Source organism: Actinoplanes oryzae, from assembly GCF_030757795.1.
Lineage (GTDB): Bacteria > Actinomycetota > Actinomycetes > Mycobacteriales > Micromonosporaceae > Actinoplanes.
Genome location: NZ_JAUQWH010000030.1, coordinates 1 through 57,449, shown reverse-complemented (window position 1 = coordinate 57,449; position 57,449 = coordinate 1). Strand labels below are relative to the sequence as shown.

47 protein-coding genes (1 of these 47 running past the window's edge) are annotated in these 57,449 nt (G+C 70.9%); 15 read left to right on the top strand and 32 right to left on the bottom strand.

Going from position 1 to position 57,449, the window contains the following annotated elements; all coding sequences use genetic code 11:
• Positions 1–992 carry the 5' portion of a helix-turn-helix domain-containing protein gene (locus RBH18_RS13115; RefSeq protein WP_306207335.1) on the bottom strand. Its footprint begins 4 nt before the window's first position, so 992 of the gene's 996 nt are visible here — the first part of the coding sequence; its start codon is at positions 990–992; its stop codon lies off the left edge, out of view.
• Between the two features lie 194 nt (positions 993–1,186).
• Here RBH18_RS13115 and RBH18_RS13110 point away from each other — a divergent pair, with 194 nt between their 5' ends.
• Both RBH18_RS13110 and RBH18_RS13105 read left to right on the top strand, forming a co-directional pair.
• Entirely contained in the window at positions 1,187–4,045 is a 2,859-nt protein-coding gene (locus tag RBH18_RS13110; protein ID WP_306207333.1) for a M4 family metallopeptidase, read from the top strand.
• Between the two features lie 95 nt (positions 4,046–4,140).
• Positions 4,141–4,833, top strand: a complete 693-nt coding sequence (locus RBH18_RS13105; RefSeq protein ID WP_306207331.1) for an NUDIX hydrolase — start codon at positions 4,141–4,143, stop codon at positions 4,831–4,833.
• 41 nt (positions 4,834–4,874) lie between these two features.
• On the opposite strand, the gene RBH18_RS13100 is transcribed toward RBH18_RS13105, so the two are convergent.
• On the bottom strand, positions 4,875–5,027 hold the full coding sequence (locus RBH18_RS13100) for a hypothetical protein (protein ID WP_306207329.1): 153 nt from the start codon (positions 5,025–5,027) through the stop codon (positions 4,875–4,877).
• Between the two features lie 286 nt (positions 5,028–5,313).
• Between RBH18_RS13100 and RBH18_RS13095 the strand changes: the two genes are divergently transcribed.
• Positions 5,314–6,279 (top strand): hypothetical protein, encoded by a 966-nt coding sequence (locus RBH18_RS13095; RefSeq protein WP_306207327.1) that lies wholly within the window; start codon positions 5,314–5,316, stop codon positions 6,277–6,279.
• Positions 6,280–6,819: 540 nt separating this feature from the next.
• Positions 6,820–9,828 (top strand): BTAD domain-containing putative transcriptional regulator, encoded by a 3,009-nt coding sequence (locus tag RBH18_RS13090; protein ID WP_306207326.1) that lies wholly within the window; start codon positions 6,820–6,822, stop codon positions 9,826–9,828.
• Positions 9,829–9,841: 13 nt separating this feature from the next.
• On the opposite strand, the gene RBH18_RS13085 is transcribed toward RBH18_RS13090, so the two are convergent.
• From RBH18_RS13085 to RBH18_RS13075, 3 genes are all read right to left on the bottom strand, one after another.
• Positions 9,842–10,807: a hypothetical protein gene (locus RBH18_RS13085; protein ID WP_306207324.1), complete on the bottom strand. Its 966-nt coding sequence runs from the start codon at positions 10,805–10,807 to the stop codon at positions 9,842–9,844.
• Between the two features lie 159 nt (positions 10,808–10,966).
• Positions 10,967–11,791: a hypothetical protein gene (locus tag RBH18_RS13080; protein ID WP_306207322.1), complete on the bottom strand. Its 825-nt coding sequence runs from the start codon at positions 11,789–11,791 to the stop codon at positions 10,967–10,969.
• A complete protein-coding gene (locus RBH18_RS13075) occupies positions 11,788–12,513 on the bottom strand; it encodes a 5'-methylthioadenosine/S-adenosylhomocysteine nucleosidase family protein (protein WP_306207320.1) in 726 nt (241 codons plus the stop codon). The genes RBH18_RS13080 and RBH18_RS13075 overlap by 4 nt, the downstream gene beginning before the upstream one ends.
• Before the next feature lie 193 nt (positions 12,514–12,706).
• Between RBH18_RS13075 and RBH18_RS13070 the strand changes: the two genes are divergently transcribed.
• Positions 12,707–13,933, top strand: a complete 1,227-nt coding sequence (locus RBH18_RS13070; protein ID WP_306207317.1) for a 5'-methylthioadenosine/S-adenosylhomocysteine nucleosidase family protein — start codon at positions 12,707–12,709, stop codon at positions 13,931–13,933.
• A 6-nt stretch (positions 13,934–13,939) separates the two neighbouring features.
• Here the strand turns inward: RBH18_RS13070 and RBH18_RS13065 are convergent, their stop codons facing one another.
• The 5 genes from RBH18_RS13065 to RBH18_RS13045 all read right to left on the bottom strand — a co-directional run bounded on the left by RBH18_RS13065 (position 13,940) and on the right by RBH18_RS13045 (position 21,829).
• Positions 13,940–17,101, bottom strand: a complete 3,162-nt coding sequence (locus RBH18_RS13065) for an ATP-binding protein (protein WP_306207315.1) — start codon at positions 17,099–17,101, stop codon at positions 13,940–13,942.
• A complete protein-coding gene (locus RBH18_RS13060) occupies positions 17,098–17,748 on the bottom strand; it encodes a hypothetical protein (RefSeq protein ID WP_306207313.1) in 651 nt (216 codons plus the stop codon). The genes RBH18_RS13065 and RBH18_RS13060 overlap by 4 nt, the downstream gene beginning before the upstream one ends.
• Before the next feature lie 25 nt (positions 17,749–17,773).
• Positions 17,774–19,621, bottom strand: a complete 1,848-nt coding sequence (locus tag RBH18_RS13055) for a hypothetical protein (protein WP_306207311.1) — start codon at positions 19,619–19,621, stop codon at positions 17,774–17,776.
• A 493-nt stretch (positions 19,622–20,114) separates the two neighbouring features.
• Complete coding sequence (locus RBH18_RS13050; protein ID WP_306207309.1) at positions 20,115–21,290, bottom strand: zinc-dependent alcohol dehydrogenase; 1,176 nt, start codon at positions 21,288–21,290, stop codon at positions 20,115–20,117.
• On the bottom strand, positions 21,287–21,829 hold the full coding sequence (locus tag RBH18_RS13045) for an SRPBCC family protein (RefSeq protein ID WP_306207307.1): 543 nt from the start codon (positions 21,827–21,829) through the stop codon (positions 21,287–21,289). Before RBH18_RS13045 ends, RBH18_RS13050 begins: the two co-directional genes overlap by 4 nt.
• Positions 21,830–22,039: 210 nt before the next feature.
• On the opposite strand from RBH18_RS13045, the gene RBH18_RS13040 reads away from it, so the two are divergent.
• Positions 22,040–23,002, top strand: a complete 963-nt coding sequence (locus tag RBH18_RS13040) for an AraC family transcriptional regulator (protein WP_306207305.1) — start codon at positions 22,040–22,042, stop codon at positions 23,000–23,002.
• A 10-nt stretch (positions 23,003–23,012) separates the two neighbouring features.
• On the opposite strand, the gene RBH18_RS13035 is transcribed toward RBH18_RS13040, so the two are convergent.
• Complete coding sequence (locus RBH18_RS13035) at positions 23,013–24,089, bottom strand: hypothetical protein (RefSeq protein ID WP_306207303.1); 1,077 nt, start codon at positions 24,087–24,089, stop codon at positions 23,013–23,015.
• A gap of 104 nt (positions 24,090–24,193) precedes the next feature.
• Here RBH18_RS13035 and RBH18_RS13030 point away from each other — a divergent pair, with 104 nt between their 5' ends.
• On the top strand, positions 24,194–25,294 hold the full coding sequence (locus RBH18_RS13030) for a response regulator transcription factor (RefSeq protein ID WP_306207301.1): 1,101 nt from the start codon (positions 24,194–24,196) through the stop codon (positions 25,292–25,294).
• Here the strand turns inward: RBH18_RS13030 and RBH18_RS13025 are convergent.
• From RBH18_RS13025 to RBH18_RS13000, 6 genes are read right to left on the bottom strand one after another with little or no spacing between them, the layout of a single operon-like run.
• Entirely contained in the window at positions 25,260–25,898 is a 639-nt protein-coding gene (locus tag RBH18_RS13025) for a DUF1345 domain-containing protein (protein WP_306207299.1), read from the bottom strand. The genes RBH18_RS13030 and RBH18_RS13025 overlap by 35 nt on opposite strands.
• A complete protein-coding gene (locus RBH18_RS13020) occupies positions 25,895–27,070 on the bottom strand; it encodes a zinc-dependent alcohol dehydrogenase (RefSeq protein ID WP_306207297.1) in 1,176 nt (391 codons plus the stop codon). Before RBH18_RS13020 ends, RBH18_RS13025 begins: the two co-directional genes overlap by 4 nt.
• On the bottom strand, positions 27,067–27,555 hold the full coding sequence (locus tag RBH18_RS13015) for a hypothetical protein (RefSeq protein ID WP_306207295.1): 489 nt from the start codon (positions 27,553–27,555) through the stop codon (positions 27,067–27,069). Before RBH18_RS13015 ends, RBH18_RS13020 begins: the two co-directional genes overlap by 4 nt.
• Positions 27,552–28,115, bottom strand: coding sequence for a type 1 glutamine amidotransferase domain-containing protein (locus RBH18_RS13010; RefSeq protein ID WP_306207293.1), 564 nt, complete (start codon positions 28,113–28,115; stop codon positions 27,552–27,554). Before RBH18_RS13010 ends, RBH18_RS13015 begins: the two co-directional genes overlap by 4 nt.
• A gap of 1 nt (position 28,116) precedes the next feature.
• Complete coding sequence (locus RBH18_RS13005; RefSeq protein ID WP_372338906.1) at positions 28,117–28,662, bottom strand: MDR/zinc-dependent alcohol dehydrogenase-like family protein; 546 nt, start codon at positions 28,660–28,662, stop codon at positions 28,117–28,119.
• Positions 28,662–29,276 carry an alcohol dehydrogenase catalytic domain-containing protein gene (locus RBH18_RS13000; protein WP_306207289.1) on the bottom strand — a complete coding sequence of 205 codons (615 nt, stop codon included), beginning with the start codon at positions 29,274–29,276 and terminating at the stop codon, positions 28,662–28,664. Before RBH18_RS13000 ends, RBH18_RS13005 begins: the two co-directional genes overlap by 1 nt.
• 201 nt (positions 29,277–29,477) lie before the next feature.
• Between RBH18_RS13000 and RBH18_RS12995 the strand changes: the two genes are divergently transcribed.
• The 3 genes from RBH18_RS12995 (at position 29,478) to RBH18_RS12985 (ending at position 32,413) form a co-directional block, all read left to right on the top strand.
• Positions 29,478–30,788, top strand: a complete 1,311-nt coding sequence (locus tag RBH18_RS12995; RefSeq protein WP_306207287.1) for a DUF2254 family protein — start codon at positions 29,478–29,480, stop codon at positions 30,786–30,788.
• Positions 30,789–30,986: 198 nt separating this feature from the next.
• Entirely contained in the window at positions 30,987–31,940 is a 954-nt protein-coding gene (locus tag RBH18_RS12990; RefSeq protein WP_306207286.1) for a helix-turn-helix domain-containing protein, read from the top strand.
• A gap of 14 nt (positions 31,941–31,954) precedes the next feature.
• Positions 31,955–32,413, top strand: coding sequence for a cupin domain-containing protein (locus RBH18_RS12985; protein WP_306207284.1), 459 nt, complete (start codon positions 31,955–31,957; stop codon positions 32,411–32,413).
• Here RBH18_RS12985 and RBH18_RS12980 read toward each other — a convergent pair.
• The 9 genes from RBH18_RS12980 to RBH18_RS12940 all read right to left on the bottom strand — a co-directional run bounded on the left by RBH18_RS12980 (position 32,346) and on the right by RBH18_RS12940 (position 44,850).
• Positions 32,346–34,733 (bottom strand): glycoside hydrolase family 3 protein, encoded by a 2,388-nt coding sequence (locus RBH18_RS12980; RefSeq protein ID WP_306207282.1) that lies wholly within the window; start codon positions 34,731–34,733, stop codon positions 32,346–32,348. The genes RBH18_RS12985 and RBH18_RS12980 overlap by 68 nt on opposite strands.
• The gene (locus tag RBH18_RS12975) at positions 34,730–35,920 is read right to left on the bottom strand and encodes an MFS transporter (RefSeq protein WP_306207280.1); all 1,191 of its coding nucleotides are present in this window, start codon (positions 35,918–35,920) and stop codon (positions 34,730–34,732) included. The genes RBH18_RS12980 and RBH18_RS12975 overlap by 4 nt, the downstream gene beginning before the upstream one ends.
• Positions 35,914–37,920 (bottom strand): amidohydrolase family protein, encoded by a 2,007-nt coding sequence (locus RBH18_RS12970; RefSeq protein WP_306207278.1) that lies wholly within the window; start codon positions 37,918–37,920, stop codon positions 35,914–35,916. Before RBH18_RS12970 ends, RBH18_RS12975 begins: the two co-directional genes overlap by 7 nt.
• 30 nt (positions 37,921–37,950) lie before the next feature.
• Entirely contained in the window at positions 37,951–39,093 is a 1,143-nt protein-coding gene (locus RBH18_RS12965; protein ID WP_306207277.1) for an MFS transporter, read from the bottom strand.
• Between the two features lies 1 nt (position 39,094).
• The gene (locus RBH18_RS12960) at positions 39,095–40,351 is read right to left on the bottom strand and encodes an aminotransferase class III-fold pyridoxal phosphate-dependent enzyme (protein WP_306207275.1); all 1,257 of its coding nucleotides are present in this window, start codon (positions 40,349–40,351) and stop codon (positions 39,095–39,097) included.
• 4 nt (positions 40,352–40,355) lie between these two features.
• A complete protein-coding gene (locus RBH18_RS12955) occupies positions 40,356–41,114 on the bottom strand; it encodes a hypothetical protein (RefSeq protein ID WP_306207273.1) in 759 nt (252 codons plus the stop codon).
• Complete coding sequence (locus RBH18_RS12950) at positions 41,104–41,727, bottom strand: TetR/AcrR family transcriptional regulator (RefSeq protein ID WP_306207270.1); 624 nt, start codon at positions 41,725–41,727, stop codon at positions 41,104–41,106. The genes RBH18_RS12955 and RBH18_RS12950 overlap by 11 nt, the downstream gene beginning before the upstream one ends.
• Positions 41,724–42,491 (bottom strand): SDR family NAD(P)-dependent oxidoreductase, encoded by a 768-nt coding sequence (locus tag RBH18_RS12945; RefSeq protein WP_306207269.1) that lies wholly within the window; start codon positions 42,489–42,491, stop codon positions 41,724–41,726. Before RBH18_RS12945 ends, RBH18_RS12950 begins: the two co-directional genes overlap by 4 nt.
• Before the next feature lie 130 nt (positions 42,492–42,621).
• Positions 42,622–44,850 carry a hypothetical protein gene (locus tag RBH18_RS12940; protein WP_306207265.1) on the bottom strand — a complete coding sequence of 743 codons (2,229 nt, stop codon included), beginning with the start codon at positions 44,848–44,850 and terminating at the stop codon, positions 42,622–42,624.
• 70 nt (positions 44,851–44,920) lie between these two features.
• Here RBH18_RS12940 and RBH18_RS12935 point away from each other — a divergent pair, with 70 nt between their 5' ends.
• A complete protein-coding gene (locus RBH18_RS12935; RefSeq protein ID WP_306207263.1) occupies positions 44,921–45,205 on the top strand; it encodes a hypothetical protein in 285 nt (94 codons plus the stop codon).
• Here the strand turns inward: RBH18_RS12935 and RBH18_RS12930 are convergent.
• On the bottom strand, positions 45,202–46,071 hold the full coding sequence (locus RBH18_RS12930; RefSeq protein WP_306207261.1) for a hypothetical protein: 870 nt from the start codon (positions 46,069–46,071) through the stop codon (positions 45,202–45,204). The two genes, RBH18_RS12935 and RBH18_RS12930, sit on opposite strands and share 4 nt — an antisense overlap.
• Positions 46,072–46,456: 385 nt before the next feature.
• Positions 46,457–47,686: an amidohydrolase family protein gene (locus RBH18_RS12925; protein ID WP_306207259.1), complete on the bottom strand. Its 1,230-nt coding sequence runs from the start codon at positions 47,684–47,686 to the stop codon at positions 46,457–46,459.
• 76 nt (positions 47,687–47,762) lie between these two features.
• Between RBH18_RS12925 and RBH18_RS12920 the strand changes: the two genes are divergently transcribed.
• From RBH18_RS12920 to RBH18_RS12910, 3 genes are read left to right on the top strand one after another with little or no spacing between them, the layout of a single operon-like run.
• A complete protein-coding gene (locus tag RBH18_RS12920) occupies positions 47,763–48,500 on the top strand; it encodes an ABC transporter ATP-binding protein (RefSeq protein WP_306207257.1) in 738 nt (245 codons plus the stop codon).
• Positions 48,497–49,285 (top strand): ABC transporter permease, encoded by a 789-nt coding sequence (locus tag RBH18_RS12915; protein ID WP_306207255.1) that lies wholly within the window; start codon positions 48,497–48,499, stop codon positions 49,283–49,285. The genes RBH18_RS12920 and RBH18_RS12915 overlap by 4 nt, the downstream gene beginning before the upstream one ends.
• A 54-nt stretch (positions 49,286–49,339) precedes the next feature.
• A complete protein-coding gene (locus RBH18_RS12910) occupies positions 49,340–50,497 on the top strand; it encodes a hypothetical protein (RefSeq protein WP_306207253.1) in 1,158 nt (385 codons plus the stop codon).
• On the opposite strand, the gene RBH18_RS12905 is transcribed toward RBH18_RS12910, so the two are convergent.
• The 3 genes from RBH18_RS12905 to RBH18_RS12895 form a co-directional block, all read right to left on the bottom strand.
• Entirely contained in the window at positions 50,490–51,941 is a 1,452-nt protein-coding gene (locus tag RBH18_RS12905) for a HAMP domain-containing sensor histidine kinase (protein ID WP_306207251.1), read from the bottom strand. The genes RBH18_RS12910 and RBH18_RS12905 overlap by 8 nt on opposite strands.
• On the bottom strand, positions 51,938–52,621 hold the full coding sequence (locus tag RBH18_RS12900; RefSeq protein ID WP_306207249.1) for a response regulator transcription factor: 684 nt from the start codon (positions 52,619–52,621) through the stop codon (positions 51,938–51,940). The genes RBH18_RS12905 and RBH18_RS12900 overlap by 4 nt, the downstream gene beginning before the upstream one ends.
• Positions 52,622–52,694: 73 nt before the next feature.
• Positions 52,695–53,849 carry an amidohydrolase family protein gene (locus RBH18_RS12895; protein ID WP_306207247.1) on the bottom strand — a complete coding sequence of 385 codons (1,155 nt, stop codon included), beginning with the start codon at positions 53,847–53,849 and terminating at the stop codon, positions 52,695–52,697.
• 140 nt (positions 53,850–53,989) lie between these two features.
• Here RBH18_RS12895 and RBH18_RS12890 point away from each other — a divergent pair, with 140 nt between their 5' ends.
• A complete protein-coding gene (locus tag RBH18_RS12890) occupies positions 53,990–56,185 on the top strand; it encodes an MMPL family transporter (RefSeq protein ID WP_306207245.1) in 2,196 nt (731 codons plus the stop codon).
• A gap of 90 nt (positions 56,186–56,275) precedes the next feature.
• Here RBH18_RS12890 and RBH18_RS12885 read toward each other — a convergent pair.
• A partial coding sequence (locus tag RBH18_RS12885; protein WP_306207243.1) for an SGNH/GDSL hydrolase family protein occupies positions 56,276–57,449 on the bottom strand: 1,174 nt, incomplete at its 5' end.

Here is a 57,449-nt window from a genome sequence, read left to right as displayed (position 1 = left end):
CGGGACGGCAGCGACTCGCTCAGCCAGCCTCGCTTCGCCGCCAGGACGGCGATCTGGAAGCGGGTCCGGGCGCCGAGCAGCGAGCCGGCGTCGGTGATGTGCTGCTGCACCGTACGGCGGCTCAGGTTGAGGATGCGGGCGATGGTCTCGTCCTTCATGCCGGTCGCCATCATGCGCAGGATTTCCCTGGTACGCACGTCTCGTCCCGACGTCGGCAGGTCGTGCCGCCTCGTCAGCGACACCGGCTCGGCGCGCTCCCACACGCTCTCGAACAACGCGACGAGCGCCGTCACCAGCGCGGGCGAGTGCACCACCAGGGAACCCGAGGACGGCTGGTCGCCCCAGATCGGCAGCAGGGCGGCCGACCGGTCGAAGATGGCCAGCTTCACCGGGATCTGTGAGGTCAGGCGCATCTCGCCGCCCTGGCCCGTGCCGCGCCGAGCCGTCATGAGGGACACCGCGTCGGTCAGGCCGTCCGTCTCGTACACCGAGCGCATGCGCACACCCGGCGCCACGTCCACCGCCTTGTCGGCCGCCGAGGCGCTTGTCACGTACGGCGGCTTCGCCAGGTGGAGCACTTCGGACGAGCTTCCCATCAGCAGCTGGTGATAGCGGGCCGGCACCGCATCGTCGCTGCTGAGCACCTCCACCACGTCGGCGGCGCGCGGCTCGGACACCGCCTCGTGCGCCTCGGAGAGCCGTTCCACGAGATCCTCGACCCGGGCCAGTTCCGCGCGCCGGCGGGCCAGCAGGGCACCGAGCGACGGCCGTGGCGGCGCGGCCACCCAGCGCGGTGCCGCACCGCCGATCCGCGACGCCAGGGCCGAGTCGGCGAGGTGCCGCAGCGCGCGCTCCGCCTCCGACGGGGACACCCCGGCCGCGTACGCCACCTCGTCGCGATCCGCCGACCGCACGGCCACCAGGTGCTCCAGCACGCGGCCGGCCAGCGGATCGAGCCCGGTTGCCGACCAGGGTATTTCCGTTTCGCTCATGCGTTCCTACGTCCCTCCGACCCGAGCATGCCGGGGGCGCCGGTCGCTGCGATGAATCGGCGATTACGGATCTGTAAGAAGCTTTCCGCGGCCGGATGCTCACTTGCGCAAGTGCACAAGGTCGTCCTTGTGGCGGCGATCGGCACCGGGGTGAGGTGGGCGTACCGGTGTCCACAACCTCGCAGGAGCGACAAGTGCGCAGACCCAAGGCACTACCCACGATCGCCGTCCTGGCGGCGGCCGCCCTCCTCGGCACCACCGCCCCGCCCGCGAACGCGGCGACCCCGGCGGAGGGCTCCGTCCCGGCCACGGTGGCGCCGCCCACGGACACTCCGGCCCTCGTCGAGGATGTCGCCGATCCGGTCGACGCCACGGTCGCGCCGGACAAGGCCGCCAAGGCTCACCTCGCGGGCCACCAGGACCGCTACAAGATCGGCGATCCGGCCGGCACGCTCACCACGGCGAGCGTCGAGACGCAGGGCGAGCGGGAGACCGTACGCCTGAACCAGAAGTACAAGGGGCTGCCCGTCTTCGGCGCCCAGTACGTGGTGCGTACGGAGAAGGCGGCCGGCAAGCGCACGGTGACCGGAACGTCGGGCACCTACTTCACCAACCTGGACGTCGACACCACCGTCACCACGATCCCCTCGGCGGTCGCCGTCTCCCGCGCGGTCGAGGAGGTACGCAAGAGCCTGCACCCGAGCGCGGCGGTCGTCGCCGCCAAGCCCGAACTCGCCGGCACCGACCAGGGTCTGCTGGTCATGCCGACCGGCACCGGCGTGCTCGCGCGCCGCGTCCTCGTCAAGGGCAAGGACTCCGTCTCGGGCCGGCCGGTGCTGCGCGACGTCTACGTGGGCGCGACCACCGGGGTGCCGCTGCTGAGCGTCAGCCGGATCAAGTCCTTCGTCTCCGCCCAGCAGGCCGTCGCCGGCACGCCGCAGACCGGGTCGGCGCCGCGCTCGCGGGGCACCGGCACGACGACGGTCACCGGCCGGGGCACCACCCTGCACGGGGCCACCGTGTCGCTGCCGCTCGTCCAGTCCGACTCCGGCTCCTACCTGCTGCAGGACCAGACCCGGAAGACGCCGATCACCACTTGGGACGCCCGGGGCCGGGACTACTACGACCTGATGGACGGCGCGTGGCCGGAGGGCCTGGCGCCGTTCGCGTCGCCGTCGGCCACGCTCGGCGCCGACCTGACCGACGCCGGTGCGGTCGACGCCGCCTGGGACGCCGCGCAGGTGTACGACTGGTACAAGACGAAGCTCGGGCGCGACAGCCTGGACGACGCCGGCATGCCGATCGACTCGGTCGTGGGCATCACGTACGGCGGGAACCCGTGGGTGAACGCGTACTGGGACGGCACCCGCATGGTGTACGGCAGCGGCGACGAGGAGTACCTGCCGCTGTCCGCCGACCCGGACGTCGTGGGCCACGAGATGACGCACGGCGTGGTCGAGCACACCGCCAGCCTCGTCTACGCCGGACAGCCGGGCGCGCTCAACGAGGCGATCGCCGACTACTTCGGCAACGCCATCGACGTCGACGCGTCGGGCACCCCGATGACGGACCCGCAGGCGAGCCTGCTCGGCGGCGACCTCTGCCGTACGCTGGCCGCCTCCGACTGCGCGCTGCGCGACCTCGACGACGGCGCGACCACGGCGGACTTCCAGCACCTCATCGACACGCCGTCGATGGACGACGGCGGCGTGCACCTCAACTCGACGATCGTGTCCGGCGCCCTGTGGGACCTGCGCCAGAAGCTCGGCAAGACGGTCGCCGACAAGGTCGTCTACCGCGCCCTCACCGACTACCTGACGCCCATGTCCGACTTCGTCGACGCGCGCGAGGCGGTCCTCGCGGCCGCCAAGTCGTACGGGCTGAGCAAGGTGGCCCTCGGCGTGGTGCGCGCGGCGTTCGACTCGCGCGGCATCACCGCGCAGTGGAAGGCGACCCTGTACGGCAAGAACACCAAGGTCCTGATCGACAGGCTCAACACCGGCATGTACGCCGACATGAAGGCCAGCGTGGCGGGCGGCTGGTTCGCCGTGCCCCGCTCGGACGCGAACCGCACCGAGCCGACGTCGATCTGGGTGGGCCGCACCAACGGCAAGGGCGAGCCGCTCCGGATCTCCCCGGACGACGGGAGCGTCAACAGCTTCCCGCACACCGACGGCAAGCGGGTCGTGTGGCTGTCGATCGCGGTGGACCCCGAGTCACCGACGTACGAGACCAACCGCATCCTGTCGGCGCCGATCGGCGGCGGCACGATCAAGGAGCTCTACACCTCCCCGTACCGCATCGACGGCCTCGGCTTCGACGGCACCGTCGTCGCGTGGAGCCAGTACGACCCGGAGCAGGGCTACCTCGACGTCGTCCGCTACCTGCGCGGCAACGCCAAGACCGTGCACACCCTCGCCCACCCGGACTGGTTCGGCAGCGCCACGGCACCGAGCGTCAGCAACGGCAGAATCTCCTACGTACGCTACGAAATCTTCGACCAGCCCGACGCCAACGGCTACTACTGGTCGCTGGGCGCCGAGGTCCACGACGTCAGCACCGGCCGCACCACGTACGCCGGCGGCGACGTCGGATCCGAACGCGTGAGCTACCCGGACCTGTCCGGCACCGCCGTCGCCTGGATGACCGACCGCGACTACGGCACGATCGTCGACGGCCAGTGGAGCCAGGGCGCCTACCACGACTCCATCCGCCTCTTCGACTTCGCCACCCGCACCCCCCGCCTCCTCTTCGAGGAGAACTCTCCGCAGGCGATCCGAGCCGACACGGTCGCCCTCTCCGACACGGTCCTCACCGTCACGGAGGAGGCGCCGGTGGAGGCCTGGCTCGAGACCGGCGGCTACCCGGACAACTCCCTCAACCCGAAGCTGAAGCAGTACACCTTCCAGGGCACGTTCATCGGCCCGGCCTCCTGCAGCCCGGGCGCCCAGATGTACGCGACAGCCGCCGGAGGCCGCGAAGTGGTCTTCATGGACTCCTCGGCGTCCGGCTTCGGCCTGGCGTACGCAGCGGGTGCCAAGTCCTGCAAGTGAGATGAGCGGCGGCGCGCCGGGACCCGTCCCCCACGGTCCCGGCGCGCCGGCCGCCGCCAGTTAATGTCAGTGTCACACTAAGCTAAGCTCGCCGCATGACCACCAGAGAGCACGCGCACCTGCGCATCGCAGTCGACCTTGTTGTCCTGACGGTGCGCGAGGGCACCTTGCAGGCTCTCGTCATCACCCGGGGCAACGAGCCCTTCGCCGGGCAGCCCGCCCTGCCGGGTGGCTTCGTCCGCACCGATGAGGACATCACCGATGCCGCGGTCCGAGAGCTCGGTGAGGAGACAGGGCTCGACGGTGGCAGCCTCTTCCTCGAACAGTTCGCAGTGTTCGGGGAGCCGCACCGCGACCCTCGGGGCCGGGTGGTGAGCGTGGCCTACCTCGCGATCATGCCCGACCTGCCCCTGCCGACCGCCGGGTCGGACGCCAGCAACGCCGCCTGGAGTCCGGTCGACGCCGTCCGCGGCAGCCTGGCCTTCGACCACGACCGCATCCTCGACGAAGCCGTCGAGCGAGCGCGCCGGCGACTCGAACTGACCACGCTTGCCACGAGATTCTGCGCCGCCGAGTTCACCATCGGCGACCTGCGCACGGTCTACGAGATCGTGTGGGGCGAGGCCCTGGACCCGCGCAACTTCAGCCGCAAGGTCGTCAACACCGAGGGCTTTGTCGAGCCCACCGGCACGAAGCGGATGCCGCCGACCGGCCGGCCGGCGGCCCTCTACCGGGCCGGAGCGGCCACCACGCTCAATCCTCCGATCATGCGCACCGGAACCCCGTGACGGTGCGGGCGCCCGGGCGCCCGCACCGCCGTCGGATCGGGTCAGCGGCAGATCTTGAGGATGCCGTCCCAGTTGCTCCCGGCCGGGCACTCCGGCACGGCGACGGCAGGGGCGGACGCGACAGCGGCCACGCCCGGGATGAGAGCCGCAGCAGTGACCACGAGGATCACGGCTCGGCGCAGGTTCGTACGCATAGAGGTTCCTTCCCGGAATCGTCAGAGTTCGCGGCGGCGAGGGGACCCGGCGCTCACGTCTCCCGGCGCCCGGACGGACGCGGGGGCGAAGGCTGGCCGGCCTCCACGCAGCGCCCCGCGCGGCCGGTCCCCGGCATGCCGGCGGCTTCGCCGGACTGCCCAGTGGCGCGCTGACCATGGCCGGTCGTCCGCCTCGGCCTCGGCTCACGCCCCTTACTGTCAAACTCACATTAACTGCGGGCCGACGTTTATGTCAAGGAGACACAAACGGTGTTACGGTGAGGGCATGACCCTCCGCAGGCTCGACCTCGTTCTGACCATCGCCATGGCCCTCGTCGTCGGCGTGCTCGGCGCGTTCGACGTGGTGGACACGACTGTCACCGGAGGCGCCACACTGGCAACGCTGGGCTTGCTCGCCGTCAGCTCCCTGCACGGCCGTTCGACGCTGGCCACTCTGGACCGGTCGGTCGCCGAGCTCGGCCGCACCCTGAGCGCCAGGAGCGGGGCGGACCAGCTGCTCGGGCCGTCGACGTCCGGCATCGACCTCGACCTCGGCGCGGCCGACGACATCCGCATCCTGGGCGTCACTCTGGCCCGGACCGTACGGAACCACTACGCGATCCTGTGCCGGCGACTCGAGGAAGGAGCCACCGTACGGATCGCGTTGATCGCCTCTGCTCCGTCGACCATCGCCGAAGCGGCGCGGCGCAGCACCATGGCGGACAGCCCCGAGGTCTTCGAGCACCGGCTGCGACCGACCATGGATCTCCTGGACGATCTGGCCGTACGGGCAGCGTCAGGACCCGGCCGGCTGGAGGTGCGCCTGCTCGACTTCGTGCCGGCATTCGGCCTCGTCGCGCTCGACCCTGAGCAGCCACGCGGCCAGGTGCACATCGACGTCTACTCGCATCGAAGTGGCATCCCGGAACCGACTCTGCCCCTGCATGCCGACCGCGATGCCCGCTGGTTCCGGCACTTCATCACCGAGTTCGACCAGGTCTGGGCATGCGGACACCCGCACGCGCCGGGCTCAGCCGGTGACGTCGCCGCTCGCCGCGGCGAGCACCCGCACGGCTCGCGACGGCACCCCGCGGCGGCGACCGGCCCGCAACCGGCTCCGGACGGCGGCGACGGCAGTCCCCGCCTCGCACCAGGAGAGCTCGGCGCCGGAGGCCGCGGGCAACGCCAATCGGCCGGGGACACTGCCGTGCACCACCACAACGGCGCTCACGCGATGCCCCCGCAGCTGTAGGCGGCGCAACCGGCGAACCGCCCCCACCAACGGCGCCACAGTCTGCCCGATATAGACGCCCCCGCAATGGACTGCACCCGCCGGGGAGGTCGTGTACGAGCCGGGGGGCCAGGCCACTGCTTCGACGAGCACGACATGGGGCCCGGCACTGAACGCGTATGGCAGTGGCGGATGTCCGGTCAGCCGAACGCCTCGATACAGCCGGACGCCGGGCAGCCGGAGCAGGCCGCCGAGAAGGTCACCGGTGCGCCGGGCCACATCGGATGCCGTCATCCCGATCGGACGCAACGGGCGCAGTTCCGTATCCACGATCGCGGCCGGCCCGTCTCGGCGATCATCGATCATGATCAGCAGTCCCTCCGGCTTTCCGTAGCACCATCATCACGTGGCGCCAGTCAGTCATCGACGTCTACCGCTTCGCTTCCCTTCGGCTACCGGACACAGACCGGGTCGGCCGTTCGGCGCTGGCGGAAACGGTTCCCGGCTTCTACGGTCAGACGGCGGGTGGTCGACGCGGAGTGAGGGGCGGAGGTCCGCTACGTGATCTACGGTGTCCTTGGCGAGCTGGAGATACGCGATCCGCGCACCGGACTGCCGCTCGACCTGCCGCCCGGACGGCAGCTCAACATCCTGGCCGCCCTGCTGCTCCATCCCAACAAGCGCCTGCCGCAAGCCGAGCTCCTGCGGATGGGCTGGGGCACCACAGACGTCGCCGAGGCGCAGCTGCACAAGGCCGTATCGGGATTGCGAAAGCTGCTGCGCCCCCTGGGCCGGGACGGCGACCTCGTCACCCATGCCCGCTTCGGGTACGAGATGCGGGCCCGCGCCGACGACCTCGACCTGGTGGCCTTCGAGGAGCTGACTGCCGCCGTCGAGAAGTCGCGCAGCGGCGACGAGATCGAGCTGCTGAGCCGAGCGCTGCGGTTGTGGCGCGGGCCCCGGCCGGTGTCCAACGTGTCGGCGCCGATGCTCGAGCCACGGATCACCGCCCTCCAGCAACGCCGGAAGAGGACGGCGGTGCGGCTGTTCACGTTGCGGTTCGAGCGGGGCGAACTCGGCGAAGTCCTCGGCGATCTGCAAGCCGTCGCCGCCCAGTTCAGCCCCGACCATCAGTTGCAGAAACTGTTGATGATCGCGCTGCACCACGGCGGACATCGGGCGGAAGCCGTCGAGGCCTACGAACACTATGCGGCGGTCCTGGAGGCCAAGATCGGCGATGTCGATGCCGGCCTGCGCGCGCTGGCGTACGCGATCAGTGCCGGCCGCGACGACCTCGTCGCCAAGGCGTCCCCCTCGCACGAGCGAGGCGTCCGCACGATGCCCGCGGTGCCCAAGCAACTCCCCGCCGACCCGCCCGAGTTCGTGGGTCGCGAGCCGCTGGTGGCGGAGCTTTCCTGGTTGCTCGGCTCGGACACTCCGTACCAGGTCATGGTCGTGCCCGGTCCCGGCGGGATCGGGAAGACGGCGCTCGCCCTGCATGCGGCGCATCGCCGCCGGGCGGACTATCCCGATGGACAGCTGTGGGCCGAGCTGCGGGGCACGTCCGGGGATCCGGCCCCTCCGGCTGAGATCTTGGCACAGTTCCTCCGGTCGCTGGACGTCTCGGTGGTGCCCGACTCGTTGGCCGAGAGAGCCGCGCTGTATCGCAGTTTGCTTGCCGACCGGAAGATGCTGGTCGTGCTCGATGATGCGGCCGACGGCGCACAGCTCGTCCCGCTGATTCCGGCCGGGCCGGATTGCAAGGTGCTGGTGACCGCGCGTCGTCACCTGCCCGACGTGCCCGGCGCCCACCACGTCGGCACGCTGGAGCCCCTCCCCGATCCGGACGCCACCGCCCTGTTCGAGTCCGTGGTGGCCGCGTCGCGCATCGACCTGAGCGAGGAGCGTGCGGCCGTGGGCGAAGTGGTCCGGCTCTGCGGAGGCCTCCCCCTGGCCCTGCGGATCGCTGCCGCACTGCGTGTCCACGACGACCCCCACCCGACGTCCGAGCTGGCTCGGCGGCTGCGCGCTCAGGGGCCCTCGGCCTACACGTTCGGCGCCGACAGCCTCGCCCGCACCCTGGAGACCGGCCTGGCTCCACTCACGGCTTCGCACCGGCGGCTGTTCGTGGATCTGGGCCTGCTGCCGCTGCCGACCTTCGGTGCCTGGACGGCTGCCGCGCTCACGGACGACCCTCGACAGGGGCGAGCAGCACTGGCCGAGCTGGCCGCGGCGTCGCTGGTGGAGAGCGCACCGACGCCGGCGCCGCCCCGATTCCGGTTTCACGACCTGACCCGCGAGTACGCCCATCGCCGCGCTGTCGCCGAACACCCCGGGCAGGCGTACCAGGACGCCTTGCTGGGCCAGGTGTGCGCGGGTCTGCTCGGACTGCTCCGGCACGCGCACGCTCGGCAGTGCGGCGGCGACTTCGACGTCGTGCACAGCGACGTGCCGGTACTTCCGCTGCCGGCGGACGCGTACACCGAAGTCGACGCCGACCCGCGCGCGTGGTTCCGGGCGGAACGGCTCACCATCCGGGCGGCAGTGGACCTCGCCGCGCGGCTGGGACTCACCGCCCTGTGCTGGGATCTGGCCGTCTCGGCGCACGAGTTCTACACCATCTTCGGCCTGCACGACGACTGGTACGCCACGCACACCACCGCCCTGCGCGCATGCCGGACCGCTGACGACCGCCGGGGCGAAGGCATCGTGCTGGCCTGTCTCGGTCAGCCGGCTCTGGTCACCGGTGGCCGCCGGCCGGGCGTCTCCGGAATCACCGAACTGGTCCACGCGGTCGAGCTGTTGGAGGCCGAGAAGGAAGAGCACGGTCTGGCCATCGCCCGCCGCACTCTGGCCAACGCAGTCCGCCGGCGAGGCCGGTCCACCGAGGCACTCACGCTGTTCGACGCGGCATTGCCGGGCTACCAGGCCGCCGGGGACACCGCGGGCACGTGGCAGACCCTCCGCTTCATCGGCCAGGTTCACCTCGATCGGGGCGAGCACGTGCAGGCCGCCGACGCGCTGAGGAACGCCGAGATGGCAGCCTTGCAGCTGGACAATCCCCGATTCGTCGCGCAGACGAGGTACTGGCTGGGCTGTGCCGCTCTGGCTGTCGGCGACGCGACCGGAGCGCACCGGGCCTTCGCTGCTGTCCGGGAGGCTTTCGGCCCGGACGACGGCGTCGGATTCGCGTACGCTTCGCACGGCCTCGGCGACCTGGCCCGGCACCGCGGCGACCGGGGCCGGGCGCAAGAGCAGCTGCGTCTCGCGGCCGAGGTGGCTCACGAGCAGGCGGACGGACTGCTGGAGGGCCGGGTCCGGCTCTCCCTCGCGGAGCTGTGGAACGACGCGGGCGACGCGGAGGAACAGGTCGCGGAGCTGGAGCGGGCAGCGCGGTGCTTCGCCGGTGTCGACGCCGCCTACCTGGAGATTCAGGCCCGAGCCCGGCTGGCCACGGCATTGACGTCGCAGGGATCCGGCGCGGCTGCCGATGCCGTCTGGGACCGCGTGGAGCAGCTGTACGACTCCGGTGACGTTCCCATGGCCGACCGTACCCTGCGGCGCCCGTGACGGACCGGGGGTTCTAGCTCGCCGGCACGCCGCTCCGTCCCCACCAGCTCCGGCCCTCGGCCGCGACTCCCTCCAGCACGAACATCGTGGTGCGCAGTCCGGTGGCGTCCTTGGCGCCACGATCGAGCACCCGCGGGTCCTCGTCCACATCGGCCCGGCCCGCCTCGGTGATCGCGATCTCGATGGCCGCCCCGTTGACGAGAAAGAGCCGGAACGCCTTGGCGTCTTCCTTCTCCGGACGCACCTGGACCGCTGCCACTGCGTCGTAGCGGTAGTTGGTGCGCTCCCAGTGCCGGGCCCTGGCACCGAGAAAATCCAGCTCGACGGTGATCTGACGGACCCCGTCCGCGGTCAGCAGAAAGACCAGCACGCGGTATCGTGAGTACCGCCACGGCCCGTTCTTCACCCGGGCCCGTCTGCTGCGGTCAGCCCTGGCCTCCATCGAGGCGTAAGCCCGGATGTCGCTCCATTTCAACTGGTAAGCGTCCAGGGCCTGCTGCACCAGGATGCGCCGGTCGTACTCGAGCCACCGGCCCATCTCCATGTCGTCCGGCCGGTCGGACAGGCGCCGCTGCCAGCGCTGGAACTCGAACCAGTAGGACGTCTCCCGGTGCTGCCGAGCGGCTTCCTCGGCGGCGAAGCGCTTGTTCTCCGCCCTGATCCGCACCCCCAACATGGCGGCCGTGCCGCCGGCAACCAGCAGAATCAGAACGGCCAGGGCAGCCTGCAGCAGGTCCTCACGTGCCGCCGCTTGCGCCGCCCACAGCACGCTCAGCACCGCGACCACGCCACCGGTCCGGGTGGCGGCTCTGACCAGCACGGGCACCGGCCGCACCCGACGTCCGGCAAGCCTGTCCGTCCCCCACTCCCGCCGCAGCTCGCGCATCTGGAATCTGATGAGCCACTTGACGTCGTCGGCGCCGACCGACTGCTCGCGGTAGATCTCCCGGACCTCGTCGCGCAGCTGGATCATGGGCACCTGAACGCTCCTCAGCCAGTCCGCCCTCTCCGCCCCCTTCGGTGCGAGCCGGTCGGCATAACGCAGGTACAAGCGGTCCACCTGGTACGCGAAGCCACCGGGCGGGGCAGCAACGCTGGGGAACTGACGTATCCGTCGCCGCCGCGCCACTTCCCACAGCTAAGCGCGCCGCCGCCACTCAGCCCCGTTCACCACGGCCATGCCGGCCGCGAAGCAAGCCGCGACGAGGGCAACCAGTGCCGAGGAGTCGTCGCGCTGCAGTGCCAGCCGGCCGAGCACTCCGGCAGCGACCAGGGCGAGGGCGGTCAGAGCGAGCGCCGAGCCCGCAGCGGAGACCTCGGCCGGACGAACCGGTCGCGTCCGAGGGGGTGCCGGGTCCGGCTCGAAGAACTTCCACACCCGCTCACCGCGACGCCCGTCCAGCCGGTGGTCCCTCGCCTGGTCGACTTCGCCTTGCCACACGGCGTCCTTCACCGAACCGTGCAGCACACGTTCCAGGTGGCGCAGAACCTCGGCACGGATCAGCGGGTCCAACGCCTCGATGTCCTGGAGCACCTCCTCGATCGAGGCCGCGGACACGGTGCGTTGATCGCTGAGAACGATCAAGCGGCCGATCACCTCGATACCCACCGACCACCGATTCCGGGGCAGGGCGCCGATCTGCTCCAGGGCCGCCGCGTGCACTTCCCGCTCCTCCGGGGTGAGCTCCGACAATGTGCGCTGACTGAAGAAGGCGAGCAACCAGTAGAACCGCACCCGAGTCGAGTAACGCAGGTACAGGACAACCTCCGCCATGACGGCGCGTGCGGTCGTCGCCTGCCCCGAGGCCAGGCAGCGCCGTGCGTAACGGAACTTGTCCGTCGGTGAGGCGCCGCGCGGCACCTGGTAGTAGTTGTTTCCGACACCGCCATGGATGACGCCCGCCACGACCTGATGTGCGCCGCCCTGCACCGTAACGGATGTGGTGCCTGCATCCGTGTTCACAGCCGCCCCCGGCCCGAGCGCTTCACATCGCCGAGGCTCACGCCTTGCACACCGCCGTGCACAACTCCCGCCACCACGCCGTGGCTGCCGCCGCTCGTCTCGACATGGATCGCCGGATCCCGCGCCGGAACCGGTGGATCGTCCTCCGCACGCGCTGGACGGTGGGCGATCACATCGGCTGCCAGCGCAGTCGCGAAAAGCGCCGCGTTGCGGGCCGCCCGCTGCTGCCCTCGCCTGCCGTCGGTGTCGGCCTTGGTCCCGTCGGCCCGGTCGCTGACAGCCCGCACCACCGCGACCGGTACGGCGCTGAGCTGGCCCGCCTTGGCCACCCCGGCGGCCTCCATCTCGATGGCGAGGGCGTCGTCGTAGTGCCGCCGGAGCCAGCGGAGCGGCTCGGACACGCGGGCATCGTGCAGCACTTCACCCGACGCCACCGGCCCGAAGTGCACCCTCGGCCGCCGCGTCCCGGCGCGCAGGTTGCGGGCCCGCTCGACTCGTCGCGCGACATGGCGGGCAGCCTGGTCCATGCCATGGTTGCCCACACCCGTCTGCGCCAGCACCACCTCACCGGCACCGTCGTTCAGCAGACCGGTCTCGAAGCGTGTGCCGGAGACCGGAGTCAATTGCCGGACGCCGGAGAGCAGATTGCGGACAGCGTCGTACTCGATGTCCAGAGCCGTGAGAATGACGACGGGCTTCCGTTCCCTTTGACGTTCACGCATGTGACCTCAACCACCTTCATGTCACGCTGAGGATTACGCGAAGGGCATGTCGAGCCATCGTCGAATGCCGATCTACCGCAACCCTCCCGGGCTCGGCGGAAGGCCGGCGGTAGGAACACAGCCGACAATCACCGCGAGCTCTCCGGGCTTCGCAACGCCCTGAAGGATCACGGTCATCGGTGGAGGAGTGCGCGTGCGCAACGACAACGGCGTCGACGTTCTGGTCATCACCGCGCTGAAGGAGGAGTACGACGCGGTAAGAGCCGTCGCCGGGGCCTCCGATTGGCGAGAGCATGGAGCGGGCGGCGCGGAACCCTTCTCGACCGCCATGCACGGGCCACTTTCCGTGGCATTGGCCCGCCCGACCCAGATGGGCGGGCGAAGCATCGGCGCCATCACGACGACGCTCGTCAACGAGCTGCGGCCGGCTTGCCTGGCGATGTGCGGGGTGTGTGCGGGCAATCCCGGAGAGACCGCGCCGGGCGACGTGATCGTGGCCGCGCCGGCCTACGAGTGGGACGAGGGCAAGCACATCGGCGCGGAGTTCCGCCCTGCCCCGCAACAGATCCCGCAGGACAACCGATGGTTACGGGCGGCGCAGGACTTCGACCCGACGGGCCTGCCCAGCCACGGGGTGGCCGCCGGCGAGGAAGCGGACACCTGGTTCCTGGAACGGCTGTTCAAGGGCCAGAACCCGCGCAAGCATCCGGCTCGCGAGCGCTACCTTCCGGGTCAGGCCTGGCGCAGCCGGCTGGAGCGGTTGGAGGCCGACGGTCTCATCCGCTGGCAGCGCTCGGATCTCGTGCTGACGGACGCCGGCCGCGACCGGGTCCAGCGCACCCTCTACCTCGACGCCGGCCCCGAGCGGCTCCCGTTTCAAGTGGTCGCCGGGCCGATGGCCAGCGGCAGCGCCGTCATGATGGATCCGGAGATCTGGAACCGGCTGGAGATCGCCCAGTACAGGATCGTCGCCCTGGAGATGGAGGCCGCGGCCATCGCGACGGTGGCCCACGATCGGCAGGTCCCGCACTGGCTGGTCGCCAAGGGGGTGATGGACCACGCCGACTTCGACAAGGACGATCGCTTCAAGGCCTTCGCCGCCAAGGCGTCCGCCGAAGTGCTGTTCGCGCTGCTGACGAAGCTGATGTCGGCGGACACCGGCCCACGCCCGGTCAGGGCCGCCATGACGATCCCCAGCACGGTCAAGCGGGAGGTCGTCCGGCGGCTCGCCTACGACTGGCAGGACCTGGCCGACATCGTCGGCGTGGCCCCGTACGAGACGCGCCGCTTCCGCTCCGGTGACGAGCCCCGTGACCTGTGGAACTGGCTCGAGAGCCGCAGCCGGCTGTCCGAGCTGCCGGACGCCCTCCAGACCATCGGCCGCACCGACCTGTCCAGCCTGCTGCGCCCGTACATCTGAGCGCCGTCAGGCCCGGGCCCGGGTCATGACTTCCTCGTCGGTCAGCGGACTGCTCGGGTGGTGACTGAGACACATCGGGGTTCGTACCTTGTGTGGTGTCTCGCCCTCCAGCGCGAGGTAGAACTCACCGGCCGTCAGGTTGCCGATGTCGGGTACGTCGCCACCCTTGACCTTCGCCATCTCACGCGCCGCGTCGATCTGGACGGGCACGCTGAGCCGTCCGAAGAAGTGCGTCGCCGCGTTGCCGGGGATGCGGTTGTGCAGGTTTTTCGGTGCCTGAGTGGCGAAGATCAGACCGAGGCCGTACTTGCGGGCCTGCGAGGCCAGGGCGAGGGTGCTCGCGGTGCACGCGGTCATCGTGCCCGACGGCGCGAAGGTCTGCGCCTCGTCCATCACCAGCAGACCCAGCAGCGGACGGTCGCGCGCCGGGTTCTTCTTGATCCACGCGAACAACCCCATCTGCAGCTGATTCACGAAACCCTGCCGGGCCTCGTCCGCGGGCAGTCCGATGAGGCTGATGACGGAGATCCGGGCGCCCTTGCCCGGGGAGGGAGTCAGAAGGACTCCGGGGTCCGCCGAGGCGCTGTTGCCACCGAACAGTGGGTCATTGTCCATCGACGCGGTCAGCGTCTGCGCCAGACCGGCCGCGATCCTGGGCGAGTCATCGAGCCGGCTGACGCCGTCGGGCAGGTCGGAGAGGAACGCGATGAGCCCACGGATGTCGCCGGCGCCCTGCCTGCCGTAGTGTTCCACCGCCTTGCGCAGCACCGCGAGACCCAGATGCACCCGGGAGGTACGGCCGACGAGGTTGGCCCGTGGCGCAAGCGCGGTGACCGCCGCCTCCACCGCAGCGGTGAACTCGTCGGGATCGCCCAGCACCGCGCCGAAGTCCGGCAGTGGCTGGAAGCTGAGCGGCCGTCCGGCCTCGCGCCGGGGCGTCCAGGTGATGACCTCCGTGTCGGCGCGATACCGCTTCGCCCGGTCGGCGTCGCCGGACAGCCAACCGGCCGGCGGCGCGGGCCACGGATCGCCGAGACGCGCCAGGTCGTTGTTCGGGTCCAGGACGATCGCGGACACGCCCAGCAGAGCGCACTCCTCGATGAGACGGCGCAGCAGCACGGTCTTGCCGGACCCTGATGCGGCGAAGATGGCCGCGTGCTTGCGGAGGGCTTCCAGCGTCACCGGTGCGGGCAGGTCGTCGTCGATGCCGTACCCGATGGTGAACCCGGCGGCCGGCGACTGCTCCGGCGCCTGTTGGGGCGTCGGCGGATCAGCGGTCCACGGGCCGGTGTCCGCGAGAGTCTCCTTGAACAGGGTGATCTGCCCGGCCGGGCGGTACCGCAGCAGCCAGGCGTGCAAGTGCGCCGGGTTCTCGTCCCGCAGCCCGTGCAGCGCGGCGAGCACCCGCAGATCGGCCTCCTCGACCTTGATCGTCACACCGCCGTCCGCCTCGAGTTCCTTGATGACCTCCTGGGTCTTGGCCGACTGGCTCCACTCCCCGTTGCGCAGCAGGAACAGCTTGCGCTTGGCGACATCCGACGTGAGCCCCGCGGCAGTGCGGGCGCGACGGATGCGGTGCAGCGCGGCCAGGCCGTGGTGGGTGTCGCTGATCGCCCGGAACGACCAGTGCATCTGGTCCTCGGCTCGCGACTGATCGGCCGAGTCCTCCCGCTCCTCCTCGGAACGCCGATCGAGGTTGCGGCGGAGCCGGGCATGCAGGTCCGGCTTGGAGCTCGGCGGCGGATCGATGCTGTACGCGGCGCCGTCGTCACCGCGTTCGGCAACCCACGCCCGCAGGCCCGCCGCGAGCAGAGCGGGGAAACGGCTGTCCTCGGTGTCGCGCTCGAGCGGCGAGGTGACGTCCGCCGTGCGTCTCAGCTCCTCGAACCGACGCTCGATCCGGGCCAGCTCCTCGTCGGCAATCGCCGGCGCGGTCCGCGCCGGCGTTCCCGGCTCCTGGCTCTCGGCAGGGACGTCGCGCAGGCTCGTGAGCTCACGCACCCGGTCGTCGACCAGGCAGGCGCGGATGTGCCGGTCGATGGCGACGAGCAGCCGGCGCGGAGTGTAATTCTTCGCCTCCGTGAAGAGCTCCTCCCGGACCGGCCAGGTGGGGTAGGGCGGGGTGAAGCCGACCGTGGCGAACCGGGCCGTGAACCGCTTCTCGATGAGCTGACGGGCGAAGCCGGGCGTCTGGATGCCTTCGATCTTTCTGGCATGGCGGAACCGGGCGGGAAACGATGCCGGCGCCCGGCTGGCGATCAGGTCCCACGTCGTCGACAGCGTGGCGACCACCGTCAGGGTGCGCCGGGTCGTGTCCCGCAGATCGGTGAGGCCGTTGGCCAGCCCGGCCGCCATGACCGCCAGTTGCAGGTCCTGCTCCGTTCCCGAGACCTTGGCCAGGTCCGCCTGCAGGGCGGACTGGGCCACGGCGGTGTCGATCTGGTCGAAGGCGATCACTGACGGCCCGGTCGTGGCCAGCAACCACGACACTTCACGCACGATCTCCTGGGAGGTCCGCGGCGTGTTGCGGATTCCCCACTCCTTGCGCTCGCCGGCGACACCCTCCTCCGCTCCCGCGAAGAAGTTGTCGGCGATGTCCTGGTGTTCCTCGTTGTCCGAGGCCCGCAACGCCAGGGCGCGCAGGGTGTCCCGGCATTGATGGGCGACATGCCTGTCGGAATCGCGCAGACCGGCGACGAACGTGTCCAGAGCCGCCTTGGTCAGCTCGGTCTCCCCGATGACCGCGCGCCGATCGGCCCGCGGTGCGCCGACCCGGGAGGCCAGCCTCCGCAGCAGCAGGCTGAGCTGGGTCTCGCCGTCGGACACCTCGCGCGCCAGCCCGTCGAGCAGAAAGATCAGCAGGCCGTCCCAGAACTTGCGACCGTCCAGGATGCCGATGAGGAAGAAGTAGCCCCCTCGCTGTTGCACCTGCTCGCGGATGGCGCCGAGCAGATGGGTCTTGCCCGTGCCGTGCCTGCCCTCCAACACCAGCCCGATGGGGCTCGCGTCGGGACTCTCATGAGCCTCCGCGATACCGGCGAGCACGTCCTGAGCGACGTCGTTGTGCAGCCCGTCGACGTGGAAGGGCGAGCGGCGCCACACATCGTCGGGCACCACCGCCCAGCTCAGGCGCAGTGCGGCGAGTGCCGTACGGTGCTCGTCCTTCATCGCCGGCCGATCGCCAGCTTGTGCCGGTCCTCGCCGCCGATGTGGACGGCGGCGCGCCGCTCCTCCTCGCCGACCCGGTGCATGAGCGGATCGGGCTCGAGCCGCACGTCACGCGCATCGAGCATGCCGGTGAGCGCCTGGTCCAGCTCCGCCTTGGACACGTCGTCCAGGAGCGGGCGCAGGTCGGTGAGGTTCACCCATTCGCCCGGCGCCTTGGCCAGCTCCGAGTAGGCGGCCCGGATGCGGTCGTCGAGATCGGCGGTTGCCCGGGCCGGGACAGCCGCGCCGTTGCGGAGGGCCGGCTCCGGGTCGGCCGGAGACGACCGCAGGAGCAACTGCTGCTGTGCGACCAGCGCGGCCCAGAAGAGCTGTCGTTCCCCGGCCGAGCGCTTCTCCCCGTCCTGCGGCTTCCCCTGGTCGAGGCTCAACGGAACGACGAGAACCTTCCTGCCCTCGCCGGTGATGGTGTGCCGGTACGGACGGCGCTTCGTGTCCGAGCTCACGTACCCGGCGCCGTTCAACCGCTCGTAGTCCGGGCTCACCAGCCGGACCCCGTACAGCTTGTCGAGCTCGGTGTTGGAGAGTTCGCGGCCGGCCGCCTTCAGAATGATCAGGTAGGCGTAGTCCGCAGGGGTCAGCTCAGCCATGGGAGTCCTTTCGAGGCACGGTTGATCAAGGCGTGGGGGGCCGGGTGAGGAACGCGCCGGCGGCATCCAGCCCGTAGGCACGCAGCGGGATCAGCGACGGGTCTTCCTGCGCGGCGTGAAGTGCGATGAAACGCTCGGCGGCTCCGGCGGTGCCGGCGTTCAGCTCGGCGCGCAAGTTGCTCTCGTCACGCAGCTCGAACAGCAACGTGCAGAGCCGCAGCGCCGCCTCATGACTGCCGTCGTCGACCTCCGCCCGCAACCCTGCGATCTCCGAGGCGGATCCTTCGCTGCGGGTGGCCGTGCGACGCATCTTCGACAGACGCAGCTTCGCGGCCCGTTCGCCACGCTCGGCACGCTCCTGCAGTCGTTCCGTGTCGCCCCACCCGGCATAGAGGTCGGCCAGCGCCTCCATGGCCCGGAGCTCTCCCCGGTCGGCACGTTCCCGGATCTCTCGCAGGTGCCCCCGGTCCACCAGCTCTTCGACGAGGTTGTCGGCGGCGATCACATCGCCGGCGTCCGCGTCGCGCCGCAGGTCGTCGCACACTCCCCCGTCGGCCAAGAGGTCGGCGACCTCGCTGGACATGCCGCCGCCCCGGACCCGGCCCGGCGGGCGGATCCGATCGGCACGCTGCTGGAGGTCCTGAACGTGCAGCAGCTTCCGGGTGGCGGTCCGGTCCTGCGGATCGACCTGCAAACGCCGCTGGAGCACGTCGGCCGCCGCCGCCAGCCGGTCCTGGCGGACCAGCAGATCGACCAGTTCGGCGACCGCTCTGCCCTCCCCGAACTCCTCGGCAAGGCGCCTCAGCGCCTTCTCGGCATAGCAGTAGCGCAGCCTGGCTACGGCGCTGTCGGCGAGCCGGCGCAGGTCGTCCGGCCGGTTCAACCCGGTCACCAGCGCCTCCCACGCCGCGTGCGGCACGGGTTCGATGCGGCGCTTACGCCGGACGTGCTGAGCCAGGTAGTCCGCGATCGTGTAGCCGGCCAGCGTGCCGGCCCGGCCGTCGTCCACCGGGAACAGTGGTGACACGTCGCCGTAGAGGGGTTGGGTGGCGTGCGGCAGGGCCTCTGCCAGCCAGTGCTCGACCGGCCGCACGCGCTGGTGTCTCATGAGGTAGCCGTACATGGCCTCGGCCAGCAGACTCTCGCTCAGCGGCGACTGCACTCCCAGCCGGTGCGCGTCGGCCGCGACAGTGATCATGGCTTTGGCGTACGGGGTGGGCGACTGCTCCCAGGACATCACCAGCCGCGGACCTCCGGCCAGCACCTGGGTCAGTCCCACCTCGCCCGCTTCGAGGGCGTCGCGGATCCGGCTGTCCTGCCGGGCGACGATCTGCGCGAGCGACCGCTCCCCGGCGTTGAGCGCGTCCGGAACGGGGATCACGAAGGCGCTCTTCACCAGCAGATGGACGTCCTCGCGGCCCGCGGTCCACCGGGCGTACTGGTCCGGCCACAGCGTGCCGACGACCAAGTTGCCGTGCCGCACCAGCGCGCGGATGCACTCCGAGGTCAGCGGCGGGTGGGCGCCCAGGAACTGCTGCAACTCGTCCAGCCAGAAGACGGTCTCGCGCGGCGGGGCGTTCTTCACCTCGAGCAGTTCGGCGGCATCGGCCGGCTGCACCAGATCCCATTCCGGCACGAGCCCGTAGACCGCCTCGTACAGCGAACGGGTCTTCCCGGTGGAGGACCCGCCCACCATGACGACGAAGCTGCCCCGCGTCGGCAGATTGGTGGCGAGTGCAATCTGCAACTGTTTGTCGAAATCGCGTTCCACATAGGCCGGCAGATCGTCGTCCCCACCGGCCAGCGGAATGGCGCTGTGAATACCCAGCTCCCGGGGAATTGCCACGTCCACCCTCGGCCGGTCCAGCGACACTACGCGATCATCTCGCAAGTCGGCCATCGCCTTCTCTCAAGACCTTGATACGGAGGAGCGGCCGGAACGCGACGACGAATCCCGCCGCAGTCCAGGCCGGACCCGTCCTCGTCAACCGCAGCCGGCGAATCACCGGCCCGCGACGGGGCGAAGGCCAACGCACCACTCGTCAAGATCACTACAAGTACCGGAGGCCGGAAAACAAATTGACACGTGCAATTTTCCGACGGTCCGGACCATGCTGCCGAAGGGATCTACCGTTGTTCTACCGCAGTTCTACCGCAGCCGGTTTTCCGCACACGCATCCGCCGGCCCCGGCCGGGAGCGGTGAGGTAGCGGCAACGCACTCCCGCATGCAGTCGGTGGGCCGTACCACGTCTGCCGCCTCGTCGAATGTTCCGACGAGGCGGCAGACGTCTGGCTCGGTAAGGCGTAGTGGCGGACGACGGCACGGCCGCGGGCCGGGCCGCCAGGGCGTGCGCCCGAGCGGCCGTCAGGGTTTGAGGACGACCTTTTCGCAGTTGTCCTGCTTGTTCTTGAAGATGTCGAAGCCTCGCTCGGCCTCGTCGAGCGGCATGGTGTGGGTGATGATGCGGGTCGGGTCGATCTCGCCGCGTTCGATGCGCTGGAGGAGGGGCTTCATGTAGCGCTGCACGTGGCACTGGCCGGTGCGGAGGGTCAGTGAGCGGTTCATCCAGGCGCCGGCGGGGAATTTGTCCAGGAGGCCGCCGTAGACGCCGATGACCGAGACCACGCCGCCGCTGCGGCAGGACAGGATTGCTTGGCGCAGGGCGTGCGGGCGCTCGGTCTCCGACCTTACGGCCTGCTTCACCCGGTCGTACGCGGCGAGGTGCGCGCTGCCGTGGGTGGCTTCCAGCCCGACCGCGTCGATGCACTTGTCGGGGCCCCGGCCGCCGGTCAGTTCGAGGAGCTTCGAGCGTACGTCGACGTCGTCGAAGTTGACCGGGATGTGGCCGGCTTGTTCGGCCATCCGCAGCCGGTAGGGTTCCTTGTCGATGGCGATCACCTTCGCGGCGCCGAGCACCCGGGCGCTGTCCATGGCGAACTGGCCGACCGGGCCGGCGCCCCACACCGCGACCACGTCGCTGGGCCGGATGTCGCACATCTCGGCGCCCATGTAGCCGGTGGGCAGGATGTCGGACAGGAACAGCACCTGCTCGTCGGTCAGGTCGGACTCGATCTTCAGCGGGCCGACGTCGGCGAACGGGACCCGGGCGTACTGCGCCTGCCCGCCCGCGAAGCCGCCGGTCAGATGCGAGTAGCCGAAGATCCCGGCGACCGGGTGGCCGAACATCTTCTCCGCGATCCCGGCGTTGGGGTTGGTGTTCTCGCAGCACGAGTAGAGCTCGGCGGCGCAGGCGGCACAGGCGCCGCAGGCGATGGGGAACGGCACGACCACCCGGTCGCCGACCCGCAGCTTGTCCCCGGGCACCCCGGAGCCGACCTCGATCACCTCGCCCATGAACTCGTGGCCCAGGACGTCGCCGTCCTGCATCGTGGGGACGTACCCGTCGACCAGGTGCAGGTCCGAGCCGCAGATCGCGGTGGAGGTGATCCGGACGATGGCGTCCCGGCTGTTGAGGATCTTCGGGTCCGGCACGTCGCGGACCTCGACCTTGTTGCGGCCCGCCCAGGTGTTCGCCCTCATGCCTCGGCTCCCTTCGCGAGCTCGGCGTCCGACAGCGGCTGGGCCGGGCGCTGCGGGAACTCCTTGCGGGCCCGCTTGCCCCACGGGGCCCCGTCGGAACGGACCACCTCGCCGGTCTCCAGCACCTGCTTGAACCGCCGCAGGTCGTCGTCGAGCTGCTGATGCGGCTCCTCGCCGAAGTACTTCGCGACCGCCTTGCCGAGGGAGCCGCCCGGGATGTCGTAGACGAGGGCGACATAGACCTCGGTGCTCACCCCGTCGGGCGCCGGCACGAACGAGACCGTGCCGGCGTTGGGCACGTCGGCGTCGCCGGTCGAGCGCCACACGATCTTCTCCCCCGGCGCCTCCTCGATGATCTCCGCGTCCCATGCGACGTCCTTGCCGAACGGGGCGGCGGCCGACCAGTGGCTCGTCCGGTCGCCGGTGGCGCGGACCTCGTCGAGATGCGCCATGAAGGTCGGCAGGTTCTCCAGCTCGCGCCAGAACGCGTACACCTCTGACGGGGGTTTGCGGACAGTGGTCGTTGCCGTCAGATCCATGTGTCCTCCTCTGCGGATCGGACCAGCGCGGTGCCGGCGGCGGTCGTGGGCGTGCCCGAGGCGGACCGGCTACCCGCCGCGACAGGGCCTAAACAGGGGATCGACCGCTACGGCGCGATGCCGGCCGGGCCGCCCTGGCCCGCCGGGGCCGACCGGGTGGCCCGCGCCGGTTCGCGCCCGGGGCCCGGGTCTGTCAGTCAAGCTGTCAGGATGCAGTACCTGACCGAGAGCACGGGCGACCTCGACGAGGCGCGGTCGATCATCGCCCGGCACTTCTACACCAACGTCGTCGACACCCTCTCCGGGCGGCGGGAGTGGCGAGCCCGGTTCGGCATCGCCCCGGCCGGCTCGGTCACGCTGGGCGACCTGAGTTTCGGGACCGACATCCGCATGCGGTTCGGCGACCTGGGCGCGTACCACGTCGATGTGCCCCTCGCCGGCGCCGTGACCTGGCGTCAGGGCACGGGCCCGGCCCGCACCGCCACCACCGGCTGCGCGGCCGTGTTCCAGCCGGTCGGCGACACGGTCCTGGACCGGTGGAGCGGCGACTGCCGCCTGCTCGCGGTCAAGATCGATCGGGAGGCGCTGGAGAAGCACCTGGCCGTCCTGCTGGACGCGCCGGTGCCCGGCCCGATCCGCCTCGGTCCGGCCTTGGACCTGTCCGGCGCGGCCGGTGCGAGCTGGCTGAGCCTGCTCCGGTTGGTCGCCGCCGAGTCGTCCCGCAGCGGCGGCCTGCTCCGCCATCCGGTACTGGGCGCCCGGCTCCGCGAGAACCTGATGACCGGTCTGCTGCTGGCCGCGGACCACCCTTACCAGGAGGTGTTGCACCGTCCGCAGCCGGTCCTGGCAGCGCCTCGCACGGTCCGCGGAGTGGTCGAAGTGATGCGCGCCGACCCGTCCCGGCCCTACACCGTCGTCGAGCTGGCCCGCATCGCCGGCGTCAGCCCCCGGGCGCTCCAGCTCGGCTTCCGCCGCCACCTCGGCATGCCACCGATGACGTACCTCCGCGATCTTCGCCTGGGTCTGGTCCACGAGCAGCTGATCAAGGCGGACCCGGCGCGGACCACGGTGGCCGAGATCGCCTACCGGGCCGGTTTCACCCACTCGAGCCGGTTCGCCGCGGCCTATCGCCGGCGGTACGACGTCTTTCCCAGCGAGACGCTGCGGCGCTGAGCAGTCGCGGTCAGCTTTCCTTGTCGTCCCGATAGCCGTCCGGCTCGGGATGATAGCCGTACGCGGCGGCCCGGACCGTCTCCTCGTCCTCCAGCCCGGAGCCGATCGCTCCGCCCACCGTGGCCATCGAGCTGATGATCCAGCCGAGCGTCAGGTAGTCGGTGGCGCGGACCGGTCGCTGCAAGGTCTGCTCCAGCACCGAGGTGTCGATCAGCAATGCCGCGGCGAGCACCGTTCCGGCGAACAGCACCACGTACGACACGGCCGTGGCGAGCGTGAGGGTGAGGACGGTCCCCACGTTGAACAGCCGGGCCAGCTCGGCCGGCGTCCCCCGGCCGGGTCGCTCCCACAGGTCGTGCGCGATGATCAGCCAGGCCACCAGGGCGATCAGCCCGATCAGCATGATCGCCGTGAGACGCAGGGCGCCCAGTGCGTCGCCCATCTGCCAGATGGTCTGGGTGGTCAGCGCCAATGCGGCCGTGCCGAAGGCACCGACCAGCAGCTTGGACAGGCCCCCGAGGGCGCGCCCCGGACGGTTGGCGCGGACCATTCCGGTCAGCAGCCGCACCCGCCCGTTCCATCGCGAGGCGACATAGCGCAGCTCGCCACCGGTGCCGAGCACCCGATGGATGGCGGGAAGCCCCGGCCCCGCCGGTCGCTGCCGGGCGGCGAGATCGGGGACCAACCGGCTCACCAGGTCGGGGACGACCGAGCGGACGGCCTGCAGCTGGCGCAGTCCCAACGCCGGCAGTGACACCAGCGCGACCCGGCGCCGGGCGGAGGCCTGAGCGACCAAGGGCACCCTCTCGCTGTGCAGCGGCAGGTCGGTCAGGCAGACCGCCACGTCCCACCCCTCGTCGGCGCGTCTCCGCGCGAGATCGTCCAGCAGCCCCTCCGCGCCCCCGTCGCGCCGGGGCGCGGCCTCGCCCCAGCCGCCGCGGGTGGTCCACCGCACGTCGGCGTCCACCCGCTCGGCCAGCCGGTCGGCCAGCTCGCGGGCGAGCCGTCCGACGACCTCGGCCGGGTGGTCGGGCGGGGTGGCGACCAGTCCGACGACGATCTCCGTACGGTTCCGGTCCGCAGTCATGGGCCGCTCCACATCGAGAGGGGGTACGGGTCCGGGTGGCCTTCCCCGTTTCGCGCGACCTATGTCAGGTTGCCCCTCGGGGCCGATCATGACCGTTTGCCCCGGTGGCGCGGGGGTACCCGGCCCGCCTGCACCTGATCGCACCGGAGGAGGGACAGGCCGTGACGGACGCGCTCGCCGTGGCCTTGGATCTGGCGGCGGAGATCAACCGGGTGACGCCGGGCGGCGACCCGGCTCGCGATCTCGCCTTCGTGTGGGATCCGATGAGGCGGCTCGTCCCCTTCGCGGCGAGGTGGGTCGGCACGCTCGACGAGGATCACCGTTGTTACAGCACGGTGGCGTCCGCCGGTCACGACGCCGGCGGCCGGGCGTACATGGGATCGGAGGAGCTGACGGACCTGCGCAAGAACTTCGGTCTGCTGCGGCGGCGCCGGCCCCTGCGATTGCAGGATGCGCCGCCGCACACGGTGGAGCTTCCATGCTGGGCCGAGCGCTGGTGGCCGGCCGGTCTGCGGGAGGCCGTCGCCGCTCCGCTCGTCACTCCGGACGGGCGCCACCTGGGCGTTCTCGTCCTGCACACCGACACGGCCGAGCAGCCGACCGCGGACGCCCGGGACGCGCTGGAGGTGGTCACGTACGCGATCGCCGCCGTGCTGGACCCGATGAACTCGCTGACCGGGCTGGCCCGGCTGGTCCAGGACGCCACGGCCGCCGTCACCGTCGACCGCCGGGGCGTCCTCGCCCCCCTGCCCGGGATGCCCCCCGATCGCCTGCTCATCGACCGTCCCGACATCGTGACCACGGCGGTCGACGGTTTGACCGACGAGGTGCGGCACACGTCCTTCCTCTCCCCGGTCCCGGCGGACGGGGGCCGGCAGCGCTACGTCCGGGTCACCGGGCTGGCCTGTCCGCCGGGCATGCCGGACGACCTCGCCGGGCTCGTCGTGACCTCACCTCCGGGGGAACTCCACCACCTGACGCTGCGGGAACTGGTCGTCCTCGGCCTGGTGATCGAGGGCTACCCGAACCAGGGCATCGCGAGCCGGCTGTCCATCACCGCGCGGACCGCCGCGGCTCACCTCGAGCACATCCGGGCGAAGCTGCGCGCGCCGACGCGTACGGCCGCCGCCGTGCTCGCGATGCGCAGCGGCCTGTACATCCCGTACCGCCTCATGACGACTGCCCCAAGTTCGTCACCAGGTTGACCGCCACGGCGATGACCACGGTTCCGAACAGGAAGGACAGCAGGGCGTGTCCCAGGGCGACCTTGCGGATCGACGTCTGGTTGAGCTGGACGTCCGGCACCGCGAAGCTCATCCCCACGGTGAACGCCGCATAGGCGAAGTCGGAGTAGGCAGGCGGTTCCCGCTGACCGAAGTCGATGCCGCCGTCCCCGCCCGAGTAGTAGAGGCGCGCGTACTTCAGGGCGAAGACCGTGTTGACCAGCGCCCACGACAGGACCACCACGAACACCCCGAGGATGACGACGGCCACCCCGACGGCGTCCTGGGTGCCGGACCGGACGAGGGCCTCGGCGACGGCGGCCAGGCTGACCACCGACGCACCCAGGACGGCCGCATCCGTGACCCGGGTCCGGCCCTCGTCCTCGGCCAGCCGTTTGGTCCCGCCCGCGTCGCGCCCCCAGCTGATCCGCCACACCCACACCAGCAGGGCGCCGGCCGCGACGGACCAGCCGGCCAGCACCGCCACCTCGGGGACGCCGGCCAGCGCCGTCAGCGCCGCCGCCACGATCCCCGCGCCGAGGCAGATCAGCAGGCGGCGCCACGAGAGAATGGTCGTCTTCGTCATGTGCCGGGGCGGAACACGGCCCGGACGCACCCGTCTTCCTTGTTCTTGAACATCTCATAGCCCTTCGGTCCGTCGCTCAGCGGCATCACGTGGGTGGCAAGGTGTTCCGTCTTCACGTCGTCGCGGCTCATGTGGTCGAGGATCTCGGGGATGTAGCGGTGCCCGTGCTGCTGGGCGCCGCGCAGGGTCAGCGCCTTGTTCATCACGGCGCCGAGGGGGAACTTGTCGACCAGGCCGGCGAACACGCCGAGGGTGAAGACCGTCCCGCCCTTGCGGCAGGCGTAGATCGCCTCCCGTACCGCCGTGGGCCGGTCGGTCTGCAACCGCATCTGCTGCTTGACCTGGTCGTACAGGTACTGCACGCCCGGGGAGTGAGCCTCCATGCCCACCGCCTCGATGCAGACGTCCGGCCCCCGCCCGCCCGTCATCTCGCGCAGCTCGGCGGGGATGTCGGTCTGCTGATAATCGAGGGTGTCGGCCCCGATGTGCGTACGCACCTGCTGCAGCCGGTTGTCGAACCGGTCGATGACGACGACACGCTCGGCGCCCATGAGCATCGCCGCGCGGGCGGCCATCTGGCCCACGCCGCCGGCACCCCACACCGCGACGATGTCACCCGGGCGTACCTCCGCCTGGTGCGCCCCGGTCCAGCCGGTCGGCGCGGCGTCGGAGGCGAAGAGCGCCCGCTCGTCGGAGACGCCGTCGGGGATCGGGAAGGCCCCCTGATCCGCGTACGGAACCCGGATGTACGGAGCATGGCTGCCCGCGTAGCCGCCCAGCGCGTGGGAGTAGCCGTAGCAGCCCCCGATGGACTGACCCCACAGTGCCTCGGTCATGCCCGGGTTGGGGTTGCCGTTGTCGCACAGCGACCACAGCCCCTCCCGGCAGTACCAGCACTGCCCGCAGCTGGTGAACGAGACGACCACCACGCGATCCCCCACCTGGTGCTTCGTCACGCCGCGGCCGACCTCGGCGACCCGGCCCATGAACTCGTGGCCGAGCACGTCCCCCGCGCGCATGGCGGGGATGTAGCCGCCCATGAGGTGCAGGTCCGAACCGCAGGTCGCGCTGAGCCCCACCTCGAGGATGATGTCGTGGTCGTTGATGATCGTCGGCTCGGGGACGTCCTCGACGCCGATCTCGTTGACCCCGCGCCACGTCACTGCCTTCATCGCACACCACCTTTCGGCGCCGCCTTGGTCCAGCCCTCCAGGAGCGCGCCGCCGGGAGTCGCCGTCCGCTCGCCGTGCGGCACCGGATCCACCGCCAGTACCTCGCCCACCTCGATGAGCTGCTTGGCCCGGCGCAACGCGGAGCGGAGATCGGCCTCCGCGTCCTTGCCGGCCAGCCGGGCGGCCGCGCTGCCCGGGCGCTGCCGCTCGCGCAGCCGCGCCGCCAGTTCGGTGCCCTTGCCGCCGGGGGCGGCCTGGACGCGGGCCTCGATCCGGTCGCCGAGCTCGGCCAGCGGCGGGGGCAGCTTTGCGGCGTCGATCTCGGACGGCTCGACGAACACGGTCACGGCGAGCCACCCGGACAGCGTCTGCCCGGCGCCGGCCGGGCGCGCGGCGGACGGGTTGACGATCGACCGCACCTGGCGCACGACGGTCCCGGCGCCGCGGGCGGCCAGGGACGCGACGTCCCCGATCGAGGTGTTCATGGCCTGCCTCCTGTGTCAGCCCGGGCGAACTCCCGCACGATGCGTGCGCAGAACGCCGGGAGATCGTCGGGCGATCGGCTCGTCGTGATGTTGCCGTCGGTGACAACTTCCTCGTCGACCACCTCGGCCCCGGCGTTGCGCAGGTCGGTGCGCACGCTGGGCCACGAGGTCAGCCGGCGGCCGCGGGCGACGTCGGCCTCGACGAAGTTCCACGGGCCGTGGCAGATCGAGGCGACCGGCTTGCCGGACTGCACGAAATCCCGCACGAACCGCACCGCGTCCGGTTCCATCCGCAGCTTGTCCGGGTTGACTGTCCCGCCCGGCAGGAGCAGGGCGTCGTAGTCGTCGACCGAGGCGCCGCCGACCAGCTCGTCGACCGCGAAGGTGCCGGCGGATTCGAGGTCGTGGTCGCGCGCCTGGATCTCGCCGCTGCTGATGGAGACCACGGTGGTGCTGGCGCCGGCCTTGTCCAGCGCCTGCCGCGGTTGCTCGAGTTCGACCCGCTCCACGCCGTCGGCGGCGAGGATGGCGACCCGGCGTCCGGTCAGCTCGCCCGCCATCTCACGCACCCGCCCCGGACATCGCCGGGTGCAGCACGACCTTGGTCCAGCCGTCGTCCCGCTTGTCGAAATGCTCGTACGCCTCCGGCGCCCGATCCAGCGGCAGCTCGTGGCTCACGATGAACGAGGGCTCGGCCTTGCCCGCGGCGATCAGGTCACGCAGCTGCCGGTTGTACTTCTTGACCGGCGCCTGACCGCTGCCGATGTGCTGGCCCTTGAACCAGAACAAGCCGTAGTCGAAGGCGAGCTTGCCCTGCTTGGCCAGCTCGTCACCGGCTCCCGGGTCCTGCGGCACGAACACCCCGACGTTGCCGATCCGCCCGGTGAAGCGCACCGAGGCGACCAGCCGGTTCATCGTCAGGTTGGCGCGCTCCCGGCCGTCCGGCTCGTGCGCCTGATAGCCGACGCACTCGCAGCCGTTGTCCGCGCCCAGCCCCATCGTCTCGTCGAGGACGGCCTGCACCGGATCGACCTTCGAGTCGTCGACGGCGATCGCGCCGATCGACTCGGCCAGTCGCAGCCGGTCGGGATGCCGGTCGACGACCATCACCTTGCTCGCCCCCGGATGGTCGCCGAGAGCGCCGCCATCAGCCCGACCGGGCCGGCGCCGTAGATGACCGTCTGGTCCCCGGGTTGCACGCCGGCCAGTTCGGTGGCGTGGTAGCCGGTCGGGAAGATGTCGGCGAGCATCACGTAGTCGGTCTGCCGCTGCTCGGCGTCCTCGCCCAGCCGCAGGCAGTTGAAGTCGCCCCAGGGCACCCGGAGCAACTCGGCCTGGCCCCCGCCGTACGGGCCCATGTCGGCGAAGCCGTACGCGGCGCCGGCCATCTTCGGCTCCGGCTGCGCGGTCAGACAGTAGTTCGTGAGCTGACGCTCGCAGTTCTTGCAGTGCCCGCAGGCGATGTTGAACGGCAGGACGACCCAGTCCCCCACCTGCACCTTGTCCACCCCGGCGCCGATCTCCACCACCTGGCCCAGGTTCTCGTGCCCGAACCAGCGGCCGGCCTCGAAGTCGGTCCGGCCCTCGTACATGTGCAGGTCGGAGCCGCAGATGTTCGCCGACGTGATCCGCACCAGCACATCGGTCGGCCGTTCGATCCGCGCATCCGGCACGTCCTTGACGCGGACCTGCCGCGGGCCCTCGTACACCACCGCCTTCATGACTCCCCCCTCGTCGTGGACTCCCCTGTTGTCAGTCCCTCCATTACATGCACCGGTTCGGTCGCGCCGGTATTGGCACTTGTGCCGACAGCACCCCGATGGGCATTCCTGCCAATCGACAGCTTCGCGATCTCCTTGGTGGGATCGATCGATCAAAGTCATCCGCCCTCCCGCTCGGTGCACTGTGACGAAAGGACGTCGATGACGGACTCGGGACCGACCATGGTGGGCACCCGCCTGCAACGCAGATGGCAGCACCTCCGTCGGGGACTGCGGGACTTCGTTGCCGTGCCGCTGCTCGTCATCACCGGCTTCATGGTGCTGGCAGTGCTTTCGATCATCGGCGACCGGACGCATGCGCCTGTTCTGGACGCGGTGCGCTCGGCCACGCAGAAGATCATCGGCGATCAGGCGGCCACGACCACCCTGCAGGCGATCGCCACCGCACTGGTCACGGTCACCTCGATAACCTTCTCCATGCTGTTGCTGGCGGTGCAGCAGACGGCCGCCAGCCTGTCGCCGGTGGTCTTCGACCAGTTCGTCCGGAGGCGGGCGAACCAGGGGTTCCTCGGCTTCTTCGTGGGCCTGGCCATCTTCGCCTGCATCGTCATGGCGGCGGTGCGGGACGACACGCCGCCGGTCCTCGCGGCGGCCACCGCCACCCTGCTCACGGGGCTGGCGCTCACGTGCCTGCTGGTGCTCGTCTACACGACGATCGCCCAGATGCGTCCCGCCAATGTGCTGCGCCAGCTCCACGACCGGGCGCTCCGAGCCCACCGCCGGGAGCGGGACCTGATCCGCCGTACCCGGCGCCGGGAGCTTTCCACCGCCCGCGTCGGCGCCACCTGCCGATGCGACGCCATCGGCTATGTCATCGGCATCGACCTGGAGTGCATGACCCGCGCCCTGGCCCGGGTCCCGGGCGCCGAGATCCGGCTGCACATCGTGCTGGGTCAGACCCTGGCGTACGGGGACGTCATCGCGACCGTACGCCACGAGGACGAGCGTGCGGCCCAAGGGCTGGCCGACGAAGTGCGCGTCGCCGTTCTGATCGACACGGAGCCGGATCTCAACACCGCCGGGACGGGCATCGACTCGATCGCCAACATCGCCTGGACGAGTGCGTCGACCGCGCAGCAGAACCCGGAGGTCGCCCGGCAGGCTCTGCACACCCTGCGCGATCTGGCCGCGCGCTGGATCGAGCACGAGGCGGTGCCGCCCGGCGACGACGCCGAAGACCGGCTGCCGATCGTCTACCCGGACGGCGACCTGGACCGCATCTTGCAGGTGCTGTACTCCATGCTCGTCGCGGCGCAGGAGTCCCATCAGCACCTGACCGCGGCGCATCTGCTGGAGACGTACGAGACCTTGCTCAGCAGCGCCACCGGCGAGGTGGCTGAGCGACTGCGCGACGACGTGACCAGAGCACGGCCGCTGCTGGCCGACATGCCCGCCTCGCCCGTGCTGCAGAGGATCCATCGACGGCTGGACCCGTCATCCGCGCCGTACTGACGGAGCCCCGCCGTCGCGACAGCACAGATGTCGGTCAGAGTGCCGCCACAGGTACGCGCCGTCCCTCGGCGGCCGATCGGACGATCGCGTCGAGGAGCCGGTGGCGCCGTCGGAGGCGGGGCCGGCGAGGGGATCCGCCCACCGCCTCGGCCAGCTGCGCTCCCGCCAGGATGCGGTTTCCCCTCCTATTGTTGAGCGGTGATCGGCAACCTAGAGACGGTCCAGGGCGAGCTGGCGGCCAGCGGATTTCCCCCGCTGGCCAACAGGCTGGCCGGCGCGGACTTCCGGGCCCGGATCGTCACGCGTGACCTCGGGCCGCTCCGGCTGATCTCCCTGGAGACGCCGGAAAGCGCGTGTGTGAGCAGGGAGCGCGACGCCCGGGACGGCGAGAACCTGGCGGTCAAGGTGATGACCCGGGGACGGACGCGGATCGACCAGGGCCGCGGCGGCGCCGACCTCGGGCCGGCCGACCTCGTGCTGCTCGACCCCACCCGCGCGGTCCGGTTCGAGAGCACCGCCTCGGCGCACGTCACCATCCTGGTGCCGCGCCGTGAGCTGCCGATCCGGCCCGACCGGGTCGATCGGCTCGCCGGTGTCCGCATCGACGGCCGGCACGGCCCGGGGGCGCTCGTCTCGGCGCTGGCCCGGGCATCGGCCCGGTCGGTGACGGGGTTCCGCTCCGGCGACGCGCTGCGGTCGGCGGCGGCCGTCATCGAGCTGATCACTGTCGCGCTCGAGGCCCGGCTGGGCGACGAGCGACCGGCGCCGGACGAACGGCTGCGCGACCGGATCACCGGCTACATCGAGGCCCGGCTGGCCGATCCCGGCCTGTCCCCGCCGGGCATCGCCGCCGCCCATCACATCTCCGTGCGGCGGCTGCACAAGCTGTTCGAGGATCAGCCGCTCACGGTCGCGGCCCTGATCCGCCGGCGCCGGCTCGAGCGGTGCCGGGCCGAGCTCGCCGGGAGCGGACGGACCGTCACGGCCGTGGCCAGCCGGTGGGGGTTTCCGGATTCCACGCATTTCAGCAAGCTGTTCAAGGCGACGTACGGCTACACCGCCCGTGCACTGGTGACCAGCACCCGTGCACGGACCACCAAGACTCCCGGGGCCGGCCCGGACCAGGATGGAGGTCACCAAGGCAGGGCGTAGCAGGGAGAGATGTCATGGCGAAGGTGTCCGTCGTCCGCCCCGGTGAAGGGGAAACCCTCGCCAGTGGGCCGGCGCAGATCCGGATCCTGGAGAACGGCGAGCACACCGGCCACCGCCTGGGGTTCGCCGAGATCACCATCCCGCCGGGTTTCCCGAGCCCGTTGCAGCACCGGCACGCCCAGCACGACGAGGGCTTCTACGTGCTGTCGGGCACCCTCCGGTTCACGGTCGGCGAGGACCACCACGATGCCGGGCCGGGCACCTGGGTCATCGTGCCGACCGGGGCACCGCACACGTTCGCGAACCTGGGCGAGGAGCCGGCGGTCATGCTGAACACGTTCACGCCGGACTTGTACATCCAGTATTTCCGCGACTTCAAGGCCATGATCGACTCGGGGCAGCCGGTCAACGCCGAGACGATGAACCCGCTCTGGCGGAGGTACGCCACCGAGATCTCCGACGAGTACGCCTGAGGGCCGCCACCGGCGCCGGCGAGGACGCTCGCGCGAAGGCCGCCGCGGTCCGCCGCTCGGCCCGGCGGCCCGAGAGCCAGGCGGCCACCGCGCGGGCGAGACCTCGCGCACTGTGGCCGTCCGCGACGGTGACCACCGCGTCGGTGAAAGCGCGGGTGAGCGAGGTCATCTGGTGCAGGATGCGCAGCGGTGCGTAGTAGGCGAACAGCGTCTCCAGGCCGGGGCGGGTCCGCGCGCGGCGGGCGAGGATCCGGAACAGCCCGCGGGTCAGCGGGCTGCGGGAGTGCGCGAGCTGGTCGACGGGCGTGTCGGGACCGTACGGCGGCACCCGCCAGCCGGGGTCCGGCAGCGGGGAGCCCAGCAAGGCCGCGAAGGCAGCGTCGGGAACGTCACGGACGGCGGCCCGCGCGTAGCAGTCGAGCGCCGGATCCGGCGTCCCGGCCGGCACGGTCCCGGCCACGGTGAGCACCGCGCGCAGGGGCAGGTCGCCGCTGTTCGGCCCGGCGAGGATCTCGTAGTCGCCCTGTTCGACCTCCCACGTCCCGGTCCGGACGTCGAAGAAGCGGAACGTGCGCTCCCCGAACGGCATCGTGACCGTCCGGCTCTCGCCCGCGGCCAGGAACACCTTCCGGAACCCCTGCAGGGAGAGGGCAGGCCGGTACACCACGCCCGGGGACACGCGCCGGACATACAGCTGCGCCACGTCCGATCCGGCCACCGATCCGGTGTTGGTCACGGTCAGGCGGGCGCCCGCCTCGTCCACAGAGAACTCACCGTACGAGAACCGCGTATAGCTCAACCCGAACCCGAACGGGAAAGCCGGCGCCACACCCGCACTCGCGTGGTACCGGTACCGCACGTGAAGCCCCTCCCGGTATTCCGCCGTACGCCCATCCGACGGGAACCGCCCGGACGTGGGATCGTCCGCGAGCGCCACCGGCAGTGTCTCCGCCAGCCGCCCGCCCGGGTTCACCGCCCCGGTGAGCACGTCCCAGATCCCCTCCGCGCCGGCCTGCCCGCCCAGATACCCGTGCACCACCGCGGCGGTCAGCCCGAGCCACGGCATCTCGACCGGCCCGCCACCGGAGAGCACCACCACGACGGGCAGTCCGGTGGCCGCCGCCTCGTGCACCAGCGCGACCTGCTCGGCGGGCAGGCGCAGATGCGGCCGGTCGAAGCCCTCGGACTCGTCGGTGTCCGGCACCCCGAGCGCGAGGAGGATCACCTCGGGGTCCGGCTCCGGCGCGACCAGCGACGCCAGCGTGGTCAGCCGGGTGGGCGTGACGATCGACGACCCGGCACCCTGATAGCGCGGCGACGCGGCGAACGGTCCGCGCAACGCGACCCGGACACCCGGGCGCAGCGGCAGGACACCACCCTCGTTCCGCAACAGCACGGCACCCGCGGCAGCAGCCCGCCGGGCCAGAGCGTGGTGTGCGTCCGCGCCGGCAACGGCGGGTGAGCGGCGTTGGGTGACCCGCTCGACCAGGCGCAGCAGCTCCTCCACGCGCGCGTCCAGATCGGCGAGGGACAGCGCGCCCGACTCGACGGCGCGCACGATCGCCCGTACGGAATCAAATCCGGGAGAGGGCATCTCCAGCGTGCCCCCCGCCGCGGCCGCGGCCACCGGGTCCTCGGTTCCGCCCCAGTCGGACATCACCACCCCGTCGAAACCCCACTCCGCCCGCAGGATCTCGGTCAGCAGGTGGTGGTTCTGGTGCGCGTGCACGCCGTTGACGAGGTTGTACGCCGACATCAGCGCCCACGGCCGCGCCTCGCGCACCACAATCTCGAAGCCGGTCAGATACAGCTCCCGCAGCGTGCGCTCGTCCACCACCGAGTCCGACACCAGCCGGCGCAGCTCCTGGCTGTTCGCCGCGAAGTGCTTCGGCGTCGCCGCGACCCCCTCCGACTGGATCCCGCGCACATAGGCCGCCGCGAGCCGCCCGGCCAGCTCCGGATCCTCCGACAGGTACTCGAAGTTGCGGCCGCCGAGCGGGCTGCGCTTGATGTTGAGGCCCGGCCCGAGCAGCACGTGCACCCCGCGCGCCGACGCCTCCCGGCCCAGCGCCGCGCCCAGCTGTTCGGCAAGCTCCTCGTCCCAGCTGTTCGCCACGGTCGCCGCGGGCGGGAAGCACACCGCCTGCTCGCTCTCGCCGATGCCCAGGTGGTCGGCGTCGCCCGGCTGTTTGCGCACCCCGTGCGGGCCGTCGGAGAGCCAGATCGCCGGAATTCCCAGCCGGGGCACGGCCCGCGTCTGCCACACGTCGGCGCCGCTGAGCAGGGCCGCCTTCTCCAGCAGCGTCAGGTCGGCGATCATCGGATCCGGCCCAGCAAAGGCAGCACGGGCAAGGCGAGCAGCGCGATCCCGGCGGTCGCCAGGTAGAGCAGCGGATAGCCGCCGGGATGGGTCACCACGGGCGCGGCCAGGACCGGGGCGAGCACCTGCGGCAGGGTGCTGCCGATGTTGGCCACGCCGAGCAGGGTCGCCCGCGTCGCCGGGTCGGGCAGGGCGTCCGTGACGACGGCCACGTCCACCGCGAGGAACAGCCCATAGCCGGCGCCCAGGATCACCACGGCGAGCACGATCAAAGGCATGCTTCCCGCGTACGCCATCAGCAGCGACCCGATCGCGAGCACGGCGGCTGCCGCCCCCGCGACCACGCGCCGCCGGCCCAACCGGTCGGACAACGCCCCGCCCAGGGCGGCGATCAGCCCCGCCACCAGCACGTAGGCCACGGTCAGGGCCAGCACCCACGTGCCCGGATCCGCGACGTGCGCCCGATCGGACAGGTAGTAGTACAGGTAGAGCAGCCCCAGCGCGCACACGAGATTGAGCAGGAAGCGCAGCAGGAAGGCGGCGGCGAACGTACGGTCGAAGCGCACCGACCGCAACCGCACCGCCGCCGGTTCCCCGGGGACAACGCCGGGCCGGGCGCGCAGGACCGGCAGCACGAGCAGCGGCACCGCGACCGCCACCGCCACATAGCCCAGCGCGCCCTCCCCCAGCGCCACCGCCAGGGCCGTCCCCGCGATCGTGCCGATCAGCTGCGCGACGCCGAACCACGAGCCGACCCGCCCGCGCTGCTGCTCCGGCACCCGGTCGGCGATGAGCGCGGCCAGCACGGCGAACGGCCCGTTGAGCCCCACCTGCGTCAGCACCCAGCCCAGCACCATGACCGCCGGCGCGGACGCGGCGGCGAGCACGAGCAGGCCCGCCACCCCGACCGCCAGACCCGTGACCAGCACGGGCATCCGGCTGCCGGACCGGGCGCGCAGCCGGTCCGACCAGGCGCCCCAGAGCGGGTTGGCGACCATGGAGGCCGCCGCACCCGTCCCGGTGACGAGCGCGAGCAGCGTCTCCTTGCCGTCCCCGCCCAGGGCCTGGGCCTGGGCGGGGAGCAGGATCTGGATCGGCCCGAACCAGCCGATCGCCACCCCGGCCGTGGCCGTGACGAGGGTGGCGACCCACGGGCGGCCGGGTGCGTCGAGGGCCGGAGCTACCACGCGATCGACTTCTCCCACATGCGGACGTACGCCTCGGCGCCGGTCATCAGCTCCCGCCGCAGCTCGGTGCGGTCGGCGCCGGCCTCGCGCAGGACGTCGGCCGTCCAGTCGGCGTAGAGGCCGTACTGGGCGACGCCGTCGGTGTTGACGTCCCAGGTGCGCTGCCCGAAGACCTGCTTGCCGAAGGTCGCGCCGCTCAGCGCGGTGAACGGGTAGGGCAGCGGGTCGGTGGCGGCGTCGGCGCGGGCGGCGGGCTGGTTGCCGAGGCCGTTGACGTCGGAGCCGTAGCCGTAGGAGGTCAGCACGCCCGTCCCGGCCGCCTGCCGGTTCGCGCGCCACTCGGCGAGGAACTCCTCCGGCGTGTACGCATACCCGGTCACGAACCCGCCGAGCTGCGCGATCCGCGCGGTGATCGCCCGGTCCGACCAGGTGTGCACGGACACGACCCCGTCGTAGTCCGCCTGCTCGGCCAGGTCGAGCACCGCCTGCGCGGTCTTCACGCCCATGTGGTCGATGTGGATGATCATGCCGCGTTCCATCAGCTCGCCGATCAGGTACGAGCCGAGGCTCGTCAGGCCGCGCGTGTTGCAGATCGGGCCGGTCGGGTAGACGGGCAGCACCGTGCCGGCCGGCAGCCCGCTGAGCGAGAGCAGCCCGGCGATCAGGTCGCTGGTGATGGGCTGCTCGTTGTCGGACGGCCCGGTGGGGCAGCTCGTCGCCTGCCACCAGTGCCCGGCGCTGAGCTGGTTGCCGATGTTGAGGGCGGCGCCGGTGAGCCCGGCGTCGAAGCGGGTGCCGCCGAACGCGTTGTCGAACTTGTGCACCGGGTAGAGCCCGCTGACCCCGATCGCCTGCAGCTCGTCGAGCCCGGCGTCGATCGCTGCCCGGGTGCACTGCGCGGTCGCGGTCTCGCGGCAGCCGAAGGTCTCCGACGCCTCGACGCCGATGGTGACGGCCAGCTTGCCGGTCGCGGCGATCGAGCGGACCTGTTGCGGGGTGGTGGCGATGCGGAACCAGCCCCGGCCGGGACCGCCGCTCTGCGCGTCGATGTAGTCCTGCATCTCGTACAGCAGGTCCGCCTGGGCCCGGAGCTGTTCCATCTCGTCGCAGCTGGTGACCCGCTCGGGGTAGAGCTCGCAGATGACCCGGTTGGCGACCAGCAGCGCGTTGTAGACCCGCATGCCGCCCTGCCACGCGCGCTGGATGCCGGTGTAGTAGGCCTGCTGGTGCAGCAGGGACGTCGGGGTCGGCCAGTCGGTGAAGGTGGGCCAGCCGTCGTCGCCGCCGAGCGGGTCGGTGCCCCCGATGATCGCCTCGAACAGGGCGCCCGCCCCGGCCGCGTGCGAGGGACAGCCGGCCAGGGCCACCTCGATGCCGCCCTCCGCGAAGGGCTGACCGCAGAACAGCTTGCCGCCGAAGGCCGCGCTGGACAGCGGGTGGGCGTGGGCGTCGATCAGGCCGTTGAGGGCGCCGGCACCGGTGACCGGCGGCTCGGTCGCCGTGGTGAGCAGGGCGGTCGAGGCCTCGTACGGGAGGAAGCAGCCCGTGGCGGGCACGAGCGCGAACGACGCGTCGGAGGTACGGAACTGCCCCGAGACGCTGCCGACGAGCTCGCCAGTGGCTGTGGCGCGGATGCGGTAGCCGGCGTCGCCGCGCGCGATGGTCCAGTCGGCTTCGGCGCCATAGGAGGCGCCGGTCCAGACGTGACCGCTGACGCTCTTGTAGAGGATGCCGCCCGAGCGGTCGTAGAGGCGGTAGCGGCCGAGTTGCGTGGCCTCGAACGCGATCGGCTCGGCGGTGGCCGCGGTGCCCCGGGTGCCGTAGCCGACGCTGGCCTTCTCGATGTAGTTGGCGTCGCCGGCGGTCGTGCCGGTCGTGGTGACGCGCAGGGTGAAGCACCTGCCGTCGAGGTCGGTCGCGGGGGTCTCGGCGGCGGCGGCCGCGGCGGGGAGGGGGGTCAGCAGGAGGGTGAGGGGGAGGAGGGCTGCCAGGACTCGCATGTCGCATCTCCAATGTGGAGTGACGAGCGGTTACCTTCGGACAGTGCGGAGTGCGGGGATCGCTGTCGCCAGGAGGACGACCGGGAGCAGGAAGGCGAGGGGCGTGCCGATGACGAGACCGACCCCCACCGCGCCGAGTACGGCGCCCGCGTAGTTGAACAGGTTGACCCGCGCGACCACTTCGTCGCTGCGCCCGGGCTCGATCCGCCCGGCCAGGCCGAACGCGATCGGCACGAGGGCACCGACCGCGAGACCGCTGAGGGTGAAACCGGCGATCGCCGCGCCCGGCCCGGGGACGAAGGCGACCACCAGGCCGCCCAGGACCCCCGCGACCAGCGCGGCGCTCATGACCGTGGCCGGGCCCGAGCGCCGCACCAGACGGTCGGTGGCGAGGCGGGCCAGCAACACCCCGCCCTGGTACGCGACATAGCCGAGCGGGGCCAGCGCCGCCGCCGCGCCCAGCCCGTCGAGGTGCACGGTGCTCCACGAGCTGACCGCGGAGTCGACCGTGAACGCCGCCAGCACGACCAGGCCGACCACCACGATCGCCCGCCTGTTCAGCGGCGTACGGTCCGCGGGCTCGTCGTGCGCGGCGTGCGCTGCCCGCGACGGGTCGAGCCGCGCCCCGGCCAGGGCGACCAGCACCAGCTGCGCCCCCGCCGCCAGCAGCAGCGCGACCGTGGCGCCTCCGCCGGTCGCGATGGCCCCCGACATGGCCAGCGCGCCGGCGATCGTCGCTGTCGTGTAGGCGGCGTAGAAGCGCCCGAGCAGCGGCGTCTCGAGCCCCCGCTGGACCAGGACGCCCTGCATGTTGGACGCCGCGTCGACCACGCCCAGGCCCAGCCCGTACGCGAGGACCGCCGCGACGAACAGCGCCAGCCCGGGCGCGAAGGCGACCACCACCAGCGCGACGGCCTGCACCGCGAAGCCCAGCAGGACGCCGTGCCGGCTGCTGCGGCGTACGGCGACCAGGTCTGCCAGCAGCGACCCCAGCGCGGCCGTGACGCACACGCCCAGCAGCACCGCCGAGACGGTCGTGTCGCCGATGCCCGTCCGGTCCTTGAAGGACGGCAGCGCCGTGACGATCACCGCATAGCCGAGCCCCTGGAGGGCATAGGCCAGGGCCACCGTCACGACGGCGGTGGAACGGGTGGCACGCCGCTGCGTCGTCATGTCAGGCCTCGGGGTGGCGTGCGCGGAGGACGCCGAACGCCTCGTGCGCCACCTCGACCGTACGGTCGATGTCGGCCGGGGTGAGCGCGGCGTTGACGAAGTGGTTGTGGTGCGACGTGAGGTAGACGCCGCGCTGCACGCACTCGGCGACCCACTCCTGGTGCAGCCGCAGCGAATCGGCCGGATCCGCGACCCGCAGGTAGAACAGCGCCGGCGCGCCCGAGGCGACGAGCGTGAAGCCGTGCTCGGCGGCGGCCTTGCCCAGCCCGTCGGTCAGCGCGCTGCCGAGCCGTTCGAACAGCGCCGGCGCTCCGATCTCGGCGAGCTTGCGCTGGGTCGCGATGCCGGCGGCGAAGGGCACCGCGCTCATCCAATAGCTTCCGGTGTACGTGATGCTGCTGACCGCCTCGCGCAGCGAGTCCTTGCCGAGCAGCGCGGACACGTTGTAGCCGTTGGCGATGGCCTTGCAGAAGCAGATCAGGTCGGCCTCGAAGCCGAAGTGGTGGTCGCTGCCGGCCAGGTCGAGCCGGAAGCCGGTGCGCACGTCGTCGACGATCAGCACGACCCCGTGCTCGTCGCACAGCGCGCGCACGGCCTGCCAGTAGCCCTCGGCCGGAAGCTGGTTGTCGACGAAGTTGCCGTGCAGGTAGGGCGTGGAGATCAGCGCCGCGATCTGCCCCCGATGCTCGGCGAACATCGTCCGCAGGGCGTCGAGGTCGTTCCACGGCACGTAGAGATTGTTCGCGACCTCCTCCTCCAGCACACCCGGATAGTCGAGTTTCTGCGTCCAGGGCGAAACGCCGTGGTAGAAGCCCTTCACGAAGACGACCTTCTTGCGCAGCGTGGCGGCCCGCGCGGTCATGATCGCCAGGGTGGTGGCGTCGCCGCCGTTCTTGGCGAAGAACGCCCAGTCGGCGCTGGCCACCTGGTCCACGAGCAGCTCGGCGAAGTCCACCATGACCGTCGACGGCAGGCTCACCACGTCCTCGAGCTTCGCCTGCGCCGCCGCGGCCGCCTCGACGTCGGGATCCCGGTAGCCCAGCACGTTCGGGCCGTAGCCGCACATGTAGTCGATGAACTCGTTGCCGTCGAGGTCCCAGAACCGGGTGCCCTCGGCGCGGGCGGAGAACTTCGGGAACTTGTCGTACGGCAGGTGCAGTCCCTCGGTCGGGCCGAGGTGACCGGGGATGCCCGCCGGGATGACCTGCTGGGCGCGCCGGAACGCCGCCAGGCTCTTGCGGAAGTCGTACGGGGTCATCTGCTCATTTCCCGAGGTAGTGGCCGACGCGGTCGAGGATGCGGCTGGTGTTGTCCACCAGCGGGATGTAGCCGCTCATCGTGATCCGGCCGTCGCCGGCGCAGGCCAGCGCGCTCTCGCGGCCGGCCAGGACGTCGCCGGCCGTCCGCAGATCGGCGAAGCCGAAGACCGCCCGCGCGGGCGAGTCCGTGGCCGGGATCCGCGCCAGCCGGTGGTCCGCGACCCGCAGCCGGTAGCGCAGCCGGTCGCCGACGGCGATGTCGAGGTCCCCGTCGGCCATCTGCCCGGCGCTGAACCGCCCGGAGCGGTCCTCGTTGGCGATCACCACCAGGGCGCTGGTGGCCACGTCGAGCAGCAGCAGCCGGCTGACGTCGCCCGGCTCGTCGCCCTCGGGGCGCAGCTGCCGGCCGAGCAGGTCGGTCAGCGGGGTGAACACCCTGGTCAGGAAGCGCAGACCGGCCGGGCCGGCGAGCGGGAACGGCTGGGCCTTGCCGGCGACGACCGCGTTGAGGTGCGCCGGCGAGCGGAAGCGCAAGGCCGCGCGGGTGCCCTGCCGCGGGCCGCCGGTCGTGATGCCGTCGCGGCGGAAGACCAGCACGGCCGAGTCGCCGCCGGCGACCTTGAAGGTGAGCGTGACCGGCTTGGCCAGCCCGGCGAGCAGCTCGCGGGCCTCGGGGACCAGCTCGGCCAGGCGGGGCAGGGCGCCGAAGACCGCGTGCAGGTTGACGGCGGCGAGGATGCGGTCGTCGGTCTCAGTGAGCAAGGCGGTTCTCCGTACTGGCGAGGGGTTGCGCGTGGGCGGCGAGCGCCGTGGCGGCGAAGGCGGCGGTCCGGCGGGCGGCCGCGGTGTCCTGGTCGGCGAGCCAGCCGACGGTGATGCCGTCCACGAACGTCGTGAGGATCCGGGCGAGGTCGGGCAGCGGCGCGGTCCAGCGGGTGCCGGTCAGGCGGGCGGCGTACGCGAGCAGGTGGGCCGCCATCTCGTGATAGGTCTCCCACTGCCGGCGCATCTGCCCGTCCGGGTCCTGCCGCCGGGCGAACAGGCCCAGCTCCAGCAGGGCCAGCTCCCGCTCGGGTTCCGCGGCCAGCAGGTCGATGTAGACGTCGAAACCGCCGCGCAGCGCCGCCTCCAGCGAGGTGGCGTCGACCGAGCCGGCCTCGATGGCGAAGCGTTCGTACTCGGTGACGGTCTCGATGACCGCCCGCATCAGCTCGTCATGGCTGCCGAAGATGTAGTGGAAGGCGCCCAGCGGCATGCCCGCCTCGGCGACGATCGCCCGGGTGGTCGCCCTGGCCACCCCGCCGCGCGCGATGACCCGCACGGCGGCGGCGACCAGCTCGGCCCGGCGCTCCTCCGGCGGCATGCGGCGGATCACCGCGCGCCGCCCATGATCCCGGCGGCCACGGCCAGCCGCATCCGCCGCGGCGCGACGCGGGCCACCCAGCCCTGCAGCCGGTTACGCGCCCCGACGGTGAGCACCGGCCCCGGATCCCGGCGGTCGAGCACCGCGAACGCCGCATCGAGCACCTCGTCCGCCGTGGCCACCGGCCCCACCTTGAACGTCTCCGACCCGGCCGCGGCGAAGAACTCCGTGGCGGTGGGCCCGGGGCACAGGGCCAGCACCTTGACCCCGGTGCCCCGGGTCTCCTGCCAGATCGACTCGGTCAGCGACGTGACGTACGCCTTGGTCGCGGCATAGACGGCGATGCCGGGGATCGGCTGGTGCGAGGCGTTGCTGGACACGTTGACGAGCACCCCGCGCGCCGCCACCACCTGCGGCAGCAGCAGTCGCGTCAGCACGGTCAGGGCGGCCACGTTGACCTGGATCTCGTCGGCCACCCGGGAGGGATCCTCCGTGCCGAACGGCCCGGCCGTCCCGAAGCCCGCACTGTTGACCAGCCCGGTCACCACCAGGCCCCGGTCACCCAGCTCGGCGGCCAGCTCGGCGGGCGCCCAGGGCCGCGCCAGATCGCTGACGACAACCTCGGCCGTCACGCCGTGCTCGCGCTCCAGATCGGCGGCGAGCGCGGCCAGCCGATCCTTGCGGCGCGCCACGAGGACGACGTCCTGCCCCCGCGCGGCGAAGCGGCGGGCGAATCCGGCGCCCAGCCCGGAGCTCGCCCCGGTAACGAGAATCATGGCACCCTCACCGAGTTGTACAAGTGACCAACTCAATATCGAGGCTGCCCTTGATCTCCACCAGAGCCCGCGACGAGGATTTACGCCGCGGAAACAGGCCGGAGCCGGCGGGGACTGCGCCCTTCGCCGATCACCCCTTTCCCTCCCGGTGGCCGCGCTGCCTGTCCTCGGCCACCGCCACCCGGAGGTTCTCCAGGGTCGTCAGCGCGGAGTCGTACATCGGGGTTCTGGTCTCGCCGAGGCGGCGCAGGGCGGCGACCAGTGACTCGTACTCGGGCAGCGCCGCCTCCAGCCAGCCGATCCACAGGTAGGACTCGGCCATGGTGAAGCGCAGCAGGTTCGTGCGGGCCGGTTCACGGTCGCTCTCCGCGGCCGGTCTGGTCGCGAGCAGCCCGGCCTCCAGCGCCTCGCGGTGCCGGCCCGCCGCGGCGCAGGCCCGCATCAGCTGCAGGGCCGCCTCGCGGTGCTCCTTGACCCGGGCGAAGAGCTGGCCGTGGGCGTCGTACAGATCGTCGACGGCCTCGGCGGCCCGGCCGTGGTCGATGAGGTACCCGCCCCGCAGGTGGCGCAGGTGGCCGCGCAACTCGGCCGGCAGGTCGCGCCGCAGCAGGTCGTCGACGAGGCCGAAAAACTCGGGATCGGTGCCGGCCCGGGCGTGGGCGGTCGCGAGGTCGTCCACGGCGTCGATCGCCCGGATGCCCGCTCCCACCTCGAGGAACAGCTCGATCGCCCGGGCGGCGAGTCGTTTGGTCACCGCGGGATCGCTGCCGAGCTGGTTGTGCCAGGCCGCCTCGATCCGGGTGAGCACGCCCTCGACGAGTGCATGGCCCCGCGAGCGCCTGGCCCCGCGCTGGACGGCCGCCACCGCTTCGGCGAAACGGCCCTGGTGGACCAGGGAGTAGGCGTACCAGAGATCGGCCCAGCCGGCCGCCTCGTCGTCGTCGCCGGCGCGCAGAGACCCGGCCGCACGGGCGGTCAGCGCGTGACCGTCCGGTTCGTCGGGGCGCAGGCCGAGCCAGCACTCGGCGAGCAGCGCGATGGTCGTCTCGCCCCTCTCCCGGTGCCGGGCGATCGCCCAGTGCATCGTCTCCCGGGTGTCGCTCGCCGCGTGCAACCGGGCCCGCATCTCGGCCGCGTGCCCACCGAGCGGCCCGGCCGGCTCGCGTACGGCCTCCAGGCAGGCGCGGGCCTGCGCAAACTCGTCACGCGCCTGATGCCATCGCACCCGTTCGAGCAGGTCCGCATCGCTCATCCCCGCGGGAGGATGCACAGCGCCGGCAACCGCACCGGGCCGGAGCGGAAGAAACTCGATCAGCGGTTCCCGGTCGAGTCGCGCCCGCACCCGGTCACCGCACGCCGTGGTGCCGTTGCGCTTGTCGAACTGCGCGGCCAGATCAAGGGCGATCGCGCGCATCCGGTCATGCAGCATCCACACCGGGGTGCCCTCGCCGTCCCCCTGACCCACCACATACTTGCCCCGGCCGGTACGCAGACAGGCGGCAGCCAGCACGGCCACCGCGGTGGCAAGATGCATCTTGCCCGCCGGCCGCTCGAACCGCTCAAATCCATCAAGCACGCCGAGCAGCTTGAACGCCTCGTCGGCGTTCCCGGTCAGCGCGCAAAACTCGATGCGAAGCGCGTAGGTCTCGTACCGATGGACGCCGCTCGCCATCGCGACCATGACCCAGCGGTACGCATCCACCGCGTCACCGTGGCGCCCGACGGCAACCAGCGGCAGCAACACGTGGCTGAGCATCGCCCCGATGGCATCGCGAGAGGCGGGCTTGCCGGCGAGCACGGGATCGGTCAACTCGAACGCGCCGGCCAGCGACACGGGGTCACCCCGCAGCACGAGACGCTCGACCCGCCACGCCTCGGTGGCCGCGTCGGGCTCGTCGGCACCGCCCGCATCGAGCCAGCGCCGGAAGGCGGCCTCCTCGGCCGGCCAGTCCCCGACCGTCTGAGCAAGCCGGCGCCGAGCCTGGGAAACCCCGGGCCATCCCCGCCGCTGCTCCAGATCGGCTATGACACTCTCGAGCCGCTCCAGGGGCACATCCGGAAAATCGATCATGTCGTCGACCATGTGCCCGTACCAGAAAAGCAGGTGGTCCCGGTGCTCCTCGGCGAATCGAGCGGGCTGCGCGTCGTACAGGGCGAGGGCAGTGCCGAAGGTCGCGAAACCCTCGGTCCAGCGGCCGGCATGGACGTACATGGCGGTGAGTTCGAGAAAGGCGGCAGAGGCGATCTCCGGTACGGCCTCCGGGTCGCACTGCCGGACAAGCTCCTTGAGCAACTCCTCGCGGACCGCCGGATCCTCGATGTGCTGAGCTTCGGCAAGCAGGCCCCAGAGACGATCCACATAGGAATTCTACCCAGCCTGTCACCCACCTGATCTTGCACTTCACCCCGCCCAGGGCGCCCTGCGAACCATGATCGAGCAACGCCATGTCCACCGGGCCAAGGCCGTCTTCGAACTGGCCGCCCGCGCCGCGACGGACAAGGCCGCCGCGGAAGCGCTGAGCGCCACCAGCCGGCTGCCAGTCCTCAGAGACGACCGCATGCACGGCTTCGTCGTCTCCCTCTCCTGGGCAGCAATCGTGGGCTTACTGGCCGCGGAGACCCCACATTCCCGGCAGCTCGCCTACGACGCATTCGCCGAACTCCCCGCCGCCTTCCTGACGTACGTCAAAGCGGACCGCATCGAAGACGCCTAGAAGAACCTTCCCCGGTAAGGATGTTGGCGGCCCCGCTTCTCTTCCCATCGCAGCAGGTTGGCTTGCCATTCCGGGAGATCGGGGCGGTACTCCCGGACGCCGGGACGTTCCGGCTGGGCGAGGAGAAAGCGCCAGTAGTCCTCGATCGCCGACCGGGCGACGTCGGACGGAAACTCTCCCTCGGCGCCCGGCACCCACAAGTTGGTGATCAGCAGCGCCGACGGCGTGAACGACACCGCATAGTTCTCACTGCTCCATTCGTCGAACGGCGGCTCGCCCCGCGCCACCTCGTCGGCCATGGCCAGCGCATCCAGGACAACCAGGAAGAACCGGCCGAGGTCAGTGGTCAGCCACTCGCCCAGCAGGTCGTACCGCTGGTCCTCGACCTGGTACACGGGCACGCCGTACGTGGGATCGATCGCCAAGCTGACAACACTCACCGTGGGCCCCCCGGATGTCCTAGGCAATCGGCCAGCCATGCGTGAAGCCGCCGGAGGCTTGGTGAACTGGCGCTCGGCGTCGAACTGGATGTCTTTGAGCTGGTCGGTGAGTGCCCCGAGGTCTGTTGGACCGGCGGCGGCCACGGCTCGGCTCTGGAGGTCAGCCAGCGCGGCGTTGACGGCCACCTTGATCTCCTGCGACACCTCCTCGAGGCTCAGCCGCCGCAGCGAGGGATCCAACTCGAGGCTCTCGATCCGCCCGGGCAGGACCGCCCGTACCTGGATCCGCCCATCGGCGGCCTCGCCCGTACCATCAGGCGACTCTTGCTCTTGAGGGCCAGTGGAGGATGCCTGAGCACGACCGAGCGCGGCCACCACATCGGCCAGCGTGCGGCCCAGGCCGGATGAATCGATCGGTCCGGTCATGCTCAGCCCCCTCGCGCGCGGGCGATCCGCCCGAAAGCCCGACCATATCGAAGACTGTCAACGACTGGTGACGTCTCACGTGCCGGATGTCCGACGTAGGGATCCGACTTCGAGCGCGGCGCCGCTTCGATCAACACCAGCGCCCCCGATGCGGCTCGACCGGTACACCGATCTGATCCCGCCGCGCCGCGTCGGCCGACCCGAGGCCATCACGCTCCTCGCCGGTCCCGCTGGATCGTCGGTCAATCCTCACGAACGGCGGCCCCACCGCGTTCGAGCAGCCGTGCCTCCCGAGGGCTTCGGCGACGTCCTCGACGGCTGGGACCTCACCCTGATAGTTCACCGGCGAGCGCGGCGACCCGGGCGGGATCGACCTGCGGGAGTGTCAGGCGGGCTCGTGAGCGATGAGCGGGAGGGCGGTGTCGTGGTGGACGCGCGAGGCGGAGACCAGGCGCCCGCGGTGGATGACGAAGCGGTCGGGGCCCGCCTCGGCGACGATCTCGCCGGCGCCGGTTCCACGGACGGCGAGGAAGTCGGCCTGTGCGCCGGGCTGGGCACCGGCGGCGGTCATGCCCATCACCCGGCGGGCGCCGTCGGTGATCAGGTGCAGGGCCTCGTCGAGGGTGAGGTGGCCGGCGGTGACGAGAAGTGAGGCGGTCTCCAGCGCATCGCTGCGCCCCACCGGGTTGAACGGGTCGCGGACGTTGTCGGCGCCCGCCCCCAGCGGTATGCCCGCCTCGAGGATCGCGCGGAGCGCGGTGAGGCCCCGCGGGGTGGCCACCAGATCCGCCCAGCCCTGGAGGTAGAGGTTGGTGATGGGCAGGGTGACCAGGCCCATCGGGCCGGCCGCGACCGCATCGAGCACCGTGGCGAGTTCGGCCGGCGGCATCGTGCCGAGCCGGACGCAGTGCCCGGCGGTGACGGGCACGGTCCAGCCGGCGACGGCGTGCGCGAAGTCGAGGATCGTGACCGGGCCGTGCAGGGATTCGTCGGTGTGCAGGTCGATGCCGACGCCCAGCTCGGCCGCCAGGGCGATCTGGCGGCCGAGCTGCCCGGCCGGATCGGCCGCCAGGTGCGGTGCACCGCCGATCAGGTCCACCCCGAGCGCGATCGCATCGCGGTAGACCGCGTCGTCGACGAACTCGCTCGCGAGCGCGACGAGTTGCACGTCCATGAGCCCGGCGAACTCCGCGCGTACCTCCACGAGCGCCCGGACGGCGCGCAGGGGGTCGCCGTCGAGCAGCAGGTCGACATGGGAGCGGACGGCGGTCGTGCCGTTGCGCAGGTGCCGGGTGAGCTGGGCGCGGGCCCGGTCCGCGATCTCCGCCCGGGTCGTCGTCGCGGCGAACCTGACCCAGGACTCGATGGCCCGTGTGAGGTCGCCCACCGGTGGCCGGATGGCGTCCCAGCTGCCCGCCTTGTCGAGGTGGGCGTGCGGCTCCGCGGGCGCGGTGAGCAGGACGAAGCCGGTCAGGTCGAGCCCGTCGAGGCGGGCGGGCGCGGTGCCGGCGTCGACGACGGAGCCGACCAGGGCCCCGTCGACCACCACGTCGACCGGGCGGCCGCCGGGAAGGGTCGCGTGCCGGAGCACTTCTACAGTTCGAGGAAGTGGCATCGAGGCCACCTTTCGACATAGGCGCGAGACGATATTCTCTTAGCGTCACTCAGCCGGCGAGCGAGAGTGAGCGTCCGTGGCCGGGACTCTGATCGACCTCCGGGATGTCGAGATGCGCTTCCCCGACGGCACCGTCGCCCTGTCCAAAGTAAACATCACCGTGAGCCGCGGCGAGTTCGTCACCGTCGTCGGGCCTTCGGGCTGCGGCAAATCGACGCTGCTGCGGATCGCCTCCGGACTGGAGACGGCGAGCGGCGGCACGGTGACGACCAGGACCGATCGCATCGGCTACGTGTTCCAGGACGCCACCCTGCTGCCGTGGCGCGACGTCCGGCGCAACGTCGAACTCCTGGCCGAGCTCAACGGGATCGGCGCCGCCGGCAGGCGCGCGAAGGCAGCCGCCGCCATCGAGCTCGTCGGACTCCAAGGGTTCGAGAAGCACCTGCCCCGGCAGCTCTCGGGTGGCATGAAAATGCGTACCTCGCTGGCCCGCTCCCTCACCCTCGACCCGGAACTGTTCCTTTTCGACGAGCCGTTCGGCTCCCTCGACGACATCACGCGGGAACGCCTCAACGACGAGCTGATCCGCATCTTCGTGGCCGAGCGGTTCGCCGGCATGTTCATCACCCACTCGGTCCCCGAGGCGGTCTACCTGTCGACAAAGGTCGTCGTGATGTCCGGTCAACCGGGAACGCTCGTGAGGTCGTTCGACGTACCGTTCCCGATGCCGCGAGACCCCGAGATCCGCTACACCGGCGAGTACGCCGAACTGGTCGGCGAGGTGTCGCACGCCCTGCGGGAAGGCCACCGATGATTCGAGTACGCTCGGCCGCGCTGAACGCCATTCCGCCGTTGCTCGTCCTCGCCGTCATCATCGGCCTCTGGTACGCCGTCCACGCGCTGCTCGGACCGGCCCGAGACTTTCTCGTCCCGACGCCCGGACAAGTGATCACGGACGGGTTCCTCGATTCCCCGACCCGTACCCAGATCCTGCGGGGGGCTTGGCACTCGACCGAAGTCGCGCTCACCGGGATCGCGATCGCCGCGGTCATCGGCATTACCTGGGCGATCGCCATGGCCTCGACGGCCTGGGCCAAACGCTCGACATATCCGTACGCCGTGATCCTCCAATGCATACCGATCCTCGCCATCGTCCCGCTGATCGGCGTCTGGTTCGGCTACGAGTTCCGGGCTCGCGTGGTCGTCTGCGTGCTGATCTCGCTCTTCCCGATGGTCGCGAACACCCTCTTCGGGCTGGAGTCGGTGGAGAAGTCCCTCCACGAGCTCTTCCGGCTGCAACGCGTACGCCGTGGCACCGTACTGATGAAATTGATGTTTCCGGCGGCCCTCCCGTCGATCTTCGTCGGCCTGCGTACCTCGGCCGGGCTTTCGGTTGTCGGCGCGATCGTCGGCGACTTCTTCTTCCAGCGCGGCACCCCGGGCCTCGGCTCTCTGCTGCAGACCTACGCCCGCCTGCTCGACTACACCGCCCTCTTCGCCGCGATCTTCGTGGCGGCGCTCCTCGGGGTCACGATGTTCGGGTTCTTCGGTCTCCTGTCCAAGCTCGCCGTCGGCCGTTGGTACCAACCCGCGACCTGACAAACCTTCCCGTTGCGAAAGTGGGATCCGCTCATGAACGCACACCGGAGGCTGATGGCCTCACTAGGCGCCCTCGTCGTCTCGGCACCCCTTGTCACCGGCTGCACGGATTCCTCCGGGTCGGATGCACCGGCCCCCGCCGCGAGCGCCGGCGCTGTCGACCTCAAGGCCGCCGGCTGTCCGGCCACCATCGTCGTCCAGACCGACTGGAACCCCGAGTCGGAGCACGGCTACACCTACCAGATGCTCGGCGACGACGCGGTCGTCGACGCGGGCAAGAAGTCGGTCTCCGGAACGCTGTATCTCGGCGGCCGGTCGACCGGGGTGAGGCTCGAGGTCCGCGCCGGCGGCCCGGCCATCGGCTACACCGGCGTGGGCGCGCAGCTGTACACCGACACGTCGATCACGCTGGGCTACATCACGACCGACGACCAGATCGCCAATTCGGCCACGACACCGACCAGGGCGTTCTTCGCCCCGCTCGACCAGAGCCCGGCCATGGTGATGTGGGACCCCGCCACGTACCCCGAAGTCAACCGGGTCGCCGACCTCAAGGGTGCCCTCGACAAGTCGGGCGGCGTGTGGCGCTACCTGGCGGGCGCGGCCTACCAGGACTATCTCCTCGATGCCGGCCTGGTCTCCAAGAAGAGCCAGGACGCCGGCTACGACGGCACGCCGGCCAACTTCGTCGCCGCCCGCGGCAAGGACGTCCAACAGGGGTACGCCTCCTCCGAGCCGTACATCTACGAGCACGAGGTCAAGGCGTGGGGCAAGCCCGTGAAGTACGCCCTGATCTCCGAGACCGGCTGGAATCCCTACCCGTCGGCGATGGCGGTCCGGACGGCGGACTTCGACAAGCTCTCCCCCTGCCTGAAGGCCCTCACCCCGGTGCTGCAGAAGTCTCAGGCCGACTATTTCGCCAACCCGGCGGCGGCCGACAATCTCATCCAGAAGCTCGTCACCGAGTACAACACCGGATGGACGTACAGCCCCGGCGTCGCCGACTACGCCCGCAAGACCATGATCGAGACCAAGCTCGTCAGCAACGGCACCAACAGCACCATCGGCGACTTCGACCCCGGCCGGATGGCGAAGTTCCTCGGCACGGCCCAGCCGATCTACACCAGACTGGGCTCCCCCGCCGCCGCCGGCCTGAAAGTCGACGATCTCTACACCAACGAGTTCATCGACACCTCCATCGGCCTCAAGTAGCACCGAGGCGGACATCGGTCTCACGGTTCGACGGCGAACGGGACGGCAGGCTCGCGGCCGGCAGGCCGATCAGAAGCAGAGCGCCACCGCGAGTGGAGCGGGCGACGGTGACCCGGCCGCCGTGGGCCTCGACAACCCGCTGCACGATGGACAGCCCGAGACCGGATCCCGGCAACGCCCGGGCGCTGTCGGCACGGTAGAACCGGTCGAACACCCGCGGCGCGTCGGCGGCGTCGATGCCCGGCCCGGCGTCGTCGACCTCGAGCACCGCCGACCCGCCGGCGGCACGGAGCCGGACCTGGACCGGCTGGTCCGCGGGAGACCACTTGCCCGCGTTGTCGATGAGGTTGAGCACAGCCCGCTGCAGCGCGGCGGGACGCCCGCTCACCCACACCGAGCTCACGTCGAGCGCGACCTCTGTGTCGGGCATGCGCGAACGCGCTCGGGCCGCGGCGGCCACCACCACGTCGGCGAGGTCGATCAGCTCGGTGCTCTCGTCGCTCACGTCACCGCGTGCCACCTCGGTCAGCTCGGCGGCCAGGGTGCTCAACTCGGCCACCTGGGCGCCGACATCGTGGAGCAGCCGGGTCCGGCTCTCCGCCGGCAGCGCGGTGTCCAGGGTGCCGCGCCGGTCGAGCCGGATCAGCAGCTCGACGTTGAGGCGCAGGCTGGTGAGCGGGGTCTTGAGTTCGTGGGAGGCGTCCTCGGCGAGCAGCCGCTGAGCCTGCCGGGAGTCCCGCAGCGCGGCGAGCATGTTGTTGATCGACTGGATCAGCTGCCGGATCTCCCCGCCGCCCTCGTCCGGGATGTCGGCGTCGAGATCCCGGGTGTCCGCGACATGCACCGCGGCGGCGGTCAGCCGGTCGATCGGTGCCAGCGCGGTCCGCGCCACGGTCCGCCCGACCAGGGCGCCGCCGGCCACGCAGAGCAGCCCGATCAGCAGCATGCCAAACCCGAACTGGTTGATCGGGCTGTCGTCGGCGAGGTCGGCCACCTGGACCGCGCCGTCGCCCGCCCGCAGGGTGTAGACGCGGTAGCCGTCGTTCCAGTCGGTCGACTCCAGCAGGTCGGTCGACGCGCCCGCCGCGACGCGCCCGGCTTGCGCGCTGACCGGGGGCAGCCCGGGCTGGCCGGCCGGTGTCCGGGTCGAGCCGTCGGGCAGGATGACCCGCACCAGCCGGCCGGATCCCGGGTACGGCGGCAGCTGAACCTGCGCCAGACCGGCGCGCTCCGCGTTGGTCGCCAGGACGCGGGAGTCGGCGTGCAGCTGATCCTCGGCGGTTTCCAGCAGCTTGCGGTCCATCAGCTCGCTGGCCACCTGGAAGGACACGAACACGCTGACCGCGATGGCGGTCGCCGCGATCACCGTCATCCGGGTCCGCAGGGACCGCCCGCGCCACCACCGGGTCAACCGGCGCGGCTCCCGGCGGTCGCGCCCGCTCACGGAGGAGTCTCCCGCAATGTGTATCCCAGGCCGCGCAACGTGTAGATCAAGCGCGGCTCACCCTCGGCCTCCAACTTGCGGCGCAGATAGCTCACGTACACCTGAAGGTTGTTGGCGGTGGTGCTCATGTCGAAGCCCCAGATCGCCTCGAACAGCGCGTCGCGGCTCAAGACCCGGGTCGCGTTGCGCAGCAGGACCTGCAGGAGGGAGAACTCGGTCCGGGTCAGGCGCAGCGGCCGCGCACCCCGCCACGCCTCGAACCTGTCGGGATCGATCCGCACGTCGGCGTACGACAGGATCGGCGACTCCTCGCCGGCCGGCGTGCGCCGGCGCAGCAGGGCCCGCACCCGGGCGAGCAACTCCTCGGTGGCGAACGGCTTGGGCAGATAGTCGTCGGCGCCCGCGTCCAGGCCCGCGACCCGGTCGGACACCTGATCCCGGGCGGTCAGCATCAGCACCGGCAGATCCCGGCCCGCCGCCCGCAACCGCCGGCAGGTCTCCAACCCGCCGAGCCGGGGCATCATCACGTCCAGGATCAACAGATCCAAGGTGTCGCCCCGCGTGCCCTCGATCCCGTCGAGGACAGCGAGACCGTTGGCCACCGTACTGGTGTCATACCCCTCGACCTGGAGCACCCGCTCCAGCGAGTCACGGATGGCCGCCTCGTCATCCGCGATCATGATCCGCACTCCGCCCCGCCCCTCCGATCGACGCCTTTGACGCTCATCCTCCCCGATCAACATGCGAGACGCCTCACTTCACGGGCACCTTCGTTCTGAACAGTTTCTCGGCATTTCGGAACGCGATCTTCTCCTTGTCCTCGCGCGGCAGGTCGACTCCGCGGAACCAGTCGGTCTGCGCCTTGATGTCCGCGAACGGGTAGTCGGTTGCGAACATCACCCGGTCCACGCTGATGCGCTTCAGCAGGAGATCGAGCAGCTCGGTCTGCGGGAATGCGCTGGTCGTGACCCAGAAGTTGTCCTGGAAGTACTGCCCGAAGGGCTTCTTGAGCGAGTTCTCGGTCGGCTCGCCCATGTCATTGACGATCCGCTCGTAGTAGAACGGAAGACCTTCGCCCATGTGGCCGATGATGATCTTCAGTGTGGGGAATCGATCGAAGACCCCGTACGTGATCATCCGAATGCACTGGGTCAGCACCTCCTGGTGCCAGCCGTATCCGGACCCACTGAAGATGTAGGGCTGGAACTCTTCGGTGTATTGCGACCGGGTGGTGCTGTAGAGAATCTTGAAGATCTCGTCGGCCGGATAGCCGGGGTGCAGGTAGATCGGCACGTCGAGCGCAACGGCACGCGCCAGCACAGGCTCGAAATCGGGATGATCGAGATACTTCTTCGTGATGTGCCCGTTGGTCAGTGCGCCCAGGAAGCCATCGTCCCGAACCGAGCGCTCCAGTTCATCCGCCGCCGCCTCCGGGCTCTGCAGGGGCAACGTGGCGAAAGCCTTGAAGCGGCCCGGATACTCGGCGATCGGCCCGTCCACGAGTTGCCGGTTGAGACGACGGGCGAGGTCGATGCCCCTTCGCCCCGGAACATTCTGGACGGACGGCGTATGGGCGGACAGGATCTGAACGTCGAGTCCCCCCGTGTCCATATCGTCGATGCGGCGCCGGCCCAGATCCGCAAGACCGATTTCCTCGAGGTACGCGATGTGGTCCTCGTTGATGGAGTTCAGCTTCAGCAACGCGGGGGTCGAGAACGTCTCCTCCGCGCCGATGAAGGGCAGGTCCCGGTCTCTCTCGTAGATTTCCGCAGTCTTGTCCGCGTCGCGGTCCGGAGCCTGTTCCGGAGTCTTCTTGTTGTCGCTCGCCGCCGAGGCAATGGCGTGCGAGGACACGCCGGCGCCGATGCCGAGTGCCGTGGCGGCAGCCAGAAAGCTGCGGCGTCCCATGGGCTTCATCTCAGTCCCTCTTCAGGTCTCGCTGATCTGACGCCAACTTCCTACCGAGCGAATCTGAGACGAGCATTAATGATCGTCTCAGATTCACTCGGTACGAAGTCGGCCTCGGACAGCAATCCTCAGGAGGATCGATGACAGTCAACGCAGTGCCGACCAAGGAAGCGCCGCCCGGGCGGTGGGTGCCGTGGTTGGTGATCGGCTTGTGGGTGGCCCTGGCGGCGGTCATGGTGCCGTTGAGCGGAAAGTTGAGCTCGGTCACCACCGACAAGGCCGTGGACGCCCTGCCCGCCAGCGCCGAGTCCACCAAGGTGGCGGCGCTGGAGGAGAGCCTTCCCGGCGCGGAGGACAACACGTTCGTCTTCGTGTACCACCGCGCCGGCGGCTTGACCAGCGCCGACCGCGCCACGGTCGAACGCCACTACGACACCCTGGCCGGGCGGTACCCACCGAAGACGGTGATGTCCGGCGAGGAGGACGACGACGGCCCCTCGATCAGGCCGTCCACCAACGGCAAGGCGATCATGTTCACCCTCGACCTGAGCACGACCTACGGCCCGCCGGAGGAGCTCGTCGGCCCGTTGCGTGACGCCACGAAGGACCGGCCCGCCGGCCTGGACCTCGAGGTGACCGGCCCGGCCGCGATCGACGGCGACCTGGACGCCGTCTTCGACGGCATCGACCTGCAGGTCTTCCTCACCACCGTCATCGTCGTCACGATCCTGCTCGTCCTCACGTACCGCAGCCCGGTGTTGTGGTTCGTCCCGCTAATCGTCGTGGGCGTGGCCGCGCTGACCTCGATGGCGACCGTCTACCTGCTCGTCAAGGGCTTCGGCATCGTGGTCGACAACCAGAACTCGGCACTGCTGACGATCCTGGTGTTCGGCGTCGGCACTGACTACGCGCTGCTGCTCATCGCCCGTTATCGCGAGACACTGCACCACCACCAGAACGTACGGGTCGCGATGATCCACGCGCTGCGCGGCGCCGCGCCGGCCATCATCGCGTCCGCGGCCACCGTGGTCGCGGGCCTGCTCTGCCTGCTCGCCGCGGACCTGAACAGCATCAGCGGGCTCGGCCCGATCGGCGCCGCCGGCATCCTGTGCGCGCTGGTGGCCATGCTGACCCTGTTCCCGGCGGTGCTCGTGGTGCTCGGCCGCCGGATCTTCTGGCCGGCCATCCCGCGGTTCAACATGGCCGTACAGGAGAAGCCTGGGGCGTGGGGACGGCTCGGCACCGCCATCAGCCGCCGCCGGTGGGTGGCGACGCTCGGCTCGTTCGGCATCCTCGCCGCGCTCTGCGTCGGTCTGACGGGCAACACCGGCGCGCTGAGGGAGCAGGACCAGTTCTTGTCCCCGCCGGAGTCGGTCACCGGCTTCACCGTGCTGCGCCAGAACTTCCCCGAGCTCGGCGGCCAGCCGATGACCATCTACACGCGGCCGGCGTACCAGAAGCAGATTCTCGACGTCGTCAAGCGCACTCCCGGCGTGGCGCGGGCCGAACCGGGTGAGACCGTCCAGGGCTGGACCGACATCTCGGTGTACCCGGCCGACGCTCCGGACACCCCCGCCGAGTACGACACCATCAAGCGGGTACGCACCGCTGTGCACGCGGTCAACGGGGCGGAGGCGATCGTCGGCGGGCCGAGCGCGGAGAACCTCGACACCGAGGTCACCACCAGCCGCGACGAGAAGCTGGTGATCCCCCTGGTGCTCGCCGTGGTCCTGATCGTCCTCGGACTGCTGCTGCGCGCGATAGTTGCCCCGCTGGTCCTGATGGCGACCGTGGTCGTCTCGTTCGCCGCGGCCTTCGGCGGCAGCGTGTTCGTCTTCGAGACCCTCCTCGGGTTCAAGGGCATCGACTATTCGGTGCCGCTGCTGGCATTCATGTTCCTCGTGGCGCTCGGCGTCGACTACAACATCTTCCTGGCCAGCCGAGCCCGGGAGGAGACCGTACGTCTCGGCACCGGAGACGGCATGCTCAAAGCCCTCTCCGCCACCGGCGGCGTCATCACGTCGGCCGGCCTGGTCCTGGCCGCCACGTTCGCGGTCCTCGTCTCACTTCCGCTGGTGATGCTGGTCGAGGTCGGGTTCCTGGTCGCCTTCGGTGTGCTGCTCGACGCCCTGCTCGTACGGTCGGTTCTGGTGCCCGCCCTCACCCTGCTGATCGGCCGGCGGATCTGGTGGCCGAGCCGGCTGTCCCGGCCCCCGGCGGAGGCGCCACCGACCGGGCGGCACTCGCCGGCCGGGCGGCACTCGCCGGCCGGGCGGCACTCGCCGGCCGGGCGGCACTCGCCGGCCGACGACGAGGAGCCCGCGCTGCAACGGTGAGCACATCCGCACGGAGCAGATCCGCGACGGGCCCCGTGCCCGTCCGGATCTGTCCCTGATCCCGGCGCCGCAGCTCCCCGGAGAACTTACTCAAGGGGCGATGGTGACCCGGATGGAGGCGGCCGTGTTGTTCCAGCCGATCGTCCTGAGGTCCGCCGCCGCGAAGTCCTGGTCGACGACGTACGTGCGATAGTTGCCCTCGGTGTTGCAGTTGATCCACTCGAAGATCTGCACCCGGTACCGGATGCTGCTGTCGGGGTTCTTCCGCAGCGCCCAGGACGACGCCGAGTCGTAAGCCCAGAGGCCGCTGGAGAACGCGCTGCTGGTGAGGTTCCAGCAGCCGTCGACGCCGTCCGTGGTCGTCCTTCTGAGGGTTTCGTACGTCCGCTGCAGGCGGCCGTCGTCGTAGTTGGTGTTGTCCCACAGGCAGATGTATCCGCCGGTGGCCGGGGTGCCGGTCGGGCAGTCGGTCCAATCGCCCTGCGCGGACTGGTCCAGGAACACGCGCTGGGCGGCGGCCAGCCAGAGGGCGTGCCCGGCGGGCTTCGGGTGCACGCCATCGATCAGGAGGTCGGACAGGGGGCGCGGGTCGGCGCGGAACGCGTTGTAGGCGTCGATGACCGGCCACCGGTTCTCGCCGGCCAGGGTTCTGACGGTCTGGATGCGCTCCGCGTGCGCGACGGCGTTGGCCGTGCTCTCGGGGTTCTGGAGCACCGGGACGATGCCGGCCGCCGGGTGCTTGGCGTGCAGCCTGCCGGTGAGTACGGCGTAGTCAGGGTAGGTGGTGGCGTCGCGCTCGTTGTGGCCGTAGTTGATCACGTACAGGTGGGAGACGTGGCCGGTGAGCTCGTCGAAATGGTCGTCATCAAGGGCGTATGCGGCCGTTTTCCCGGCCACGCTGCCGTTGTAGATCTTCAGCGCGGGTCCGCCCACAGCGCCGCCGAGCACGGTCTCGGTCCCGTAGGCCTGACCGCGGTCGTCCCACAGCTGGTAGGTGGTGCGGTATGCGGGATGGCGGCCGGCCAGCCAGACGGAGAGGCTGGAGAACCACTCGTCCTCCGCGTCCCCGGTGGAGTCGCCGAGCAGCGTGATGGTGGTGGGCTGCCCACCGTCGAGCCGCTGCAGCAGATCCGCCGGCGCGGCATCGGCCGCCGCCGAGGACTCGATCGCATCGTCGGCCGCACTCCAGGCCGGAGCCGCATTGGCGCCGCCCACGACGAGCAGCGTGGCGAGCGTGGCAGCAAGGTGGCGAAGGCGCATGGCG

Excerpts from the sequence above, each read along its gene's own strand:
- RBH18_RS13105 (WP_306207331.1), top strand. The coding sequence starts at position 4,141 with ATGACCACCAGAGAGCACGCGCACCTGCGCATCGCAGTCGACCTTGTT.
- RBH18_RS13100 (WP_306207329.1), bottom strand. The coding sequence starts at position 5,027 with ATGCGTACGAACCTGCGCCGAGCCGTGATCCTCGTGGTCACTGCTGCG.
- RBH18_RS13095 (WP_306207327.1), top strand. The coding sequence starts at position 5,314 with ATGACCCTCCGCAGGCTCGACCTCGTTCTGACCATCGCCATGGCCCTC.
- RBH18_RS13075 (WP_306207320.1), bottom strand. The coding sequence starts at position 12,513 with ATGCGTGAACGTCAAAGGGAACGGAAGCCCGTCGTCATTCTCACGGCT.
- RBH18_RS13065 (WP_306207315.1), bottom strand. The coding sequence starts at position 17,101 with ATGAAGGACGAGCACCGTACGGCACTCGCCGCACTGCGCCTGAGCTGG.
- RBH18_RS13060 (WP_306207313.1), bottom strand. The coding sequence starts at position 17,748 with ATGGCTGAGCTGACCCCTGCGGACTACGCCTACCTGATCATTCTGAAG.
- RBH18_RS13050 (WP_306207309.1), bottom strand. The coding sequence starts at position 21,290 with ATGAGGGCGAACACCTGGGCGGGCCGCAACAAGGTCGAGGTCCGCGAC.
- RBH18_RS13045 (WP_306207307.1), bottom strand. The coding sequence starts at position 21,829 with ATGGATCTGACGGCAACGACCACTGTCCGCAAACCCCCGTCAGAGGTG.
- RBH18_RS13040 (WP_306207305.1), top strand. The coding sequence starts at position 22,040 with ATGCAGTACCTGACCGAGAGCACGGGCGACCTCGACGAGGCGCGGTCG.
- RBH18_RS13035 (WP_306207303.1), bottom strand. The coding sequence starts at position 24,089 with ATGACTGCGGACCGGAACCGTACGGAGATCGTCGTCGGACTGGTCGCC.
- RBH18_RS13025 (WP_306207299.1), bottom strand. The coding sequence starts at position 25,898 with ATGACGAAGACGACCATTCTCTCGTGGCGCCGCCTGCTGATCTGCCTC.
- RBH18_RS13020 (WP_306207297.1), bottom strand. The coding sequence starts at position 27,070 with ATGAAGGCAGTGACGTGGCGCGGGGTCAACGAGATCGGCGTCGAGGAC.
- RBH18_RS13015 (WP_306207295.1), bottom strand. The coding sequence starts at position 27,555 with ATGAACACCTCGATCGGGGACGTCGCGTCCCTGGCCGCCCGCGGCGCC.
- RBH18_RS13010 (WP_306207293.1), bottom strand. The coding sequence starts at position 28,115 with ATGGCGGGCGAGCTGACCGGACGCCGGGTCGCCATCCTCGCCGCCGAC.
- RBH18_RS13005 (WP_372338906.1), bottom strand. The coding sequence starts at position 28,662 with ATGGTCGTCGACCGGCATCCCGACCGGCTGCGACTGGCCGAGTCGATC.
- RBH18_RS13000 (WP_306207289.1), bottom strand. The coding sequence starts at position 29,276 with ATGAAGGCGGTGGTGTACGAGGGCCCGCGGCAGGTCCGCGTCAAGGAC.
- RBH18_RS12995 (WP_306207287.1), top strand. The coding sequence starts at position 29,478 with ATGACGGACTCGGGACCGACCATGGTGGGCACCCGCCTGCAACGCAGA.
- RBH18_RS12985 (WP_306207284.1), top strand. The coding sequence starts at position 31,955 with ATGGCGAAGGTGTCCGTCGTCCGCCCCGGTGAAGGGGAAACCCTCGCC.
- RBH18_RS12980 (WP_306207282.1), bottom strand. The coding sequence starts at position 34,733 with ATGATCGCCGACCTGACGCTGCTGGAGAAGGCGGCCCTGCTCAGCGGC.
- RBH18_RS12970 (WP_306207278.1), bottom strand. The coding sequence starts at position 37,920 with ATGCGAGTCCTGGCAGCCCTCCTCCCCCTCACCCTCCTGCTGACCCCC.
- RBH18_RS12965 (WP_306207277.1), bottom strand. The coding sequence starts at position 39,093 with ATGACGACGCAGCGGCGTGCCACCCGTTCCACCGCCGTCGTGACGGTG.
- RBH18_RS12960 (WP_306207275.1), bottom strand. The coding sequence starts at position 40,351 with ATGACCCCGTACGACTTCCGCAAGAGCCTGGCGGCGTTCCGGCGCGCC.
- RBH18_RS12945 (WP_306207269.1), bottom strand. The coding sequence starts at position 42,491 with ATGATTCTCGTTACCGGGGCGAGCTCCGGGCTGGGCGCCGGATTCGCC.
- RBH18_RS12935 (WP_306207263.1), top strand. The coding sequence starts at position 44,921 with ATGATCGAGCAACGCCATGTCCACCGGGCCAAGGCCGTCTTCGAACTG.
- RBH18_RS12930 (WP_306207261.1), bottom strand. The coding sequence starts at position 46,071 with ATGACCGGACCGATCGATTCATCCGGCCTGGGCCGCACGCTGGCCGAT.
- RBH18_RS12925 (WP_306207259.1), bottom strand. The coding sequence starts at position 47,686 with ATGCCACTTCCTCGAACTGTAGAAGTGCTCCGGCACGCGACCCTTCCC.
- RBH18_RS12915 (WP_306207255.1), top strand. The coding sequence starts at position 48,497 with ATGATTCGAGTACGCTCGGCCGCGCTGAACGCCATTCCGCCGTTGCTC.
- RBH18_RS12910 (WP_306207253.1), top strand. The coding sequence starts at position 49,340 with ATGGCCTCACTAGGCGCCCTCGTCGTCTCGGCACCCCTTGTCACCGGC.
- RBH18_RS12900 (WP_306207249.1), bottom strand. The coding sequence starts at position 52,621 with ATGATCGCGGATGACGAGGCGGCCATCCGTGACTCGCTGGAGCGGGTG.
- RBH18_RS12895 (WP_306207247.1), bottom strand. The coding sequence starts at position 53,849 with ATGGGACGCCGCAGCTTTCTGGCTGCCGCCACGGCACTCGGCATCGGC.
- RBH18_RS12890 (WP_306207245.1), top strand. The coding sequence starts at position 53,990 with ATGACAGTCAACGCAGTGCCGACCAAGGAAGCGCCGCCCGGGCGGTGG.